The organism is Streptomyces sp. NPDC085900 (assembly GCF_044540925.1).
Taxonomy (GTDB): Bacteria; Actinomycetota; Actinomycetes; order Streptomycetales; family Streptomycetaceae; genus Streptomyces; species Streptomyces gilvifuscus.
In genome coordinates, this window is record NZ_JBITSP010000022.1 from 1 (window position 1) to 54,928 (window position 54,928).

General features: G+C 70.4%; 52 protein-coding genes and 6 pseudogenes (1 of these 58 cut by a window edge). 30 read left to right on the forward strand and 28 right to left on the reverse strand.

All coding sequences use genetic code 11. The features are described from left to right. Positions 1-197 (forward strand): annotated as a pseudogene (locus tag ACIGDI_RS42015) (MurR/RpiR family transcriptional regulator); the annotation flags it as partial. Positions 198-536: 339 nt separating this feature from the next. On the opposite strand, the gene ACIGDI_RS42020 reads toward ACIGDI_RS42015, so the two are convergent. Together ACIGDI_RS42020 and ACIGDI_RS42025 are read right to left on the reverse strand one after the other, a co-directional pair. Next, a complete protein-coding gene (locus ACIGDI_RS42020; RefSeq protein ID WP_399907973.1) occupies positions 537-923 on the reverse strand; it encodes a fic family toxin-antitoxin system, toxin component in 387 nt (128 codons plus the stop codon). Next, positions 920-1,216 carry a DUF1778 domain-containing protein gene (locus ACIGDI_RS42025; protein WP_399907975.1) on the reverse strand — a complete coding sequence of 99 codons (297 nt, stop codon included), beginning with the start codon at positions 1,214-1,216 and terminating at the stop codon, positions 920-922. Before ACIGDI_RS42025 ends, ACIGDI_RS42020 begins: the two co-directional genes overlap by 4 nt. A gap of 1,051 nt (positions 1,217-2,267) precedes the next feature. Here ACIGDI_RS42025 and ACIGDI_RS42030 point away from each other — a divergent pair. The 4 genes from ACIGDI_RS42030 to ACIGDI_RS42045 all read left to right on the forward strand — a co-directional run bounded on the left by ACIGDI_RS42030 (position 2,268) and on the right by ACIGDI_RS42045 (position 4,183). Continuing rightward, positions 2,268-2,324: a hypothetical protein gene (locus tag ACIGDI_RS42030; RefSeq protein WP_399908076.1), complete on the forward strand. Its 57-nt coding sequence runs from the start codon at positions 2,268-2,270 to the stop codon at positions 2,322-2,324. Positions 2,325-2,389: 65 nt separating this feature from the next. After that, entirely contained in the window at positions 2,390-2,815 is a 426-nt protein-coding gene (locus ACIGDI_RS42035) for an SDR family oxidoreductase (protein WP_399908079.1), read from the forward strand. 577 nt (positions 2,816-3,392) lie between these two features. After that, positions 3,393-3,803: an RICIN domain-containing protein gene (locus tag ACIGDI_RS42040; protein ID WP_399908082.1), complete on the forward strand. Its 411-nt coding sequence runs from the start codon at positions 3,393-3,395 to the stop codon at positions 3,801-3,803. Positions 3,804-3,868: 65 nt separating this feature from the next. Beyond that, the gene (locus ACIGDI_RS42045; RefSeq protein WP_399907977.1) at positions 3,869-4,183 is read left to right on the forward strand and encodes a hypothetical protein; all 315 of its coding nucleotides are present in this window, start codon (positions 3,869-3,871) and stop codon (positions 4,181-4,183) included. 57 nt (positions 4,184-4,240) lie between these two features. Here ACIGDI_RS42045 and ACIGDI_RS42050 read toward each other — a convergent pair whose 3' ends face one another. Next, a complete protein-coding gene (locus tag ACIGDI_RS42050; protein ID WP_399907979.1) occupies positions 4,241-5,029 on the reverse strand; it encodes an alpha/beta fold hydrolase in 789 nt (262 codons plus the stop codon). Positions 5,030-5,626: 597 nt separating this feature from the next. Between ACIGDI_RS42050 and ACIGDI_RS42055 the strand changes: the two are divergent. Both ACIGDI_RS42055 and ACIGDI_RS42060 read left to right on the forward strand, forming a co-directional pair. Beyond that, positions 5,627-7,161, forward strand: a pseudogene (locus ACIGDI_RS42055) (flavin monoamine oxidase family protein). A 413-nt stretch (positions 7,162-7,574) separates the two neighbouring features. Next, on the forward strand, positions 7,575-7,862 hold the full coding sequence (locus ACIGDI_RS42060) for a SecDF P1 head subdomain-containing protein (protein ID WP_399907981.1): 288 nt from the start codon (positions 7,575-7,577) through the stop codon (positions 7,860-7,862). A gap of 38 nt (positions 7,863-7,900) precedes the next feature. Here the strand turns inward: ACIGDI_RS42060 and ACIGDI_RS42065 are convergent, their stop codons facing one another. The 3 genes and pseudogenes from ACIGDI_RS42065 to ACIGDI_RS42075 form a co-directional block, all read right to left on the reverse strand. Further along, positions 7,901-8,056 (reverse strand): hypothetical protein, encoded by a 156-nt coding sequence (locus tag ACIGDI_RS42065; RefSeq protein ID WP_399907982.1) that lies wholly within the window; start codon positions 8,054-8,056, stop codon positions 7,901-7,903. Between the two features lie 637 nt (positions 8,057-8,693). Then, positions 8,694-9,510 (reverse strand): annotated as a pseudogene (locus tag ACIGDI_RS42070) (IS5 family transposase). A 7-nt stretch (positions 9,511-9,517) separates the two neighbouring features. Continuing rightward, complete coding sequence (locus ACIGDI_RS42075; protein ID WP_399907984.1) at positions 9,518-9,712, reverse strand: hypothetical protein; 195 nt, start codon at positions 9,710-9,712, stop codon at positions 9,518-9,520. Between the two features lie 1,504 nt (positions 9,713-11,216). Here ACIGDI_RS42075 and ACIGDI_RS42080 point away from each other — a divergent pair. Further along, positions 11,217-12,254 (forward strand): YncE family protein, encoded by a 1,038-nt coding sequence (locus ACIGDI_RS42080; RefSeq protein ID WP_399907986.1) that lies wholly within the window; start codon positions 11,217-11,219, stop codon positions 12,252-12,254. Between the two features lie 507 nt (positions 12,255-12,761). On the opposite strand, the gene ACIGDI_RS42085 is transcribed toward ACIGDI_RS42080, so the two are convergent. Next, the gene (locus tag ACIGDI_RS42085) at positions 12,762-14,333 is read right to left on the reverse strand and encodes an FAD-dependent oxidoreductase (RefSeq protein ID WP_399907988.1); all 1,572 of its coding nucleotides are present in this window, start codon (positions 14,331-14,333) and stop codon (positions 12,762-12,764) included. Beyond that, positions 14,330-14,941, reverse strand: a complete 612-nt coding sequence (locus ACIGDI_RS42090) for a TetR/AcrR family transcriptional regulator (RefSeq protein WP_399907990.1) — start codon at positions 14,939-14,941, stop codon at positions 14,330-14,332. The genes ACIGDI_RS42085 and ACIGDI_RS42090 overlap by 4 nt, the downstream gene beginning before the upstream one ends. Before the next feature lie 139 nt (positions 14,942-15,080). Here ACIGDI_RS42090 and ACIGDI_RS42095 point away from each other — a divergent pair, with 139 nt between their 5' ends. After that, a complete protein-coding gene (locus tag ACIGDI_RS42095) occupies positions 15,081-16,670 on the forward strand; it encodes an FAD-binding oxidoreductase (protein WP_399907992.1) in 1,590 nt (529 codons plus the stop codon). Between the two features lie 37 nt (positions 16,671-16,707). After that, positions 16,708-17,589, forward strand: a complete 882-nt coding sequence (locus ACIGDI_RS42100) for a YegS/Rv2252/BmrU family lipid kinase (RefSeq protein WP_399907994.1) — start codon at positions 16,708-16,710, stop codon at positions 17,587-17,589. 35 nt (positions 17,590-17,624) lie between these two features. Here the strand turns inward: ACIGDI_RS42100 and ACIGDI_RS42105 are convergent, their stop codons facing one another. Together ACIGDI_RS42105 and ACIGDI_RS42110 are read right to left on the reverse strand one after the other, a co-directional pair. Next, on the reverse strand, positions 17,625-18,011 hold the full coding sequence (locus ACIGDI_RS42105) for a fic family toxin-antitoxin system, toxin component (RefSeq protein WP_399907996.1): 387 nt from the start codon (positions 18,009-18,011) through the stop codon (positions 17,625-17,627). Then, the gene (locus tag ACIGDI_RS42110) at positions 18,008-18,289 is read right to left on the reverse strand and encodes a DUF1778 domain-containing protein (protein ID WP_399907998.1); all 282 of its coding nucleotides are present in this window, start codon (positions 18,287-18,289) and stop codon (positions 18,008-18,010) included. The genes ACIGDI_RS42105 and ACIGDI_RS42110 overlap by 4 nt, the downstream gene beginning before the upstream one ends. Positions 18,290-18,300: 11 nt before the next feature. Here ACIGDI_RS42110 and ACIGDI_RS42115 point away from each other — a divergent pair, with 11 nt between their 5' ends. Continuing rightward, the gene (locus ACIGDI_RS42115) at positions 18,301-19,698 is read left to right on the forward strand and encodes a SpoIIE family protein phosphatase (RefSeq protein WP_399908000.1); all 1,398 of its coding nucleotides are present in this window, start codon (positions 18,301-18,303) and stop codon (positions 19,696-19,698) included. Here ACIGDI_RS42115 and ACIGDI_RS42120 read toward each other — a convergent pair. After that, positions 19,655-20,569 carry an alpha/beta hydrolase gene (locus ACIGDI_RS42120; RefSeq protein WP_399908002.1) on the reverse strand — a complete coding sequence of 305 codons (915 nt, stop codon included), beginning with the start codon at positions 20,567-20,569 and terminating at the stop codon, positions 19,655-19,657. The genes ACIGDI_RS42115 and ACIGDI_RS42120 overlap by 44 nt on opposite strands. Positions 20,570-20,676: 107 nt before the next feature. Between ACIGDI_RS42120 and ACIGDI_RS42125 the strand changes: the two genes are divergently transcribed. Next, the gene (locus ACIGDI_RS42125; RefSeq protein WP_399908004.1) at positions 20,677-21,123 is read left to right on the forward strand and encodes a MarR family winged helix-turn-helix transcriptional regulator; all 447 of its coding nucleotides are present in this window, start codon (positions 20,677-20,679) and stop codon (positions 21,121-21,123) included. A gap of 8 nt (positions 21,124-21,131) precedes the next feature. Here ACIGDI_RS42125 and ACIGDI_RS42130 read toward each other — a convergent pair whose 3' ends face one another. Then, positions 21,132-22,892 (reverse strand): MOSC domain-containing protein, encoded by a 1,761-nt coding sequence (locus ACIGDI_RS42130; RefSeq protein WP_399908006.1) that lies wholly within the window; start codon positions 22,890-22,892, stop codon positions 21,132-21,134. A gap of 276 nt (positions 22,893-23,168) precedes the next feature. Between ACIGDI_RS42130 and mug the strand changes: the two genes are divergently transcribed. From mug to ACIGDI_RS42150, 4 genes and pseudogenes are all read left to right on the forward strand, one after another. Continuing rightward, positions 23,169-23,729, forward strand: coding sequence for a G/U mismatch-specific DNA glycosylase (mug, locus tag ACIGDI_RS42135; protein ID WP_399908008.1), 561 nt, complete (start codon positions 23,169-23,171; stop codon positions 23,727-23,729). 214 nt (positions 23,730-23,943) lie between these two features. Beyond that, positions 23,944-24,075, forward strand: a pseudogene (locus ACIGDI_RS42140) (hypothetical protein); the annotation flags it as partial. 87 nt (positions 24,076-24,162) lie between these two features. After that, positions 24,163-25,029: pseudogene (gene sucA, locus ACIGDI_RS42145) on the forward strand (2-oxoglutarate dehydrogenase E1 component); the annotation flags it as partial. 235 nt (positions 25,030-25,264) lie between these two features. After that, complete coding sequence (locus ACIGDI_RS42150) at positions 25,265-26,794, forward strand: DUF488 family protein (RefSeq protein ID WP_399908010.1); 1,530 nt, start codon at positions 25,265-25,267, stop codon at positions 26,792-26,794. On the opposite strand, the gene ACIGDI_RS42155 is transcribed toward ACIGDI_RS42150, so the two are convergent. The 5 genes from ACIGDI_RS42155 to ACIGDI_RS42175 form a co-directional block, all read right to left on the reverse strand. After that, positions 26,771-27,391 carry a peroxiredoxin family protein gene (locus tag ACIGDI_RS42155; protein WP_384813252.1) on the reverse strand — a complete coding sequence of 207 codons (621 nt, stop codon included), beginning with the start codon at positions 27,389-27,391 and terminating at the stop codon, positions 26,771-26,773. The two genes, ACIGDI_RS42150 and ACIGDI_RS42155, sit on opposite strands and share 24 nt — an antisense overlap. Positions 27,392-27,452: 61 nt before the next feature. After that, on the reverse strand, positions 27,453-28,814 hold the full coding sequence (locus ACIGDI_RS42160) for a dihydrolipoyl dehydrogenase family protein (protein ID WP_399908013.1): 1,362 nt from the start codon (positions 28,812-28,814) through the stop codon (positions 27,453-27,455). A 28-nt stretch (positions 28,815-28,842) separates the two neighbouring features. Continuing rightward, complete coding sequence (locus ACIGDI_RS42165) at positions 28,843-29,157, reverse strand: hypothetical protein (RefSeq protein ID WP_399908015.1); 315 nt, start codon at positions 29,155-29,157, stop codon at positions 28,843-28,845. Beyond that, complete coding sequence (locus tag ACIGDI_RS42170; RefSeq protein ID WP_399908016.1) at positions 29,154-29,771, reverse strand: VOC family protein; 618 nt, start codon at positions 29,769-29,771, stop codon at positions 29,154-29,156. The genes ACIGDI_RS42165 and ACIGDI_RS42170 overlap by 4 nt, the downstream gene beginning before the upstream one ends. Positions 29,772-29,865: 94 nt before the next feature. After that, entirely contained in the window at positions 29,866-30,561 is a 696-nt protein-coding gene (locus ACIGDI_RS42175; RefSeq protein ID WP_399908018.1) for a type 1 glutamine amidotransferase domain-containing protein, read from the reverse strand. Between the two features lie 216 nt (positions 30,562-30,777). On the opposite strand from ACIGDI_RS42175, the gene ACIGDI_RS42180 reads away from it, so the two are divergent. Next, a complete protein-coding gene (locus ACIGDI_RS42180; protein WP_399908020.1) occupies positions 30,778-31,881 on the forward strand; it encodes a TDT family transporter in 1,104 nt (367 codons plus the stop codon). A gap of 170 nt (positions 31,882-32,051) precedes the next feature. Here the strand turns inward: ACIGDI_RS42180 and ACIGDI_RS42185 are convergent, their stop codons facing one another. Further along, positions 32,052-33,074: a GlxA family transcriptional regulator gene (locus ACIGDI_RS42185; RefSeq protein ID WP_399908022.1), complete on the reverse strand. Its 1,023-nt coding sequence runs from the start codon at positions 33,072-33,074 to the stop codon at positions 32,052-32,054. Positions 33,075-33,291: 217 nt separating this feature from the next. After that, on the reverse strand, positions 33,292-34,002 hold the full coding sequence (locus ACIGDI_RS42190; RefSeq protein ID WP_399908024.1) for an SDR family NAD(P)-dependent oxidoreductase: 711 nt from the start codon (positions 34,000-34,002) through the stop codon (positions 33,292-33,294). Positions 34,003-34,385: 383 nt separating this feature from the next. On the opposite strand from ACIGDI_RS42190, the gene ACIGDI_RS42195 reads away from it, so the two are divergent. Then, positions 34,386-35,105: an SDR family oxidoreductase gene (locus ACIGDI_RS42195; RefSeq protein ID WP_399908026.1), complete on the forward strand. Its 720-nt coding sequence runs from the start codon at positions 34,386-34,388 to the stop codon at positions 35,103-35,105. Here ACIGDI_RS42195 and ACIGDI_RS42200 read toward each other — a convergent pair. Next, complete coding sequence (locus ACIGDI_RS42200; RefSeq protein ID WP_399908028.1) at positions 35,095-37,887, reverse strand: AAA family ATPase; 2,793 nt, start codon at positions 37,885-37,887, stop codon at positions 35,095-35,097. The genes ACIGDI_RS42195 and ACIGDI_RS42200 overlap by 11 nt on opposite strands. Before the next feature lie 886 nt (positions 37,888-38,773). Between ACIGDI_RS42200 and ACIGDI_RS42205 the strand changes: the two genes are divergently transcribed. Next, entirely contained in the window at positions 38,774-39,616 is an 843-nt protein-coding gene (locus ACIGDI_RS42205) for an RNA polymerase sigma factor SigF (protein WP_399908029.1), read from the forward strand. 27 nt (positions 39,617-39,643) lie between these two features. On the opposite strand, the gene ACIGDI_RS42210 is transcribed toward ACIGDI_RS42205, so the two are convergent. From ACIGDI_RS42210 to ACIGDI_RS42230, 5 genes are all read right to left on the reverse strand, one after another. Then, positions 39,644-40,834 carry an NAD(P)/FAD-dependent oxidoreductase gene (locus tag ACIGDI_RS42210; RefSeq protein WP_399908031.1) on the reverse strand — a complete coding sequence of 397 codons (1,191 nt, stop codon included), beginning with the start codon at positions 40,832-40,834 and terminating at the stop codon, positions 39,644-39,646. A gap of 122 nt (positions 40,835-40,956) precedes the next feature. Beyond that, the gene (locus ACIGDI_RS42215; RefSeq protein ID WP_399908033.1) at positions 40,957-41,901 is read right to left on the reverse strand and encodes a sigma-70 family RNA polymerase sigma factor; all 945 of its coding nucleotides are present in this window, start codon (positions 41,899-41,901) and stop codon (positions 40,957-40,959) included. Positions 41,902-42,087: 186 nt separating this feature from the next. Continuing rightward, a complete protein-coding gene (locus ACIGDI_RS42220; RefSeq protein ID WP_399908035.1) occupies positions 42,088-43,116 on the reverse strand; it encodes an NAD(P)/FAD-dependent oxidoreductase in 1,029 nt (342 codons plus the stop codon). Further along, a complete protein-coding gene (locus ACIGDI_RS42225) occupies positions 43,101-43,649 on the reverse strand; it encodes an isoprenylcysteine carboxyl methyltransferase family protein (RefSeq protein WP_399908037.1) in 549 nt (182 codons plus the stop codon). Before ACIGDI_RS42225 ends, ACIGDI_RS42220 begins: the two co-directional genes overlap by 16 nt. Before the next feature lie 7 nt (positions 43,650-43,656). Next, positions 43,657-44,733 carry a type III polyketide synthase gene (locus ACIGDI_RS42230; protein ID WP_399908039.1) on the reverse strand — a complete coding sequence of 359 codons (1,077 nt, stop codon included), beginning with the start codon at positions 44,731-44,733 and terminating at the stop codon, positions 43,657-43,659. Between the two features lie 110 nt (positions 44,734-44,843). Here ACIGDI_RS42230 and ACIGDI_RS42235 point away from each other — a divergent pair, with 110 nt between their 5' ends. Further along, positions 44,844-45,722, forward strand: a complete 879-nt coding sequence (locus ACIGDI_RS42235; RefSeq protein ID WP_399908041.1) for a UbiA family prenyltransferase — start codon at positions 44,844-44,846, stop codon at positions 45,720-45,722. A 7-nt stretch (positions 45,723-45,729) separates the two neighbouring features. On the opposite strand, the gene ACIGDI_RS42240 is transcribed toward ACIGDI_RS42235, so the two are convergent. Next, positions 45,730-46,239, reverse strand: a complete 510-nt coding sequence (locus ACIGDI_RS42240) for a hypothetical protein (protein ID WP_399908043.1) — start codon at positions 46,237-46,239, stop codon at positions 45,730-45,732. Positions 46,240-46,334: 95 nt separating this feature from the next. Beyond that, entirely contained in the window at positions 46,335-47,006 is a 672-nt protein-coding gene (locus ACIGDI_RS42245) for an anti-sigma factor family protein (RefSeq protein WP_399908045.1), read from the reverse strand. A 276-nt stretch (positions 47,007-47,282) separates the two neighbouring features. Between ACIGDI_RS42245 and ACIGDI_RS42250 the strand changes: the two genes are divergently transcribed. The 6 genes from ACIGDI_RS42250 to ACIGDI_RS42275 all read left to right on the forward strand — a co-directional run bounded on the left by ACIGDI_RS42250 (position 47,283) and on the right by ACIGDI_RS42275 (position 50,936). Further along, entirely contained in the window at positions 47,283-47,834 is a 552-nt protein-coding gene (locus ACIGDI_RS42250) for a hypothetical protein (RefSeq protein ID WP_399908047.1), read from the forward strand. 391 nt (positions 47,835-48,225) lie between these two features. Next, on the forward strand, positions 48,226-48,483 hold the full coding sequence (locus ACIGDI_RS42255) for a hypothetical protein (protein ID WP_399908085.1): 258 nt from the start codon (positions 48,226-48,228) through the stop codon (positions 48,481-48,483). Between the two features lie 216 nt (positions 48,484-48,699). Next, a complete protein-coding gene (locus ACIGDI_RS42260; RefSeq protein WP_399908088.1) occupies positions 48,700-48,999 on the forward strand; it encodes a nucleic acid/nucleotide deaminase domain-containing protein in 300 nt (99 codons plus the stop codon). A gap of 76 nt (positions 49,000-49,075) precedes the next feature. Beyond that, complete coding sequence (locus tag ACIGDI_RS42265; protein ID WP_399908048.1) at positions 49,076-49,636, forward strand: SUKH-4 family immunity protein; 561 nt, start codon at positions 49,076-49,078, stop codon at positions 49,634-49,636. Between the two features lie 399 nt (positions 49,637-50,035). Next, the gene (locus ACIGDI_RS42270; RefSeq protein WP_399908050.1) at positions 50,036-50,518 is read left to right on the forward strand and encodes a TM2 domain-containing protein; all 483 of its coding nucleotides are present in this window, start codon (positions 50,036-50,038) and stop codon (positions 50,516-50,518) included. A gap of 7 nt (positions 50,519-50,525) precedes the next feature. Further along, positions 50,526-50,936, forward strand: coding sequence for a DUF2752 domain-containing protein (locus ACIGDI_RS42275; RefSeq protein ID WP_399908052.1), 411 nt, complete (start codon positions 50,526-50,528; stop codon positions 50,934-50,936). A gap of 400 nt (positions 50,937-51,336) precedes the next feature. Here the strand turns inward: ACIGDI_RS42275 and ACIGDI_RS42280 are convergent. Then, a pseudogene (locus ACIGDI_RS42280) lies at positions 51,337-52,338 on the reverse strand (IS30 family transposase); the annotation flags it as partial. Positions 52,339-52,442: 104 nt separating this feature from the next. Here ACIGDI_RS42280 and ACIGDI_RS42285 point away from each other — a divergent pair. The 4 genes from ACIGDI_RS42285 to ACIGDI_RS42300 all read left to right on the forward strand — a co-directional run. Beyond that, positions 52,443-52,982: a winged helix-turn-helix domain-containing protein gene (locus tag ACIGDI_RS42285; RefSeq protein ID WP_399908055.1), complete on the forward strand. Its 540-nt coding sequence runs from the start codon at positions 52,443-52,445 to the stop codon at positions 52,980-52,982. Further along, complete coding sequence (locus ACIGDI_RS42290) at positions 52,979-53,527, forward strand: transposase (RefSeq protein ID WP_399908091.1); 549 nt, start codon at positions 52,979-52,981, stop codon at positions 53,525-53,527. Before ACIGDI_RS42285 ends, ACIGDI_RS42290 begins: the two co-directional genes overlap by 4 nt. Before the next feature lie 1,063 nt (positions 53,528-54,590). Then, positions 54,591-54,860, forward strand: a complete 270-nt coding sequence (locus ACIGDI_RS42295; RefSeq protein ID WP_399908057.1) for a prevent-host-death protein — start codon at positions 54,591-54,593, stop codon at positions 54,858-54,860. Next, positions 54,850-54,928: the 5' portion of a hypothetical protein gene (locus tag ACIGDI_RS42300; protein WP_399908060.1), read on the forward strand. It continues 275 nt past the right edge of the window; 79 of the gene's 354 nt are visible here — the first part of the coding sequence; it begins with the start codon at positions 54,850-54,852; its stop codon lies beyond the right edge, outside the window. The genes ACIGDI_RS42295 and ACIGDI_RS42300 overlap by 11 nt, the downstream gene beginning before the upstream one ends.

The following is a 54,928-nucleotide window of genomic DNA, read 5'->3' on the forward strand; positions in this document are numbered from 1 at the left end:
AGGCGCTCTTCGAGGGGCACCGGCTGACGCCGACCCAGCGGCGCATCGCGCACAGCATGGTGCGCCGGGCCGCCGACGTGCCCTTCCTGTCCAGCATGGAGCTGGCCGAACTGGCCCGGGTCAACCAGCCGTCCGTGGCGCGCTTCGCCGTCGCCCTCGGCTTCGACGGTTACCCCGCCCTGCCGTCGCCCATCCGTCCAGCCGGGACGCCCGGCCATCGCCAGTAGAAGGTCCGCCCGCCGTTGCCGGGCAGGGCGTAATCACAATTGCACGCGCGCACCAGGAAGTGCGTCGCGGGAACCCCCGGTCCAGCTGGCTGAGGCCGCTCTGGCCCTGCACCCCACCCTCGGACTGCTGACCGGCGGCCTACGACCACTGCGCCGCGTCGGCACGGCACTCGACGACCCACCCGAAGGCGTGAAACGGACCACCTGGACGAGGAAACTGATCATCCCCCTCCTGTGCGCCCCCGACTCCTGAACAACTCCCACGCACCGGGCGCCCACAAGGACGCACAGCGATCTGCATCAAGAAGGTCAAGCAACGCTCCAAGCACGCAGCTGACGACCCACCAGGCCAACCCCCAACGCACCGGAACCCGCGTCTCGCACCAGGGCTACCGCCTCCTTCGGCGGATACTCAAGACGGCACCCATTCAGCACCAGATACGCCTCCGCGCAGTGCCACGCGAACGCCTCGTTGGAGTGCTCCAGGCACGGAAGCCGCACCAGCGTCTGCAACAGCGCCGCCGCCTTCAGATACAGGGACCCGTACACATCGCGCTCCAGCGCCCGGGCATTGACCCGGGCCACCGCCGCGTACAGCGGACCGTAATCGTCCACCTGCGGATCACCGGGCAGCAGCTCGGCAGCATGCAGCAGAAAAGTCACATCGAGGGGGTGAAGCGGTTCCTGCCGAGTCACGCGACGTTGCCCCGCTCCTGCTCCTCAAGATCACGCCGCGCGGCGAGCTCCGCAGCACGACGCTCCCTGTCGGGCTCAGCGGAGCCGGCCGCTTCAGCGAAGGCGTCGCCGCTGCGAGCCATCGACTTGCCGAATGCGTCGAGGAAGTGCGTCTCCACCGCGGTGGCACGGGCGTAGGCAGCGGACAGGATGTACTCCTGCAAGCTGACGCCTTCCTGTCGCGCTGCGGCCTCGATCGCTGCGCGCTGGGCCGGGTCGGGAAATCGTAGGTTCATCGCTTTGGGCTGAGGCATGGTACCGATGGTATCGCCGGTACCACCGGTCGGCCACCTCGAAATGGGGAGACTTCGCACGATGCCCATCAGGCTGCGACGCAAGATCAGCCTGGACGACGTCCGCGAAGCCCGCCCGGTCGCGGAAGAAGCCATCGATACCCCGCGTCTGCTGTCCGCCGTGCCCCGGCCCGGGTGGGTCACGCAACGCCGCGCCACCTGCAACGCAACATCCGGAAAAGGACCTTGTGTGCCCATCGCCTACGAGCGCATCGGCCGCGCGCCCGTGAGCGCGACGGCCACGCAGCACATGGTGCCCACACGCGACACCGTCGAACTCGCCACCGACGTCTACCTTCCCGCCTCCCCGGGCTGTCACCCCGCGGTCCTGTTCCGCCTGCCGCGCGACAAGAACAGCCGCCTTGCCCGTCGAAGAATTCGCGTCCGGTGCGACGTAGTGGGCGATCGTCCGTGCGCCGCATGCCCGGCCGGCCGAAGTTGCAGGCGACGAGGACGCGGCGTAGCCGTCCTCGGATTCGTGCACGAAGGGCACGGTCTCGCCCGGCAGCCGAACTTGCCGCACACGTCCTGGACGACCGCGGCGCAACCGTGCGCGGTGAGTTTCGCGGCGATCTGCTCCATGTACGGCGGCCGTGCGGGCTCGGCATTGCGAGCATCCGCGTACCGGCGTGACGGATGCCCTCACAGCAGCCGCGAGGACGCGGGCCAGCGGGTGCTGAGGGTACGGAATGACGGGGGCGTGCTGAGGCGCATGCAGGCCGCCGCGTCACCCGGCCGGCCACGGGCGGCGGCACCTGTACGACCTCGGCTTGTCACCCGGACGAGCCGCGACAGCGGCTGCGGCTTGGCTTCGAGCGCGCTCCAATCCCTAGAGTTCCGGGGATGGACTTCCGCCCGACGGGTACGCCCTGCCACCGAGGACCACGGTCGCGAACGGCGACCGTGAACGCGCCGGTGAGCGCGATGTTGACCTGGTCAGGCCGGTTGTCTGGACAGAGGTGATCCGATGAAGGTGCTGGTGACCGGCGGGACGAGCGGACTCGGACTCGCCATGGCCTCAACCCTGGCCGCTGCGGGAGCCTCCGTCGCGCTGACGACCAGGAAGTAGCCGGTCAGATTGGTGTCGATCACCGCGCGGAAGGCGTCGGACGGCACCTCCCAGAAGCCCTGCGGCTGTGTCATGAAGCGCGGGTTGACCGTGCGCATGCCGATGCCGGCGCCCGCGAGGTCACGCCACGGATGCTGGCATCCGGCGGTGGCCGCATCGTCAACATCTCGATCAACCACTCGACCATGCAACGCGCTGGCTTCGTTCCATACGGGCCGTCGCGTGCCGGCAGCGAGGCGCTGTCTCGCATCATGGCGGCAGACCTGCGGGGCACGGGCGTCACCGTCAACCTGCTGCTGCCCGGAGGCGCGACGGTCACCGGGATGCTGCCCCCGGACGTCGCCACCGAGGGCCACGGGTTCCTGAGTCCCGCGGTGATGGGGCCGCCCATCGTCTGGCTGGCCTGCGACGACGCAGCCGGCGTGCAGGACGAGCGCATCGTCGCCGCAGAGTTCGAACAATGGCTGCGGGACTGGGAGAGCCGACAGTGAGGGCGTGAGCGTGCGTGGGTGCCTGGACGCCGTGGATGTGCCGCATGAACGCTGAGCCGGTGCGGACGTCCGGAAGAAGGGCGCTCGCCACGGTCGCTCCGACATGGGACTCGCGCTGTCCGGCAGGATGACCGCGGAGGTCAAGGTCGCGGAGCGGTCCGGCATCAGCAGTTTCGGCGCGATACCGGTCGGGCGAGCGGTCCATCCGGTGGGGGTAGCTGGCTCGACGTGGGGAACGAAGACAGACCGGGGGCTGTCGTTGCGGACCTCGACCTCGACCGGCGCCTCATCACCGCCGGCGCCCACGGGGCAATGCCGGCCGGCACCGTGTCGCCGCCGGCCTTGGTGCCTGGGGCAGGCCGGCGGCGACGTGCGGGACGCCGGGCTTGCCTTCGGCCCGGGCGACGCGGAAGAGGGCAGCGCCGTGGGCCGGGCCGGCGGCGCTGATCGTGCCGGCGCTCTCGGTGCACCGGCCGGTCCAGGCGTTCTTCAGGGTGAACCGGCTTCCGTTCGGGCTGACCGAGGACGCCTTCGTGGTGGGTCGCCGGGCTGTCGCCGCGGTTGAGCAGCACTCAAGCTGGTCAACCGCAAGAGCGGCAAGGTCATGGACGTCTCCGGCTCCTCCGCCTCCGACGGCGGGCCTGTCATCCAGTACACGTGGTCCGGCGGCGCGAACCAGCAGTGGAAGCTGCTCCCCGACTACGACGGCTCGTTCCGCCTGTCCAACGTCAACAGCGGCAAGGTGCTCCACGTCCCGGGCGGCTCCAACAGCAACGGCACAGCCCTGGACCAGCGGTCGGACGTCGACGGCACCCACCAGTGGTGGAAGCTCGTTCCGGCGGCCACCAGCGGCTACTACCGCCTCGTCAACATTAGGAGCGGACTGTGGGCAGACGTGCAGAGTGGATCCACCGCCGACGGCGCCAAGATCATCCAGTGGCCCGCCAACGGCGGCTCCAACCAGGAATGGCAGCCAGTGGGACTGTGACGGCCCTGGTCACGGGAGCGGCGGCGCCCCGACTCGCCGCCGCGGCCTGGCTCCGGCATCACAGGATGACCAGGTGGCGGCTGGGCAACGGCACGGGCGTACCCGCGCCCCGCCTGCTGACCGAGAAGGGCACCCCCGTCTACGTCCAGCGGCAGGACGAGGTCCAGTGGGCCGACGGGGCCGACTGGAGCGGACGCCTGCTGGACGACACGTACCCTTCGCGGTCCGCCGAATGCTTGACCTCGGAGGCCACGAACAGCACGTCGCGCGGCTCCCAACTCCCCAAGGTCGCAAGCGGACGCTCGACGTACCACCCGCCCCGACACCGTCTGCCTTCGCCGACGCACAACCTGTTGTTCCTCTATGCGCGGGCTGCTTGATGCAACGCAGCCGGTGAGTCCCGGCTGACTCGTGCTGTGGTGGCGCATCATCCCCGGCTACGGGTGGGTAGTAGGGGCGACGGCCTCAGCGATGGCGGCGGCCAGCGGTTCGGGAGCCTCCACCGGAAGGAAGAACACCGAGCCCGGGATCGTCACCACCCGGGCGTTGGGGCAGGCCTTCAGGGTGCTGCGCTCGGCGTCGGTGAGCCCGCCGTCACCCTTCTCGGCATGGATGATCCAGGTCGGCACGCCAGCCTGGCACAGCCGGACGGCCCGCTGCTCATCCTGGTGCAGCCATCGCGTGTACTCCAGCAGGATCCACCGCATGACTGCCGGGTCGTTTCTGTCGAAGTCGGCGCGCAGTTCGGCCTGGCGCTCGGTGGACATCCGCATGTGCTTGAGCATCACCCCGGTCGCCTTGCCCAGCAGCCTGACCGGGATGCCGCCGAGTACGCGGCCCAGCGCCACGAGCGTGCGGAAGAAGGCGGGTTCGTCGGGGGAGCTGAGGCTGACGCCCGACAGCACGACCGGCCCGGTGAACGCGCCGGAGGTGACCATCTCCACCGCGACGCAGGCGCCCATGCTGAACCCGGCCACGACATCCGCCCGGATCTCGACCGCCAGCTCCGCCGAAACCCGGGCGTAGGACGCCATGCTGCAGTCCTCCAGAGGTGCCGCCCCTGCGTGTCCTGGCATGGTCGCGGCTACCAGGCGCAGCCCTCCGAGAACGGGTTGCGCCATCACCTCCGCGAACGAGTCGGCGCTGCACATGCCCCCGGGAAGCAGTAGCACTGTGTTGGTGGCGTCTGCCGGGCCGGATTCGCGCAGCTGCCAGTCAGTGCCCATCACCCATCGTCTCCTCCCTGCCGTGCGGTGTGGGCCCGAAGGCCGGCGCGTTACGGCTGGGCACCCAATCGGACAGAAATGGCGACCGCGGTGGAATGCTCCTTGTTCCACGCTAGAAGCGTTGATCGTGCTGCGCGACCGGCGGGCAACCGGGGGTGGCCCGGGCTCGACTGCAACCAACGGACAAGCCGTTAGCGCGAAGGCTTTGATCTTGAGTTACATGCCATCGCCCCGGGAGGGCGGCGGTGCGTCGGTGAGCGACCGGGCTGTCCGGTTCCGTGCGACCACATAGCGCGCGGTGAGCGGTGCCTGGATGGCGTAGAGATTCCTGGGTGGCGAAGAAAGAAGAGCCTCGCCGCGGTCGAGCAGGCCCCCGCGTCGGGTGCGTCCGGTCCGGACCGGCGTCTCTTTGGCTCGGCTCCCGCAGAAACGTGCGGGATACACGAATGCGCAGTACGCCGTAACCGCCCCTTGGCACGCTTCCCTCGTCGTTCAAGATCGGAAGGGGAGCCCATCGTGGCAGATCTTCAGGTCGGAACGGGAACGAGCCGACGCGCGTTTCTTCGCAGTGTGGGTGTGACCGGCGGTGCGGGCGCCATGTTCGCCACGATGGGGGCGCTCGGTCTCGCCCCCACCGCCGCCTACGCAGCAGAGAAGGAAGCACCGTTCCGCGCCCCTCGGCGCAGCGATTTCACGCTCCAGGGTCGCAAGGGCAGGCCCGCCAAGGTCGTCGTCATCGGCGGCGGCATAGCCGGCCTCACCTCTGCCTACGAACTCGGCAAGGCCGGCTATGACTGTACGGTCCTCGAAGCACGCGATCGCGTAGGAGGCCGCAACCTCACCGTACGCGGCGGCGACCGGCTGACCGACATCAACGGTGTCAGCCAGACCGCGCGATTCGGCAAGGGCCAGTACATGAACGCCGGCCCCGCACGCATCGCCCAATGGATGGTCACGCTCGACTACTGCCGCGAACTCGGCGTGCCCGTCGAGGTCTTCACGAACCCAACGCCAGCGCGCTCATCTACAACGAGACCACCGGCATGAAGGCGCCGGTTCAGTACCGCACCGCCAAGGCCGACGTTTACGGCTACGTCTCCGAGTTGCTGTCCAAGGCTACGAACTCTGGGGCGCTGGACGCCGAGTTGACGGCGGACGACAAGGAGCGGCTGCTGACTTTTCTCAAGAGCTACGGCTCGCTCGGTTCCGACTACACGTACACGGGGACCGAACACCGTGGTTTCAGTGTCGCCCCGGGTGCCGCCGGCACTCCCGGCGAGGAACTCGGCGGCGTACCCTCCCTCTCCGAGGTGTTCGCCTCCAACGTAGGCCGCTACTTCGCCTTCGAGTTCGGCTACGACCAGGCGATGCTGATGTTCCAGCCCGTCGGCGGCATGGACCGGATACCCATGGCGTTCGCCCGCGCCATAGGCGAGGACAGGATCCGCACCGGCGCAGCTGTCACCGACATCAAGAACACCTCCGACGGCGTGCAGGTCACCTACACCCAAAAGGGTCGCACCCGCACCATCACGGCCGACTACTGCATCGCCACCCTCGCCCCGCACATCCTGGCCAAGACCTCGCACAACCTCGGCACCGCGGTGCAGACCGCCCTGCGGGCGGTGAAGCCTTCCTACGCCTCCAAGATCGGCCTCGAGTACAAGAGCCGCTGGTGGGAGAGAGATTTCAGGATCTTCGGCGGCATCACCGAGACCGACCTGGACCTCGATCACATCTGGTACCCGTCCTACGGACACCTGGGCGAACGCGGCCTGATCATCGGCTACTACAACACGGGCGCCCACTCCGAGGTCTACTCGGCGCTCACCCCGGCCCAGCGCCTGGAACGCGCCCTTGACCAGGGCGTCAAGATCCACGGCGGCAAGTACCGCAGCGAACTCGCCGCGTCGTACTCCCACCAGTGGAAGCTCGTCCCTTACCTCGAAGGCGCTTGGCACTCCATGCCCGGTGGCCCCGACGCACCGGCGTACGCGCCGCTCAACACGGCCCAGGGGCACGTGTACTTCGCCGGCGACTACCTCAGCTATCTGGACGCCTGGCAGCATGGCGCGATCTCCTCTGCCCGCAAGGTCGTCACCGAGCTGCACCAGCGCGTGCTCGCCTCCTGATGAGCCTTCGTGGCTGCCGACCGTTCCTCTGTACGTGATTGCGGAGTAGACAACTCTCCAGCCCGCCGTCAGCCCACCGCGGGCCTTCGCACGACGCCATGCCTCGCGGCGGCCAAAGCGGCCCCTCCGCTCTACGCCCTGGGTGCGTACCCGTCCGGCGAGAGTTCGGAAAGGGGTCCTTTTTCTGCCCCCGGGGGGGCTAGTGTCCGGGGTGAACGGCGTGGACGCCGGTGCACCAGGTGGTGGATGGTGGTGCCGTGCTCGGCCGCCAGCTGGGCGAGCCGGCCTCCTCGCCCGAAGCAGTGCCAGATTGAAACTGCCCGAATACCTCAGGTTCACGGGGGCCGGATGTCTGGCAAGGTGGTATCCGAGGCGGCATAGAGGAACTCCAGGAGCTTGCCGTATGCCTTTCTGTGCGCTCCGCGAAGGCGGAGAAAAGCACCACCGACGGCACCTGGCAGGTCGAGGTGACCCTCAGCCCAGCCGACCGGACCCGCTTCGCCGCCCTCACCGGATCCATCGCAGGGGCCCCGGTCCCGCGCAACGGATTCGCCATCGTCATCGACGGCAAGCTCTGGGGCAGGCCCTCCGTGACCTCCTCGATCACCGGCGGCCGTTTCGAAATCGTCGGGGCCTACGTCGGAGACCTCACCAGCGCCACCGCCCACCACCTCGCCCACCGGCTGGATCCCGGCAAATGAGTAGCCGACTCAAACCTCCGGGCCACTGGCCGGAGGTTTCACATGGAGTGGGTGACGAGAATCGAGCTCGCGCTGAATTGGACGTCGATGTCGTGCAGGTCGAAGGGGTCGAAGACCAGCTCGACCTGCCGCCCGACCAGCGACGCGTCGACGCTGTAGATGTTGGACTGAGTAAATGGAGCAGAAAGCTCCACCGGTCAACGATTCGACCGTCATCGACCGCGACGCAGAACAACCGGCCCGCCGAATGAAGTAGTCGTACACCGCAGGTTCGGCATGGCCCGTGCCGAATTCCACGCCCACGGTCCTCGAAAACGGCCTGCCTGGGACCGGCGCAGCTCGATCACGTAGGGAAGTACCGCGGGGAACTCGGCAGCCGACCTGCCAAACCGCAGCGGCCCGACGCTCTGCAAGGGCATCAGCTCCCAGTCCCACCACGCCGAATCCGTTGCGGCACCCCGGCTCTCCGCCCGCCCTGTATTGCCCGTCCCGCTCTCACACCGAGCCGCTCCGGCTTCGATCGCCCAGCGCCGTTTCGGCAGTACCAAGCCCAAGACTCAGTGAATGAACTGGGTGGCCCGGTACAGCGCCGCACCAAGAAGGCTTCGGGGAGGGCGCCGCAGGCATCGGCCTGCCACGCCCGTCCGGCTGTTTCCTGCTGCTATTCGGCCAGGGGGCGAAGGGCCCCGCCGCGGATCAGCCTCTCGCCAAGAGCACCACGGCCACCCCGATGCCGATCAGGCCTGCTCCGGCTATCACCGCCGCTATCAGCCGCACGCTGCCGAAGTTCTTAGCGCGGGACTGGTCGGTGGGCCGGCCCTCTAACTGGCCCTAACAAAGCCTCTGGACGTGTCGGTGGGTGATCAGGCAGACAGCGAGGCCGAGGAAGGCCTCGTGGATGTCGTCGCGTCGTTCCCACCGGATCCGCAGGCGGCGAAAGCCATGCAGCCAGGAGATCGTCCGCTCGACGACCAGCGAAAGGTGCCCAGGCCGGTGCCGTGGGGCTGTCCGCGTTCGGCGATCGCGGGCTTGATGCCGCGCTGCCGCAGGAGCCGGCGGTACTTGTCGTGGTCGTAGCCGCGGTCGGCGAAGAGCGTGTCGGGCCGTCTGCGCGGCCGACCGACGACGCCCGCAACGGCCGGGATCTTGTCCACCAGGGGCAGCAGTTGGGTGACGTCGTTGCGGTTGCCACCGGTCAGCGACGCCGCGAGTGGGATGCCCTGGCCGTCGGTGATGATGTGGTGCTTGCTGCCCGGGCGTGCGCGGTCGACCGGGCTGGGTCCACTTTTGGGCCCCTGCGGGCGGCCCGGACGTGGGAGGAGTCGATCACCGCCCGGGACCAGTCCAGCTGGTTCTTCGACCGCAGCTTATTCAGCAGCAACTGGTGCAGCTGGTCCCAGACGCCGGCCTCGTTCCAGGCCGCCAGGCGCCGCCAGCAGGTCATCCCGGAGCCGAAGCCGAGCTCCTGGGGCAGGTACTCCCACTGGATGCCGGTGTGCAGCACGAACAGGATCCCGCACAGAGCATGCCGGTCGGGCACCCGCGGCCTGCCCTCGACCTGCTTGGGCGGGGGTGCGGGCAGCAACGGCTCGATCAGCGACCACAGTTCGTCCGACACGATCCACGGCCGCGACTGACGCTTCCCCATGCCCGCATCAACGAGCGATCAAGCCGACAGTCACATGATCAAACGCTTTTGTTAGAGCCAGTAACCCAGCCGCGACCGTGCTGCGAAGCCAGCCGGACCCCTTACGTGAGGTGAGCACCGACCCCATGAACAGCGCGCCGACTCCCCACATCAGCAGAAATACCATCCCGCCGTGCGAGACCTGCGTGCTGAGATGCACCATGACGCACATCCTCACGGCCCTGTACTTGATCAGTCAATGATTGTCCTGGCCTTCAGGGAGACCCCCCTGCGATTCGCGGACGGAGGCCACCGCCGCCGTAGCAAGCCGTCGCGTACGACGGTGACCTGTACCGGCTCGTCTGCCTGCAGACGAATGCCCGCAGCGCCTGCGGCCGATTGGGTGGGCGAGAACCTCGTCCAGGTCGGCGAGGTCGCAAAGCAGATCAGCCTCGGCCACACCCATGCGGCCTCCGATAGCCCCCCGCATGTGCCTTGAGCCAGCGGCCATTGATGTGCGGCATCGGGACCGATAACAGTGACGGGTGACAGAACCTCTTGCCCCTCACCCGGATCGCCGCGTCGCCTCGAAGCCAAGAGGGTGGACCCGACAGTCAGCGCGGGCGATGTTCGCCGCCCTCGCTGCGTTTCTCGTCACTCGCGACGTCACGTTTGGGTTCCAAGCCCGATGACGAGGACGCGCGGTGAGGCAGTGGTGTCCATGTCGGGACGATACGCGCCGATCGCCCCGGTCAGGAAGTGTTGCTCAAGCCACGTGACACGCCCATCCATGGGTCTGCCGATGTTCGATGCCCAGGGTCTTCAACAGGAACCCTGCGCCTGCGAGAATCCGGTAGTGGCACTGCCAGGCGACGTCCCACCCGTCCGGGGCCGACCGCGTCGGCGGCTTCCATGCGCTCGGGTGACAGTTCTGCGTCGTAGGAGACGCCCGTTTCCCCGGAGTCGCGTCGTGCGGTGTTCTCGAAGGTCTTCCGTGCTGCCGTGCGCTGGTGGACGGGCGTCCAGGAGCGCAGTTTTTCTCCCCCGAACGCCGTTACCGCGTCACCAATACGGTTGAAAGGCGTGTTGGTCACCGCGGGGGCTTGGGCCTGTGAGATCACCGGTCGAGGCGGCTACGTCCGAGGGTGTGGATGAGGAAGCGATCACCATCCGGCTCTCGCGTGATCAAGCGTTCGTGCTGTCGGACTGGCTCTACCAAGTCATGTTCCGATCCGACGACCGCCGCACCACAAGCGCACTGGGTGGAGCGGGGGACAGTGGGGAATGACGGTGAAAGCGGGCCTGGGCTATGAGCCCTGGCAGCGGGCGGTCGCCCGGCTCGGCAGCCGCACCCGCTCCGAACGATCACTGCAGCGGTTGGGATCTTTCTGGCGTGTCCGGTCGTTGTTGGGGGCGTCGACTCGTGAGTGGAGGCGGGTTGCGAGGTTGTTGGCCCATTGCATGTCCCGGCACGGGCGGCGGTGATGGTGGCGTTGTCGCGTCCGTAGGCGGCGAAGGTTTCGGCGTCGGTAATTTCGGCCTGGGTGACGTCGGCCTGGAGGTCTTCGTGTTCGACGTGGCCCGATGTCTCGCTGGCGAGAGCACGGTCTTCGGGGCTCGTCCGTAGGCCGATTGAGCATGGACCTGCCGCGACGGGGCAGACGTCGCGGCGCTTGTTCCTGCCGATCGCGCCCGTGGGGGCGCTCGTACGTGAGGAAGACGTGCGTATGCGACGCATCCGGCTCAGAGCCGTACTCGCTGCCTTACTTCTGGCCCTGTGCGCTGTCGTCGGCGCCGCACCCGGCGCCACGGCGGCCCCGGCGATCACGACCACCACCCTGCCGGTGGAGTACCACGCAGACATGGCCGTCGACGCCGTGCACCAGCGGCTGTACATAGCCGACATCGTCTCCGGCTCCGTCGTGGTCACCGACTTCAACGGCCGTGTCACCCGGACAGTCACCGGCCTGCCGGGCGCTGCCGACCTGGTGCTGAGCCCCGACGCCGGCACCCTGTATGTGGCCCTGAGCCGCGGTGACGCCATCGCCGCCGTGAACACCGCCACGTACCGGGCAACGGCCCGCTATGCCACCGGAGCCGGCACCGCCCCGCTCCGCATGGCGTGGGTGGACGGCACGCTTTGGTTCGCCTACGGCGACCAGTGGGAGAGCAACCTCGGTTCGCTCACCTTGGGTGCCCGGCCCCGGGTAAGGCTGGCTCAACTCCCAGAGGGCACCTGGCCCGGACCACCGATGCTGGTGTCCGCCCCCAACGCGCCGGGTCTGGTGATCGCCGCCGATCAGCACTCGACCGCGGGCACGGTCACCGTCTACGACGTGACGTCCGGGACCCCCGTCGTGCGCGCCACGCAGAACAACCCTGGCGGCATCTCCGACGTCGGTGACCTGGCACTGTCGCCCGACGGGCGGACGCTGTTCGCGGTGAGTGGTGCGCCGTACCACCACCTGGCCTTCCGTCTCGCGGACCTGTCTGTGGAGCACATCTACCCCACCGGCGCCTACCCGGACGCGGTCGCCGTCGCGCCCGACGGCACCGTCGCCGCCGGCATCGACAACTCCTACGGCCCCGACGTCTTCCTCTTCGCCCCGGGCGCTGATGCGTCCTCCCAGATCGTCGACCTGGACCCGGGCAGCGGCCTGAACCTGCGTCCGCACGGGTTGGCCTGGTCCCCGGACGGCAGCCGGCTGTTCGCCTTGACCGGGGGGTATGGCGTCGCGCTCACCCTGCACGTGATTGACGTCTGACCCGATCGGTCCAGTCGAGGCGGGCGGCGGACACGCCGCCCGCCTCGTGCGCGATGTGATGACGGGAGTGATGGTGATGAGTGATCTGGCGTCGGGGCCGTCGGCCTGCACGTTGCCCTATGAGGAGCGGCCCCTACGGGTCGCGATGTGAGTCGCAGTGTTCTCCGAGCGGCTCGCCGCCTCGGCGAGGCCCGAACCGCTGCGGCTGCGACTTGACTTGACCGGCTCGGACGTCGGGCAGCGGGTACGGGACCTGGTGGCGCGGGCGAGAGGCAGCCGCATGGCAGCCCCTTGAGAGACCGCGCTTCTCGGGCCGTCCGCGATAACGGCCGCCAGCTCCCGAGCCGCGCGCACGCCGGCCACACGGATGCTCTCGGCGTGCTCTGTCGCCCGCCTCCATGCCGCGCCCCACACGGGATGAAGGCGCGGCTGCAGCCCGCCTTCGCAGCGCAGACCGGGGGCCCGCGTCACCGCCTGCTCCGACCGGTGCTGGGCGGGGCGGCCGGGTCAGGGGCGTACCGCTGCCGCCTTCCCGAGGACCTCGCGGGCCACGGCGAGCGCCTGCGCGCGGTCTTCTGGGACCACGCCGATGCGGGTACGGCGGTCCAGGAGGTCGGACACGTCCAGGGCACCCTCGTGCCGGACGGCCCAGAGGAGTTCGGCGCGGGTGACGGGGTGGCTGGGGAGCACCGGCTCGGCCAGCGTCGGGTCCTGGGCGGCGAGGGCGTGGACCGCCACGGCCTCGGTGCCGTACCGGCGGACCAGGCGGCGGGGGACAGGCAGTGAGCGCAGTCGTTCGGGGGAGGCGGCACCGGTCAGCGGCAGTGCGGCGGTGGGGGAGGGCGCGGCGTGCAGGCCCCTGGCCGTGACGGCGGCGTCCACGGCGTCCTGTGCCATCCGCCGGTAGGTCGTGAGCTTGCCTCCGACCACGGTGGTGACACCGTCGGGCGAGGTCAGTACGGCGTGCCGGCGGGAGATGTCGGACGTGCGGTCCGGGGAGCCGCCGGCCGAGGTGTCGAGCAGCGGGCGCAGGCCGGCGAAGGCGCCGACCACCTCGTCCCGGCCGACCGGCACGTCCAGGGCCGAACCCAGCACGTCCAGCAGGAAGCCGATGTCGGTTTCGGGCACCTCCGGGACATCCGGTATCGCGCCCTCGACCGGCTCGTCGGTGAGGCCGACGTACACCCGGCCGTCCCCCTGCGGCAGGACCAGCACGAAGCGGTTGGTCTCGCCGGGGACCGGGATGTGCAGGCCGGCCGGCAGGGCTCCGAGCCGCTCCGAGCGCAGCACCAGGTGGGTGCCGCGGGAGGGCCGGATGCGGATGCCCTCGGCGAGGGTGCCCGCCCACACCCCCGTGGCGTTGATCACGGCGCGGGCCCTGATCTCGCCCTCCTCGCCGGTGAGTTCGTCGCGGATGCGGGCGCCGGTGCCGGTCAGGTCCAGTGCGCGTACCCGGGTCAATATCCGGGCGCCGTGCGCGGCGGCCGTCCTGGCCAGGGCCGTCACCAGCGCTGCGTCGTCGGTCACCTTGCCGTCCCACGACAGCAGTCCGCCGCGCAGGCCGGCCGCGCGGACCGCGGGCGCCAGGTGCCGGGCCTCGGTCGCGGACAGCCGGCGCGGCGCGGGCAGCACCGGGCGCGGGGTGCGGGCGGCGATCCGCAGCATGTCCCCGGCCCGCAGACCGGCCCAGGTCAGTGAGGCCTGGCCCCGGGACACCAGCGGCGTCAGCGGCAGCATGAACGGCTGCGCGGCCACCAGATGGGGGGCCGTCCGGGTCATCAGCACCCCGCGCTCGACCGCGCTCTCGTGCGCGACGTCGAACTGTGCGGAGGCCAGGTAGCGCAGCCCTCCGTGGATGAGCTTCGAGCTCCAGCGCGAGGTGCCGAAGGCCAGGTCGTGGGCGTCCAAGGCGACGACGTCCAGGCCGCGGGCCGCCGCGTCCAGGGCGACGCCGGCCCCGGTGGCGCCGAGCCCGACGACCAGGACGTCGACCGTCCGGCCGTCCGCGGCCTCGGCCATTTCCCGGCGACGGCGGTGTGCGCTGAGGGACGAGCCGGGCGTGGCCTCGGTGTGGCTCATGGCGTCAGGGTCCTCTCCAGAAGGGTGCGCAGCTCGCCGAGGAACGCGGCCGAGTCCAGCTCCGGGTCGTCCTCGTTGGTCATCGTGCGCAGGGACAGGGTGAAGGACTGCACGGTCAACAGCAGCGCCCGCGCCTGCCGTTCGGTGTGGCCGGGTCGTACCGAACCGTCCGCGTGCCCCTCGCGCAGCGCGTCGCCCAGCAGGCCCAGGAGCGCCTCCTGGCTCGCGCCGCGCCGGTCGAGGACGTACGGCAGGAGCAGTTCCGGGTCGACGTCGACGATCTTGCGGAAGAGCGGGTGATCCCGGAAGGCCTCGACCCCGGTCACGAGCCCGTCCACGATCCGGGTGCGCGTGCCGGTGCCGGGCGCGGGGTCCGGTATGGCCCGGGTGGCCACGGCGATCCACTCGCGCGTCATCAGGTCGCCCACCAGGGTCCGCAGGTCCGGCCAGCGCCGGTACAGCGTCATCCGGGAGACACCGGCGCGGCGGGCCACGTCGGCGAGCGTGGTGCGCCGCATCCCGACGGCCAGAACACAGTCGCGGACGGCGTCGAGGACGGCGTCGTTCTCCGATCCGCCGTCCGAACCGTTGTGACGAATAGGCGTCATGTGTCACAGTGTAACGCCTCGGGGCCGAGACCCAAGCGGTTACGGTGCCGACAGCAAGCCGAGCCGCGCGGAGGCGGGCACCCAGGCCGCCCTGACCGCCCCTCGACCAGCACACTGACCCTGTGAGGACGACCGTTCAATGGACATGCTGTGGAACGGCTGGGGAGACCCGGCCAAGGCGGCACCGCTGCCCGAGACGGTGACCGGCCTGCTGCACGACCTGCTCGGTGTCACACCGCGCAGCACCCCCACCCTCGGCCTGGAGGACATCCGCCCGCCCGCCCCCACGGCAGCCCCCGCCGCCCTGCGCGCCCTCGCCGCGGCCGTCGGTGACGAGCACGTGCGAACGGACGCGCAGAGCCGCGTACGGCACACCCGCGGCAAGTCCACCCCCGACCTGCTGCGCCTGCGCGCCGGCGACGTCAGCGACGTCCCGCAGGCGGTCGTCCTGCCCGCCACCCACGACGAGGTCCTCGACGTCCTGCGCGCCTGCGCGGCGCACGGCCTCGCCGTCGTGCCCTTCGGCGGGGGCACCTCGGTGGTGGGCGGACTCGCCCCGCAGCGCAGCGCGTTCGTCGCGCTGGACCTGCGCCGGATGAACGGCCTGCTCGACCTCGACCCGGTCTCCCGCACCGCGGTCCTCCAGCCCGGCCTGCGCGCTCCCGAGGCCGAAGCCCTGCTCGCCGCGGAGGGCTTCACCCTCGGCCACTTCCCGCAGTCCTTCGAATGGGCCACCATCGGCGGCTTCGCCGCGGCCCGCTCCAGCGGACAGGCGTCCGCCGGCTACGGCCGCTTCGACGAGATGGTGCTCGCGCTGACCCTCGCCACCCCCGAGGGCACGATCGAGACCGGCCGTGCCCCACGCTCCGCCGCCGGACCCGACCTGCGCCAGCTGATCCTCGGCTCCGAGGGCGCCTTCGGCGTCATCACCTCCGTCACCGTACGGATCCGCCCGCTGCCCGAGGTCCGGATGTACGAGGGCTGGCGTTTCGCCTCCTTCGAGGAGGGAACCACCGCACTGCGCCGGCTCGCCCAGGACGGACCCCGGCCGACCGTGCTGCGCCTGTCCGACGAGACCGAGACGCTCGTCGGCCTGGCCCAGCCCGACGCCATCGGCGCCGACCTCGCCGCAGGCGGCGCGGGCTGCCTGGCGATCGCCGGATATGAGGGCACGGCGGAGGACACCGCGTACCGCCGCGAGCGGGCCGCCGCCGTGCTGACGGACTGCGGCGGCACCCCGGCCGGAGCGGAACCGGGCGAACGCTGGGCGCACGGCCGCTACTCCGCGCCGTACCTGCGCGACGCCCTGCTCGACGCCGGCGCCTTCGCCGAGACGCTGGAGACAGCGGCCTTCTGGTCCCGGATCCCCGACCTGCACGGCGCCGTCCGCACCGCGCTGACCGACACCCTCACCCAGGCCGGCACCCCGCCGCTGGTGATGTGCCACATCTCCCACGTGTACGAGAACGGCGCCTCCCTGTACTTCACCGTCGTCAGCGCCCAGGGCGAAGACCCGGTGGCCCACTGGACGCCCTCCAAGCACGCCGCCAACGAGGCCGTGCTCGCGGCCGGCGGCACCATCTCCCACCACCACGGGGTCGGCACCGACCACCGCGACTGGTACGTCCGCGAGGCCGGCGCCCTCGGTGTCTCCGCCCTGCGTGCCGTCAAGCGCCGCCTGGACCCGGACGGGCTGCTCAACCCCGGCATCCTGTTGCCCACCGACTGACCCACCCGATCCGACCGCCTGCCTCGGAGGCCCACCGATGCGCCAGTTCACCGCCGTCATCAACCCCACCGCGGGCGGCTCCAACGGGGCGGCGACCCTGCTCCAGCTGGCCCGGCTGCTGCGCGCGGCCGGCGCCGAGCTGGAGACCGAGTACAGCCGCAGCCTCGCCCACGCCCAGGACATCGCCCGCGACGCCGGCAAACGCGGCCGGATCGTCCTGGCCGTGGGCGGCGACGGCATCACGGGGGGCATCGGCGGCGCACTCAGCGGCACCAGCACCGTGCTGGGCGTGGTGCCCGCCGGACGCGGCAACGACTTCGCCCGCGCCCTCCACCTGCCCGCCGAGCCGGAAGCCCTAGCGCAGATCCTGCTGCATGCCGCGCCCCGGCCCGTCGACACCGTCGAGGTGGAGTCGGCCGTCCACCCGCGCACGGTGGTCCTGGGCAGCGTGTACGCCGGCGTCGACGCGCAGGCCAACCTGCACGCCAACAACGCCCGCCTGCTGCGCGGCGCCGCCTCCTACTACGCGGGCGGTCTGCGCGCCGTCACCACCTGGCGTCCGGCCGACTACCGGGTCACCGTCGACGGCGAGGAACACCTCCACCGCGGCTACACCGTCGTCGCGGCCAACTCGCCCTACTACGGCTCCGGCCGGCTCATCGCGCCCGACGCGCGCGTCGACGACGGGCTGCTGGACGTGGTGCTGATCCGCGAGGCCCCGCGCAGGCTCTTCTTCACCCTGATGAACGAACTGAAGACCGGCGCGCACGTCCATCGCCCCCAGGTGCGCGTCCTGCGCGGCCGGGAGCTGCGCATCGAGGCCGGCCGGCCCGTCCCCTACGGCGCCGACGGCGAGGTGGAGGCCACCCTCCCGGTCACCGTCCGAGTGCGGCCCGGGGACCTTTCGGTGCTGTACTGAGGAAGAACGTCGAGGCCCCGACAGCGTTGCGAAGATCAGGCAACGCTCCAGGCACGCAACTGGCGGCCCACCAGGCCAACGCCCGACACGCCGGAAGCCGCGTCCCGCACCAGGGCTACCGCCTCCTTCGGCGGGTACTCCAGACGGCACCCGTTCAACGCCAGATACGCCTCCGCGCAGTGCCACGCGAACGCCTCGTTGGAGTGTTCCAGGCACGGAAGCCGCACCAGCGTCTGCAACAGCGCCGCCGCCTTCAGATGCAGGGACCCGTAGACATCGCGCTCCAGCGCCCGGGCATTGACCCGGGCCACCGCCGCGTACAGAGGACCGTAATCGTCCACCTGAGGATCACCGGGCAGCAGTTCGGCGGCGTGCAGCAGAAAAGTCACATCGAGGGGGTGAAGCGGTTCGTGCTGAGTCACGCGACGTTGCCCCGCTCCTGCTGCTCCTCGAGATCATGCCGAGCGGCCAGCTCCGCAGCGCGACGCTCCCGGTCGGGCTCGGCTGAGCCGGCCGCTTCGGCGAACGCGTCGCCGCTACGCGCCATCGACTTTCCGAAGGCGTCGAGGAAGTGGGTCTCCAGGGCGGTCGCACGGGCGTAAGCGGCGGACAGGATGTACTCCTGCAGGCTGACGCCCTCCTGCCGTGCCGCAGCCTCGATCGCTGCGCGCTGAGCCGGATCGGGGAAGCGTAGGTTCATCGCTTTGGCTGATGCATGGTAGCGAGGGTACCGCTGCGGCCCTGGCCATCGAACGTCACCGCGCCGAACAGGCCCGCCACGCGGCCGAGGCCAAGGAGAAGGCCGCCCGCGACGACCTCGCCTTCCTCCTTCAGGCCAGCACCCGCCTGACGTCCGACCTGGACTACACCCAGACCCTGCAGCGCCTGGCCTCTTCCTGTACGCCCACGCTGGCACCGCTGTGCGCGGTCGACGTCGTCGACGCCGGCCGGGTCTGGCGCATCGCCACCGCCGCGCCCACCGCCGAGCAACGGGAACTTCTGGCCTCACACATCCCCGTCTACGCCGCCGCCGACGATGCCGTCGCCCGCGTCCTGGCCACCGGCCTGGCCGAGGTGGCCCGCCGCACGCCCACCGGCCTCGGCCTCTGGACCGAGCTGAAGGTCACCGGCTACCTGTGCGTCCCGCTCCTGGACCGCGGCCGGGCCTTCGGCACGCTCACGCTGCTGTCCACCGGCGAAGACATCTTCGACGGCCACACCGTCGCCCTCGCCGAGGAAGTCGCCCGCAGCGCAGCCTCCGCCGCGCTCAACGCCCGCCAGTACACCCAGCGCGCCGCCCTCGCCCGCGACCTGCAAGCCGGACTCCTCCTGCCCGAGGTGCCCGACGTACCCGGCACCGGCGTCGCCACCTACTACCATCCCGCCGGTGAAGGACTCGACATCGGCGAGGACTTCTACGACATCTTCCCGCTGTCCGGCGGCCGGTGGGCGTTCCTCCTCGGCGACGTCTGCGGACGCGGGGCCATCGCCGCCACCACCACCGCCCTGGTACGCCACACCGCCCGCGCCGTCGCCCGGTTCCTCCCCGAGCCCGACGGGGTCGTCCAAGCCATCAACCAGGCCCTTCTCGACCGCCCGGACAGCCACGGCAACGGCTTCGTGACCCTCGTCTACGGCCACCTCACCGCCACCGACGACGGCGGCCTCGATCTCTCCCTCGTCCGCGCCGGCCACACCGTGCCTCTGCACATCAGCCCTTCGGGCACGGTCAGCGAAGTGGACATCCCAGGCTTCCTCCTCGGCCTGGCGGACGAGCCCCGCCTGCCCGTCCACCGCCTGCACCTCAAGCCCGGTGAGAGCCTCCTGCTCTACACCGACGGCATCACCGAAGCCCACAACGCCGACCGGCACCAGTTCGGCGAAGAGGGCCTGATCGACGCCCTGCGCACCCACCAAGGGGGCTGCGAACGGCCCAGGCCATCATCGACACCGTCACCACGGCGGTACGGGCCTTCGCGGGTCCGCACGACGGGGCCGACGACCAAGCCGCGCTCGCCCTCACCGCAACCCCGCGGTGACGGTACGCGGATGCAGCCGGTCGCCGTCAGCTGGCCGTTTCCGGGTGCGCCGCGCTCAGACGGGCGGTGAGGAAGCGGGCGGCGCGCTCGAGTGCGGCGTCCGCCTCGTCGAGGCGGCCGTAGTGGTGCTGGAAGACGTGGGGGAGTCCGGGCCCGATTTCGAGCGTGACCTCGACGTCGTCGGCGCCCGCACGGCCGGCCAGCCGGACCGCGTCGTCCAGCAGCAACTCGTTCGCCCCGACCTGCACGAGAAGCGGGGGCAGTCCGGTGAGGTCGGCGAGCACCGGGCTGGCCAGGGGCTGCGCCCGGTCGCCTTCGCCGACGTAGAGATCGGCGTAGGCGCACAGGTCGGATTCGATGAAAATGGGGTCGACGCCCTCCTTGGCACGGATGCTTTCTCCGGCGAGGGTGAGGTCGACCCAGGGGGAGAAGACGACCACGGCGGCCGGCTGCGGCAGCCCGGCCTCCCGAGCCGCGAGCAGCGTCGCGATGCTCAAGCCGCCACCGGCGGAGTCACCGGCCACGACGAGGTCCCGTGGGTCGGTTCCCGTATCCAGCAGCTCACGGTAGGCCGCGAGCCCGTCGTCGACCGCCGCGGGGAAAGGGTGCTCGGGGGCCAGCCGGTAGTCCACCGACACCGTTCGCAGTCCGGCGCGGCGGGCCAGCTCACCGACCATACCTGCATGGGTGTCCGGTGAGCCGATGACGTAGCCACCGCCGTGCAGGTAGAGCAACCGCCCCTGGCCGGAGACTTCGGCCGGCTCCAGCTCGAGGGTCGGCCGGCCGCCCAGGACGGTCCTGCGTATGGCCACGCCCTCCGGCGCGGGGCGGGTGATGGCTGCGGCGAAACCGGTGCGCTGCTCGTCGGGGGTGGGCGGCGTCTGGCTGCGAGGGGCGGAACGGAGCATGGCGTCCAGGGCATCGCGCTGCTGTCGGGACATGCGGGCCTCCATGGGTCGGATGCGAGGATGGATTCCTGGGAATCCATCTGCCTGAGCCCAACCGGATTCCATGGAAGATGATTCCTGGGAATCTAATGGAGGTTTCTGTGAGCCGCGTCACCCCGGTCTTCGTCGACCTCGTCCGCGTCGAGACCCGCCTCTACAACGCGGTGAGCGCCCGTCTGCGCGCTGAACAGGGGCTGGGGCTGGGACAGTTCGAGATGCTGGACATCATCGACCGGGTACCGGGGTGCCGCGTACTCGACATCGTCAACGAACTGGCGATCACCGTGGGAGCCGTCAGCAAGGCGGTCGACCGATTGGCGGCCATGGGCTGGTGCGAGCGGGTCGCCCACCCTCAGGACCGCCGCTCGTCAGTCCTCCGCCTCACACCCGAGGGCGACAAGCAGTTGGCCGCTTCCCGTCCCGTCGTCGAAGGCCAACTCCTCTCGCTGACCGCGTCGGTTCCCGCCGACGACCTGGCCAGCATCGCCTCAACCCTGGCCGCGCTGCGAGCGACTCTCGAAGCGGGCGCCGAGGGCCAGCCGGGCTGAGGGTTCACTCAGAGGTCGAGGACGACTTCGCCGGTGGGCCGGCTGCAGCAGACGAGGACGGTGTCGGGTTCGGGGAGTTCGAGGGGTGGGGTGGTGTAGGAAATGTCCCCTGCCACGAGGGGGGTGATGCAGGTGTGGCAGACGCCCGTGCGGCAGGACCAGCGGGTGGGGATGTCGCAGGCTTCGGCAAGGTCGAGGAGTGACGCGTGGGCGGGTGACCACGGGGTGGTGATGCCGCTGCGGGCGAAGGTGATGAGCGGGCCGGTGCCCGGTGCACCGGGTGGTTGGTGCGGACGGACGGCGGCCGTGCCCGTGACGCCGGGGTTGATGGCCGGCAGGGCCCTGAACTGCTCCGTATGGATCCGCTCGGGGCTCAGGCCGTGCTCGCGCAGGATGCCGCCGAGGTCGTCCATGAAGGCGTTCGGCCCGCAGAGGTAGGCGACAGCGTCGGTGGGGATTCCCATCGCCGCGAGCGATGGGGCGGTCGGACGGCCCTGGGTGATGTGCGGTTCGTCGGGATGGGGGGCTTCGGAGGTGTAGTAGACGTACTCGCGGGCGTTGGGGAGTTGCGCCAGGAGGGCGTGGGTCTCGTCCGCGAAGGCGTGGTGGACGCGGTCGTGGGCGGTGTGAATCCACCAGACGGGGCGTGGGTCTCGTGCGTCGGCGAGTCGATGGAGCATGGCGAGCAGGGGAGTGACGCCGATTCCTGCGGAGAGGAGGACGATCGGGCGGGTGTCTCCTTCCAGGACGAACGTCCCGCGAGGGCTGGCGACGTCCACGAGGTCGTCGGAGTGAAGCGCGGCATGGATGTAGCTGCTGACTGCGCCGTGAGGTTCGTGCTTGACGCTGATGCGGTACGTGGTGGCCGTTGGCGCTGACGACAACGAGTAGCTGCGCACTGCGGGGGCCGAATCGCCGACCGTGAGGCGGAGGGAGAGGTACTGGCCGGGGCGGGCCTCGGGCAGCGGTGTGCCGTCGATGCCTTCGAGGTAGACCGACGAGACGTCGGGGGTCTCGGAGACGATGAGGGCGACGCGCATGGTCTTGAAGCCCGGCCACCCTGGCACTTCCCCGGCCTGCTGGGTGCCGGCCCGTTCACCGGACCGGCCCGGTTCCTGTGTGGACTGCTGGGCGGCGGTGAGTTCGCGGAAGGACTGTCGCCATCCCGGGCTGAGGGCGGGGATGGTCAGTGCCTTGCGCAAGGTCGCGGGATCCCGGTCGGGGAGGTAGAGCAGTGCGTCGGTGTCGGCGACGCTGAGTTCTTGGGGGCCCCTGCGGATCAGAGTGATCGCGTCGCCGGCCTGTACGTGTCCTTCGGTGAGGACGCGCAGGTAGAAGCCGGGGCGGTGGTGGGCTACCAGCATGGAGGCCATGGTGGGTTCGCCCAGGCGCATGCCGACGCGGTAGCAGGTGACGCGGGGCTGGGTGACTTCGAATTCGGCTTCGCCGATGCGGTACCGGTCGCCGATGCACACTTCGTCATCGGGCAGGCCGTCGACGGTGAAGTTCTCCCCGAACATCCCGTGGGTCAGGTCGTCGCGGCCCAGGTGCTTCTGCCAGTACTGGTAGGACTGCGACTGGTAGACGAGGACGGCACGAATGTCGCCGCCGTGCCCGGCCAGATCTCCTTGGCCGTCCCCGTCGACGTTCAGCCGCCGCACCATCCGGGGCCCGTGCACGGGGGACTTCCAGGCTCCGGTGTGGACGGTCCTGCCCTGCCAGGAGACGTCCTTGGGCCTTCCTACGTTGACGGACAGCAGCGTGGCCATTGCGGACCTCCTGCGGGGTGGCCGGCCGGGAGACAGCCCCTCATGGCGCTGTGAACTGTGCGCCCTGACCGATCCTAGTTCGCGGGCCGGGGCTGCGCCGCGCTCTATCCCACGGTGCTGCCGCCGTCCTCGGGAGTCCCACAGGTCCGGATGTGCCGCCGTCGTGGCACATCCGCGCGCTGCCCGATCGCGGACGCTGGCCTACCGTGGATGGGGTGACGCGGCGCCCGGCCCCGCCGGCCACCGGCATGCCGAGGAGCAACCATAAACAGCGATATGTATCCGAACCTGGCCGACGTCGTCGCCGAGCGCCTGTACGTCGTCTTCGTCGGGATCAATCCGGGCCTGGCGTCGGCCCTTCGGGGGCACAGCTTCTCGACCCCGGGCAACAGGATGTGGCCGGCCCTGCACCGCTCGGGTTTCACGCCGCGGCAATTCCGGCCCGACCAGGAGCGTGACCTGCTCGGTCTGGGTCTGGGCATCACGAGCATCGTCCGAAGGCCCACGGCCCGGGCGGCGGAGCTCATGCCCGACGAGTACCTCGAGGGAGGAGAGGACCTCGTACGGCGCATGGAAGCCCTACGCCCGACGTGGCTGGCGTTCCTGGGCGTCACCGGGTACCGCGCGGCGTTCGGCGCCGTCGACGCCGGCGTGGGTGCCCAGTCGGCGAGCATAGGCGGCGCCCGCGTGTGGGTCCTGCCGAACCCCAGCGGCCTCAACGCGCACTACCCGCCGGCGGCGCTCGCCATGGAGTTCGCCAGACTCAGGGTCACCGCCGGTCTGCCCGACCGTTCGGGCCTGATCGGCGACGGCCCGTTCGGTCAGTCCGCCGGCTGAGGCGGGGTGCCGGGGCGTGGCGACGGGCGCCCGCCGCCACCGGAGGCGCGCCGCCCTCTGGCCGATGTCCCGATGTGAGGCACATGTGGCACGAGCAGCCCTCCGTCCCGGCCCTCCGCGCGACCTAGCCTCGACCGCGCGACGTGGTCACGCAGGTCTGGCTGACCGCGCCGGGACCGTACGGCATCGCACAAGGAAGAAGGCGTTCCACGCCATGGCGTCGCAATCGGACACCGCTCGAACGGTGATTCACGGACTGGACTTCGGACTCAACGCATGGGTGGTGGACGAGCAGCGACAGCGCTACCTGCACGACCCGGGTTCGGTGGACGAGACATGGAGAAGCTTCTTCGCCTCACGAGCCAGGGTGAGTGCACCCGCCACCGTGAGTGCGTCGGCCTCCGTCAACCGCGCACCAGCCGCCGCCCCGGCAGTGCTCAACGCAGTGCGGATCGCGGCGCTCATCCACGCCTACCGCGTACGCGGGCACCTCATGGCCGCCACGAACCCGCTCGGGTCGCGGCCCGCCGCCGCGCATCCGGAACCGGACCTCGCGGCCTTCGGACTGCATGACGCCGACCGCACGGAGCACTTCGTCGTGGACGGCTTCGCCGGCCGCACCACCATGACCCTCGACGACGTACTGGGCGCCGTAAGGGAGTTCTACTGCGGCACCACCGGCTTCGAGTACATGCACATCCAGGACTTCCGCGAGCGCCGCTGGATCCAGGAACGGGTCGAGGGCCCGCAGCCCCGGCCGGACCGGGCCCAACAGCTGTGCATCCTCTACCGGTTGGGCGCCGCGGAGGCCTTCGAGACGTTCCTGCAGACGAAGTACGTGGGCCACAAACGCTATTCGCTGGAAGGCGGCGAGGCGGCCGTCGTGCTGCTCGACGCCCTTCTGCTCCGGGCCATCGAGGACGGCGTCGCGGAAGCCGTCATCGGGATGGCGCACCGCGGCCGGCTCAACGTCCTGGCCAACATCATCGGCAAGTCGTACGCCCAGATCTTCGGCGAGTTCGAGGATGCCGTGGACCGGGGATCGGTCCAGGGTTCGGGGGACGTGAAGTACCACCTCGGCGCGGAGGGCATCTACCGTGCGCTGCGCGGCGGTTCGGTCGCCGTCTCGGTCGTGGCGAACCCCTCGCACCTGGAGATCGTCGGGCCCGTCGCGCAGGGAGTGGTGCGCGCCAAGCAGGACCTGGCCGGTGACGCCGGCTCGCGGGCCGTCCTGCCGGTCGTCCTGCACGGCGACGCGGCGTTCGCGGGGCAAGGCGTCGTCGCCGAGACCCTGAACATCCCGAGGCACCCGCGCCCGCGGTCGGCTCCAGCCGCCGGCACGGGCTGGAACAGAAGGCCGTCGTGGCCTCGGCGTTCCGGTGAGCACGCGTTCGCGTACCGGCGACACCGAGGAGGACACGGCGCCATGACCGCGCCGGCACGCATCCGTCCCCTCTCCACCCCTCGTCAGGAAGCCGATGACATGCGCATCGCCCTGAAATGCTCGTACGGCGAAAGCTGCCGGAGGACGAGTCATGACTAAGCAGATCAGCTGCCGCACGATCAGTGAGCAGACCTCCTCCATGGACGGCGAAACGGGCGAGCGCGTGCTCGTCGACCGCCTCTGGCCGGACGGCGTGAGCCGGAGCGACGCCCTGCTCGACGCGTGGTTGTCGGCCATCGCGCCGTCCCATGAACTGCAGGGCTGGTACGGCCGGCACCCGCGGGAGTTCGAGAAGTTCCGGCGCCGCTATCTCACCGAACTGTCCGACCAGGAGCACCGGCACGCCGCGGAGCGGCTGCGAGCCATGGCAGACCTCGGCCACGTCACCCTGCTGACCGCCACCCCCGACATGGACCACAGCCACGTCGCCGTCCTCGCCGAATGGCTCGCCAGGAGCGACGGGGACGGCGCCCGTCGCCCGTGGCGCGCGTCCGCCGTGCAGGAACCCGCCGAGCCGGCGCCCAGCCGGTCCGGATACGGTGCGGTCCTCTCCGCCTCGGTGACCAGCCTCAACCCCGCGTCGCTGTCGTTCGTCATGGGCACCGGCATCGTCTCCACGGCCCTGTACGTCAACGGCGCCGGCACCGCCTCCGCGGTGCTGCTGTGGGTGGCCCTGGCCGGCTTCGCCGTAATGATCTCCGCCTACGCCTGGCGGCTGCTGCGCCGACGCGGACGCTTCGTTGCGGACTTCGTCGGACCGCGGGCCTTCGCCTTCCTCACCATCGCCGTGTCCGCCAACGTGCTCGCGGCACGCCTGGTCCCGGACGGTCACATCGCGGTGGCCGGGGCGTTCCTGGCCTTCGGCGCGGTGGGCTGGCTGGTGCTGGACTATGCCGTACCGCTCGCGCTCATCACCACCTTGAAGCGGAACCCGTCGCTGGACCAGGTCAACGGCACCTGGTTCCTCTGGGCGGTCGGCTCGGAATCGGTGGCGGTCGCGGCGGCCTCGCTGGCCCATGCCTCCCCGAGCCATGCGCTGACCGTGCTGGCCGTGGTGTGCTGGGCCATCGGCCTGATCCAGTACCTGCTGACCGCCGCGATCGTGCTGGCCAGACTGTTCGCCAGGCCCATCCGGCCGGAGGGTCTCATGACCTCGGTGTGGATCTTCATGGGAGCGGCGGCGCTCGCGGTGCTCGCCGCCGTACGGCTGATGGCGCTTGCCCCGGGACAGACGCTCCTGTCGCGCCCGCTGCTCGTCGGGGTGGCCGTCGTCCTGTGGGCCTTCTCCAGCTGGCTGATCCCGCTCCTGCTGGCCCTGGGTGTGTGGCGGCACGTCCTGCGCGGTATCCCACTACGCTACGACCTCGGCTGGTGGAACCTCGTCTTCCCGATCGGCATGTACGCCGTCACCACCCACGAGTTGGGATGCGCGACCGCGACCTCGTGGCTGACGAGCGCCGGCCGCTGGGAGGTCTGGGTGGCCGCCGGCGTCTGGGTCGTGGTGTTCGTAACCATGGTGGCCGCCTGGGTGCGTCCCGTCCCGCCGGACGGACGTGGAGCGGGCACCGCTCGGCCGCAGCCCGCTCGGGCGGATGCGTCACCCGCCCGGACGGGGTCGTAGGCCCGGTTGGTCCTGCTCTTCGGCGGCTCGCCGGTCCCAGCCGTGGAAGGACGCGTGCTCGCCGGCGTCCCACTCCTCCCGCAGGCCGGGGACGGCGAGGTCCCAGTCCGGCCGGATCTCCCGGGTCGCCTCGCGCAGGTCGTGCCAGAGGTCGTAGACCGAGGGACGACCCCAGAACCAGTAGCCGTTGTAGACGCTGTGCACGACCAGTCCGGGCTTCAGGACCAGGGTGTGCGGGATCATCGGATCGTGCTCGGGGTCGGTGTACTCCTTGATGTCCAGCTCCCGTTGGACGATCCGGCCCGGATCGGACAGGAACGTCCACTGCGCGCCCACCGAAAGGCGGAACTCCTGCAGCGTGTGGTGCTCGTCGGTGGCGATGGTCGCCATCTGCGTATAGCCCACCGCCGTCTTGGGCTGGAGCACCTCGGCCATCTCCCGGTGCTGCTGGTGCTCCTTGGGGCAGTAGTGCCCGCGCGCCAGCGTGAGGACCAGCGGGTCGCGGCCCTGCAGCTCGCTGAGCGTACGGACCGTGCCGGTGTGGTCGGGCAGGGCGAAGTCCGGGAAGACCCCGCCCGGAACGATGTCGGAACGCATGGCGTCAACCACCTTTCTTCGTCGGCGCAAGGTCCACCGCACGGGGCAGGGGCCCGGCGCGTCAGGCGGGGACCCGCCCCTCGACCTCGCTGGCGCGGGCAACCTGGTGGTGCAGGTCGGTGAGCGCGGCGACGTAGATCTCCGAGAACGTCGGGAACGGCTGGATGGTGTCCCGCAGCACCTCCAGCGGGACGCGGGCGCGGACGGCCAGGGTCGCCTGTTGCAGCCACTCTCCCGCCTCCGGTCCCAGCGCGTAGGCGCCGGTGACCGTCGAGCCGTCGCTGAGCAGGGTGAGGAAACCCACGGCGTCGGCGTAGGCGCGGGTGTAGGCGGCGGTCTTGGCGACCTCGGAGATGGGCACCGTGGCGCTGAAGCGTGCCTCGGCGGCGCCCACGGCGGCCGCCTGCGGGTCGGTGTAGACCACGCGGGGCACGGCGGTGTAGTCGGCGTCGCGGGGATGGCCGAGGATATTGTCGGCGACGACCTCGCCCTGGTACTTGCCGACATGGGTGAGCATCCACAGACCGGTGGCGTCGCCGACGACCCAGAGGCGTTCGGCGGCGCGCAGCCGGCGGTCGACCGGGATGCCTCGGCCGGTGGTGCTCACGCCGACCGTGTCGAGGCCCAGGTCGCGGGTCCGTGGGCGGCGCCCGGTGGCCACGAGCAGTTTGTCGCCGCGCAGTTCCCGCCCGTCGTCGAGGACCAGGACGTACTCCTCGTTCTCGCGCCGGGCGGCGACGGTGCGCGGGCCCAGGACGAGTTCGACGCCGTCACGCCGCAGTGCCTCGCCGAGCGCCCGGCCCAGCGGCTCGGGCTCGCGCGGCAGTACGTGGTCGTCGTGTCCGGTGAGCACCACCTCGCCGCCCAGACGCCGTACCGCCTGGCCCATCTCGACGCCGACGGGCCCGCAGCCCAGGACGAGCAGCCGCCGCGGAACCGCCTTCATGCCGGTCACCTCGCGGTTGGTCCAGATGCCGTCCAGCTCGCGCAGGCCCGGGACGGGAGGCACGACCGGTGAGGCCCCGGTGGCCAGCACGACGTGGTCGGCGGTGTAGCGGGTACCGGCCACTTCCACCACGCCCGGTCCGGCGAGCCGGCCCGAACCCCGCAGCAGATCGATGCCGTTGGCGGCGAGCCAGCGCTCCTGTCCGGCGTCGGAGTAGTCCGACACCATGAAGTCCCGCCAGGCCAGCGCCTGTTCGACATCGACCTCGGCGGTCGCCGCGGCCTCGCGTGCCCCCTGGACGGCCTCACCCGGGCGCAGCAGCGTTTTGGACGGGATGCACGCGAAGTACGAGCACTCCCCGCCGACCAACTCCCTCTCCACGAGCGCCACGCGCAGTCCGCCGTCCGCGAGGGCGCCCGCGCAGTGCTCGCCGGGTGAGCCGCCGCCGATGACGATGACGTCGTAGTCGTGCTTCATCCGTCCCACTCCCGTCGCCCGTGCCCGGTCACCATGTCTGGTCACCGGCGCGCACCGGCATCGCGTTGACCGTCACCCGTCGTTCACGGGTGACGATGCAGCCGATCGCGTCCGCGATGTCCTCGGCCCGCAGCGGCTCGATCCCGCCGATCTGTCGCACGGCGGCGTCGCGTCCGGCCTCGCCGAGGTTCTCCACCAGCTCCGTCCGCGCGGTGCCGGGCTCGACCACGGCGACGCGGACGTGCTCGACCAGTTCCTGGCGCAGCGCCTCCGCTATACCGCTGCCGGCGCCGGTGACCAGCGCGACGGCTCCTTCCAGGGAGCCGGCCGGGGAGGTGATCACGTGGGCAGTTCGGTGCCGGCCTGCTCGCTCACCATGTACCGCGCGTACCACTCCGGCCAGTCCGGGTCCTCCGCGCCGGTGCGCGCCTCATGCTCGCCGTGTGCGGCCGCCGCGCGGCGCAGGGCGCCGGCGAGGTCGGACGCCGAGGCGAAGGCGGTGGTCGCCGGGTCCAGGCGGCCCGGAAGCCGGGCGGTGATCTCCTGCAGCACCCAGCCGTTGCCGTCCGGGTCGTCGAACGACAGGAACGAACCGTAGCTGCTGCGCTTCGGGTCGGGTCCCGGCACCCGGGCGTCGGTCCCGGCGTGGTGGAAGACGCCCCCGGCGTCGTGGAACACGTCACCCGGGTCCGCGCCGCGCCGCTTGAGCTCGTCGTGGGCCGTTCCGATGTCGTCGACGATCAGGTGCAGGCCCTGGGCGGAGCCCGGTGTCTGCGACGAGACCGAGGTGCCGAAGATGACCGACGCCGGGGAACCCGGCGGGGTCATCTGCACCACCCGGAAGTCCTCGCCCGTGGCCACGTCGGCGTCGAGCCGCCAGCCCAATGCCGTGTAGAAGGCCTTGGCCCGGTCCACGTCCGACACCGGCACCACGACGACCTCGAGCTTCATGTCCATGGTTCATGCCTCCGCACTGGGACGAAAAGCCTCCGTGACGAGGGTCCTCCGGGTGGCCGGTGTTTCGCGCCAGGGATTCTCACTGGTCGCACCGCTACTTCAGCAGCACCAGCAGCCGCTCCGCGAGGACCGCTGCCGAGGCCGGGTTCTGCCCGGTGATGAGGGTGCGGTCCTCCACCATGTACGGCTTCCAGATCTCACCGCGGCTGAACTCGATGCCGATCTTGTCCTTGAGCTCGGTCTCCAGCAGCCAGGGGGCCCTGGAGGCCAGTCCGACGGCTGCTTCCTCCTCGTCGGTGAAGCAGGTCATCCGGTAGCCGGTGAAGGGCGACCTGCCGTGGATCCTGGTGGCCAGGACGGAGGCGGGGCCGTGGCACACGATTGCCAGCGGCTTGCCGGAGGCGAGCTGCGCCGTCAGGATCCGGCCCACGTCGGCGTCCAGCCACAGGTCGGACATGGGGCCGTGGCCGCCGGGGAGGTACACGGCGTCGTAGTCCTCGAGGCGGACGTCGGACAGCTGCAGCGGCCGGCGCATCACCTCGGCGGAACGGATGATCTCCTCCAGTTCCAGGGCGCCCTGTTCACCGCCCGCCATGGAGGGGCGCAGGCTCATCATGTCGACGTTCGGTGTCACACCGTGCGGGGTGGCGACCACGACGTCGTGCCCCGCCTCGGTGATCGCCTTGTAGGGAGCCGCGAACTCCTCGGCCCAGTAGCCGGTCGCGTACCTGGTGCCGTCCTTCAGCACCCAGTACGTCGCTCCTGACACCACGAAAAGTACCTTCGCCATCACGACCACTCCTGTCGTTCGGGATCGGGCCCCGTGCTGTGCGCGCGGAACCGCTCGTCCCCGTCACGATTCCGCGTGAGGTCGGCCGGTCGCACCGGTGGGATCCACTGGTCCACACAGCCCCGCGGGCCCTGCGCGACTCGATTCCTGCCGGGACACCCTCACATCCGGACACGATCAACCGACTCGAACTGGTTCGTACTTAGGCTGCGGATCATGCAGCTCTCCCCGGCGACCCGCCCCTCACCTCCCGCTTCCGACAGCACGGCACGTCCGCTCCTCGGCCCGACCTGGTTCGCCGCGGTGATGGGCACGGGCATCGTGGCCAACGCCGCCGCGACGCTGCCGCGGACCTTTCCCGGGCTGCGGACGGCCGCCACGGTGGTCTGGGCTGGCGCCGGGGTCCTGCTCGTCGTGCTGGTGGCGCGCTACCTGCGGCAGCGGGCAATCCGCTCCCACGCGGCCGACCCGGTGACGGTCCAGTTCCTCGGCGCACCGCCGATGGGGCTGCTCACGGTCGGCGCCGGTGCGCTCCTGCTGGGCAAGGACGTGATCGGACTCGACGCCGCGGTGGGCGCGGACTGGGTGCTGTGGCTGACCGGGACCGCGCTCGGCCTGGTCACGGCCTGCACGGTGCCGTACCTCATGGTCACGCGACATCGTTTCGCCCCGGACGCGGCGTTCGGCGGCTGGCTGATGCCGGTGGTGCCGCCGATGGTCTCCGCCGCGACGGGCGCGCTGCTGGTTCCCCACGCTCCCACCGGGCAGCCGCGCCTAGCCCTCCTGCTGGGCTGCTACGCGATGCTCGGCCTCGGCCTGGTCGCGACGCTGCTGGTCCTGGCCATGATCTACGGCCGCCTCGTGCACCACGAAGCGCCCACCGGAACCACGGTGCCCACCGTGTGGATCGGCTTGGGCGCGCTGGCTCAGTCGGTGACGACGCTCGGCGCGCTGGCGTCGGCGGCGCCGGGCGTGCTGCCCGCGCCCTACGCCCGGGGTGCCGCGGTGCTCGCGCTGCTGGGAGGCATCGCGGTGTGGGGGTTCGCCATGCTCTGGCTGGCCTTGGCCACGGGGCTGACGGTTCGCACGATCCGGGCCGGCCTGCCGTTCGCGCCGACGTGGTGGTCCTTCATCTTCCCGGTGGGTGCCTGCGTGACGGCCACCGGCGCCCTCGCCGCCCGCACCGGCTCCACGCCGCTCGACTGGGCAACCGTCCTGCTGTACACCGCACTTGTCCTCGCGTGGCTGGTGGTGGCGGGCCGCTCCCTGCGGCACGCCACCTGCCACGTGCGCCGTCCGGCCGGTCGGGTCGCGGACTGAGGTCCGGGCAGGGGCGCCCCGAAGTGGATGTCGGCGTGCCCACGGGTACGGGCCTTCGCCGCGGCGCGACGGCCAATCCGCCGGCCCGTTCGCCGCGCCCGCGTCGCGAGCCGCCCATGGGGCCGGATGCCGGGCAGGGACGTCACCGGAGCGCGACGCCGATCGGCCGCCTATGAGGCCGAAGTCCCCGCGGTCTCCGCCTCCTTCGAGGCCGGACCCGTCGTCCGGAACCGGCCGCGGAAGACGCCCGGCGTGACGCCCAGATGCCGTACGAACGCGCGGCGCAGGGACTCCGTCGAGCCGAAGCCCGTACGGCGTGCCACCACCGCCATCGGATCGTCGCCCGTCTCCAGCAGGACCTGGGCGGCCTCCACCCGGATCTGCTCCACGTACCTGGCGGGCGTCGTGCCCACTTCCTCATGGAAGAGCCGGGCCAGGTGGCGGACGCTGACTCCCGCGCGCCGCGCCATCGCGGGCAGGCTGTGGTTGGCGCCCGGGTCCTCGGCCACCGCGTCCAGGATGCGGCGCAGCAACTCCTGGCGCGAGTGCGGGATTTGGGAGCGGACGCTGAACTGGGACTGCCCGCCGGGCCGTTGCATGAAGACGACCATGTCCTTGGCGACCGCGCGAGCGACCTCCGCGCCGTGGTGCTCCTCCACCAGTGCCAGGGACAGATCGATGCCGGCGCTCACGCCGGCCGAGGTCATCATCGTGCCGTCGCGTACGAAGATGGCGTCCGGTTCGACCCGCACGGACGGGAAGCGCAAGGCCAGTTGGCGGGTGAAGCGCCAGTGCGTCGTGGCGCGGCGGCCGTGGAGGAGCCCCGCCGCGGCCAGCAGCAGCGCCCCGGTGCACACGGACGCCGTACAGCCCGCCGTCACGTCGAGCCGCCGGACCACGTCCAGCAGAGCGTCGTCCTTGATCAGCGTCTCCCACTCCGGACCACCGGGGATGACCAGCACGTCGGAGGGCTCGCGGACCTGGTCGGCGGCGCGGTCGGCGCTGAGGCGCGTGCCGGCCGAGGTGATCACGTCGGCCCCGTCCTCGGACACGATCTGCACGCGGTAGCGGCCACCGAACTCGTTCGCCGAGGTGAACACCTCGATGGGACCGGTCACATCGAGCAGGCGCACCCCGGGGAAGACGAGCACGGTGACGGTCAGCGGGCTGATCCCAGGACGGTTGCCGTTCATCGCGTACCTCCGCAGGGTGAGGGCGGGCGCCGCGACTGGTCCGGAGCTCGGGCCGACCGTGACCGGCGCACCCGACTCGCCCGGCGCCACACTCCCGCCATGGTTCGTCCCCGACCGGGGTTCGCGCCACGACTTGTTTGCTCCTTGCTGGGAGCCGCGACCTCCCAGGCGGCTCGGAAGCCGGCCCTTACTAGTCGCCCAGTGACCGGCCGCTCGCTCAGTGGCCCGCGCTCCGGCCGCCGTCGACGCGCAGCGTCACCCCGGTCACGAACGAGGCGGTTTCCAGGTAGAGGACCGCCTCGACGACGTCTTTCACCTCGCCTATCCGCCCGAGCGGATGCCGACGCGCGAGTTCCGGGTCCTCCTCCGGGTGCATCGGCGTCCTGATGATGCCGAGCGCGACGGCGTTGCTGCGGATGCCGCGTGCCGCGTACTCGATGGCGAGGGACTTGGTGGCGGACTCGAGGCCGCCCTTGGTCAGCGCGGCCAGCACCGAGGGTTCGGCGGAACTGGCGTGTTCGGCCAGGCTGGTGGTGATCTGGACGACGTGTCCGCCGCCATGGCGGAGCATCTGCCCGACGGCGAGCTGGGTGATCCGGAAGAACCCGGTGAGGTTGACGCCGACGACCGCCTCGTAGTCCTCCTGCGAGTACTCCGTGAACGGCTTTCCGATGAACAGGCCGGCGTTGTTGACCAGCGTGTCGATGCGCCCGAACCGCTCGACGGCCTTGGCGGCGATGCGCTCGGCCGTGGCGGGGTCGGCGATGTCGCCGCGGACGGTGAGGACGTCCGGGTCGTCGGAGTCAGGGATGGACCGGGAGGTGGCGACGACTCGGTGACCGAGCTTGCGGTAGGCCTCCACCAGGCCCGAGCCGATGCCCTGCGACGCACCGGTGACGACGGCGACCTTCCTGCCGGACTCGTTCATGATCGGCTGCCTCCGTTGGCGTGGACGGCCGGGCGGCCACGGTCGAAGTACAGGAGGTCGGGCAAGACCGTGGCGGTCAGGTCCCGCGTGGCCTCATTCCACCCTCGCGCCGCGGCCGGCACCTCGCGCCCGTGGAAGTCACTGGTCGTGGCCCGGCGGGCAGTGCGCGACATGTGAGTGACCGGCCGTCGCGGTTCAACCGCCACAGCGGGCACGCAGACGAGCCGGCGGCTGCCTTCGCGGTCCCGGGCCCGCTCCCCGGACGACGGCAGGCCAGTGAGGCTCACGGGCGCGAGCACCCTCGCCGCCGCCCGATCCTGGAAGGCGGGCCGACGTCGCCGCACCACCCGACCGCGACGGACGAGGGCCCATAGGGAGGAGCAGTGAACGATCTCTCGGGCAGCACGGTCGTGGTCATCGGCGGCAGTTCTGGCATCGGCCTGGAAACGGCACGCCAGGCACGCGCGGCCGACGCGAAGCTTATCGTCACTGGCCGCGACCCGGAGCGGCTCGACGCCGCGCGTGAGGAGCTCGGAGCATCCGCCACCACCCTCGACCTGGGCGACGCGCCGGGGCTGGGCCGCTTCTTCGGCGAGTTGCCCGCACCGGTCGACCACGTCCTCGTCGCGGGCGGCGGGCCGACGTATGCGACGATCGCCCAGATGGACTTCGAGCAGGTCCGCAATGTGCTGGAGGAACACCTCCTGGGGTCGCTGCGCATCGCGCGGGAGTGCGCGACGCGGGTCGCTCCCGGCGGGTCGCTCACGTTCATCACCGGCACGCACGCCCGCCGTCCTGGTCTGGGGCTGAGCGTCGCTGCCATCGCCGCCGCCGCGCTTCCCGCCATCACGGCGAACGCCGCGCTGGAGATCGCCCCGGTCCGGGTCAACGCGATCGCCGCGGGCTTCGTCGACACCCCGCTCTCCGCCCGACTGCTGGGCGATGCCCTCGATGAGCGACGGCAGCAACTGCGCGCCACGCTGCCGATACGGCGCGTCGTGGGACCGGCGGACGTGGCCAGGCTGGCTCTGCACCTGATGACCAACACCGCCCTCACCGGGGCGACCTACGACGTCGACGGCGGTCAGCAGCTCATCCCCTGAACCCCTGCTCCGGCGAGGGTTCGTACGCGTTGCGGGGGAGGGCGTCGCGGAGCTGTCTCCGGGAGGTGATCGACAGCTTGGTGAAGATCTTCCGTAGGTGCCACTCGACGGTCCGGGGGCTGAGGAAGAGCCGGGAGCCCACTTCGGGGTTCGAGAAGCCGTCCCGCACGAGCAGTGCGATCTGCTTCTCCTGCGGCGTCAGCTCGTCCCCAAATGAGGACTTCAGCTTGTGCTTGCGGATCGACTCGCCGCTGGCGAGGAGCTCACGGCGGGCGCGTTCGGCGAACGCCTCCATGCCGATGGAGGCGAACATCTTGTGCGCGGTCCGCAGATGCTCCCGTGCCTCGACGCGCCGCCGCTCCCGGCGCAGCCACTCCCCGTACACGAGATGCGCCCGGGCGAGCTCGGGCCGCAGCTGCGTGCGGGCCAGCCGGTCCACCGCCCTGCGGTAGAGGCCGTCCGCGGCGGCCCCCTCGCTGACCAGGGCCCGGCTGCGGGCCAGGATGCCCTGTGCCCAGTCGGTGTCGCACGGTTCCGCCGCGTCCGTCAGCCGTTCCAGAGCCCCACGAGCGGCCACCGCGTCGCCGACGCGTACGGCCGCCTCCACCAGCTCGGGCAGGACCCAGACCGAGACCCACAGCTCGGGGATGCGGGCGCTGGTCTGCGCGGCGGTCAGGGCCTGCTCGTAGCGGGCGAGGCCGTTGTAGAGCACCGCGGCCGACCACTGGGCCACCGTGACGCCCATCAGCTGCCCGCTCGCGCCGGCCTCCTCGACCGTGGCCGCGATGAGCGGCTCCACCTCGGCGGTGTGGCCGCTCAGCGCGCCGAGACGCAGCTTGACGTGCGGGGCGAGGGGGACGCCGGTCGCCGCGGCGACGATGTCCGCCTCGTCCACGATGGCCCTGGCGCCCGTGAAGTCGCCGGTCCAGGTGGTCGCCATGCCCAGCGACGCCAGGCAGAACGGGAGCTCGGTGAGGGCGCCGGCCGCGCGCACCACCTCGACCGTACGGCCGTACAGGGCGCGCATGGCCCGGTCGTCCCAGACGGCCGCGCTGACGCCGTTGGCCACCCAGCCCCACTTCAGCAGGTCGTCCGGCGGCAGATCCGCGAGCGCGTCGGCCGCGCGCCTGAGCACGGGTACGGCGACGGCCCGGCCCTCGGTGACCAGCAGCGCGTAGCCCTCGGTCACGAGATCGAGGGCGCGGGGTGCGGCGGGCGGTGGCGCGAGCGCCCTCATGGCCTGGGAGATCGCCGCGAGGCTGTCGCGGTCGGCGGCGACCAGGGCGGAGGTGCCCCAGGCGAGCAGGTAGGTCTCGCGGGCGAGGTTCGCGTCGAATCGCTCCAGTCGCCGGGCGGCCGCGAGCAGCAGCGGGGGCGCGTCGCGGTTGAGGCCGGCCGCGAAGATGACCTGGCTGCGGACCAGGTCTGCCCGCACACGCTGGAAGTCGCTCTGGGCGTTCTGGTCGGCCACGTCGACGAAGCGGCGGGCGGCGTCGAGGTCGCCGGCCTGGAGGCTGGCGTCAGCGGCCGCGACCGCCCTGTAGGCGCGCCGGGAGGCGTCCACGGTCAGGACGACGGACCGCTGCAGGAACGCGGCCGCGGCGGCGAGCCCGCCCCGGGCCTGGGCGCGTCCTGCGGAGCGTTCCAGCTCGGCGGCGACCGCCTCGTCCGGTCCGGCCGTCGCGGACGCCAGGTGCCAGGCACGGCGGTCGGGGTCCGCACGCGGGTCCGTCGCCTCCGCCAGCGCCAGATGGGCCGACCGCCGCTCGCTCTCGGTGGCCGACCTGTACACCGCGGAGCGCACCAGCGGATGCCGGAAGGTCACGCTCACGTCGAACGACAGCAGTCCGTCCGTGCCGTCGGCGAGTGCTTCCTCTGGTGTCACGCCGAGCCGGCGGGCGGCCCGCCACACCAGGGCGGGGTCGCCGACGGGCTCGGCGGCGGCTACCAGCAGAAGCAGCCTGGTCTCTGCGGGGAAGTCCTCGATCCGGCGCAGGAAGCTCTGCTCCATCAGGCCTGGGAGGGTGTCGGTGTTCAGCAGACCGAAGCCACCTGCCAGCTGGGTCACGGACAGGGCGCGGGGCAGCTCCAGCAGGGCGAGCGGATTGCCCTGGGTCTCTGCCACGAACCGGCTGCGAATGTCGTGGTCGAGGCGGGTGTGCGTGGCCGATTCGAGCAGGGCGTGCGCGGCGGCGTCCCGCAGTCCGGTCACCTCCAGGTCGGGCAGTCCGAGCAGGTCCCGGGCCCGTTCGCGGGCGCCGAAGACGAGGGCGATCGACTCTGCGAGAAGGCGGCGGGCGACGAAGCCCAGGACCTGGGCCGAGGCGCGGTCCATCCAGTGGGCGTCGTCGACGAGGCAGAGCAGCGGGCGCTTCCGGGAGACCTCCGACAGCAGGCTGAGCACCGCCATTCCCACCAGGAAGCGGTCGGGCGGCGGTCCCGCGCGTATCCCGAAGACGGTCTCCAGTGCCGCCCGCTGCGGAGTGGGCAGGTGCGCCAGCCGGTCGACCAGCGGCACGCAGAGTTGGTGCAGTGTCGCGAACGGCAGCTCCATCTCGGACTCGATGCCGACCGCGCGCAGCGCCCGCAGATCGCCCGGAGCGTCGATGAGGTGTCCCAGCAGGGCCGACTTGCCGATGCCGGGTGGTCCATGGATCACGAGCGCGCGGCTCTCTCCCGTACGGACCGCGTCGAGAAGCCCGTCGAGGACGGCGCACTCGACCTGGCGCCCGAGCAGGCCGACCTTGTCCCCGCGTCCCGGTCTGCTCTCCGGTTCCACCACGGTTGCCCGCTTTCGCTGCGGTTGGTCCCCTGGTCTTCTTGTACGTTACAGGGGGGACAGGGTGGCCGGAACTCCGACCGCAAAAAGACCGGCCGCCGCGGCCGACTCCGCCGCTCCGTTCGATATGTCCGTTTCTCCTGGGTAGCATTGTGTGGGTCGCGGGCTGCGACGGCGTATCGCTGCCGACCGATGCGACGTGGCGTGACGGTCAGGCCGACAAACCAGGGACTAGGAAGTCCCCCGGGCGACGACTCGCGGCATTTGCGCCGCCGTTGGGCCCGTTCGACATCTGGCTGACCCGTCGGGTCGGCGTCCGCGCCCAGGCGGGCGCGCTCCGAGCCGGTGAGGGATGCCGCCGACGGCCGCACGTGCGTAGTTCACGGCGTACACACCGTCCCACTTGCCCGACGGCTGTCCGTCCAGGACCGTACGCAGCAACTCCATTTGGTGGGCGGTGACTTCGAAGGCAGGGGTGACCAACAGGTCATCGGAGCCGAGCACATGAACTTATGGGGGGATCATCCGCCTCGCCGGCGCCTGCGTGCCGCCGACCCTGATCATCCCTGGCACGGACGCCGCTTCTCCGCGCCCGAGCGTGCGCAGTGACCGAACGCAGCCATATGCGGGCGTAGAGGCCGGTGCGGGGGAGAGGGCCGGAGCTCATGCGGGCAGGCCGCGGACCCGGTTGTCGCATGGGGCGGACGCCGGGCGCCACGAGCTGGATGGATGGCATCTGTGATCTCGCCGGGCCCCGCCCACTACGGTCGGACTCGCCACCAAGATTTTGTAGGCATGCCCCGCGAGTGCCGGGGTAAGCGCCGAGTTGTCGGCCCGGGGCAGAGGGGCGATGTGCGGAGACAAGGGGAGACAAGGGGAGGGAGACGCCATGACGACATTGACTGCGGCGACGACGGACACCGTGGCCGGTTTGCCGGAGGTTGCGGAGCCTTCCCGTGTGGATCCGAAGGACGCCCGGCAGCTGACGCGGCTGTTCCTTGACCGGCTGGCCGTCCTGGAGGAAGGCACGGCCGACTACCAGTACGCGCGCAACACGCTGATCGAGATGAACGCCTCCCTGGTCCGTTTCGCGGCCGGCCGGTTCCGCAGCCGCGGGCCGGAGGAGATGGAGGACATCGTCCAGGTCGGCATGATCGGTCTGATCAAGGCCATCGACCGGTTCGAGATCTCCCGGGAGGTGGAGTTCACCTCCTTCGCCATCCCCTACATCGTCGGCGAGATCAAGCGGTTCTTCCGCGACACCACCTGGGCCGTGCACGTCCCCCGCCGGCTGCAGGAGGCCCGCGTCCAGCTCGCCAAGGCGACCGAGGAACTCAGCAGCCGGCTGGGCCGCACCCCGACGGTGAAGGAACTGTCGGAGTTGATGAGCCTGCCCGAGGACGAGGTCCGCGAGGCCCGCCTGGCCTCCAACGGCTACAACTCCTCCTCCCTGGACGCCGCCATCAGCACCAGCGCGGACGGTGAAACCGTCCTGCAGGACTTCATAGGCGTCGACGATCCGGCCCTCGAACTCGTCGAGGACTTCCACGCCCTGGCTCCGATGATCGCGGCCCTCGACGAACGCGACCGGCAGCTCATCCACATGCGGTTCGTGGAGGAACTCACCCAGGGGCAGATCGGTGAACGCCTCGGCGTCTCCCAGATGCACGTCTCCCGACTCCTCTCGCGCTGCCTGGCCCGGCTGCGCGACGGCATGCTCACCACCCACTGACCGCCCAAGACTCTTCGGGGCACGCTCTCAGACGGTGGCCTGCACTGGTGCGGGGTCCTGCTGCCCCACGACGGGACGGCGACGGGTCGGCAGTCCGAGAGTGGGGTGGGCGACGCCCCAGGCTGCGCCCTTGCAGATCAGTTCCTTGTAGAGGGCGGCGAGGCGTCCGGTCAGAGCGCGGGGGACCGCGCGGTCGTCGGCGGTGACGAACTGGATCAAGCCCTCCCTGCGGCCCAGGGAGATGCACTGGTTGAAGTAGCGCAGCGGGACGTCCTTGCGCTTGGTGCCGGTCAGGCGGGCGGCGATGGCGTCGGCGGCTTGCCAGGCGGAAGGTGTGCCGGAGGCGCACGACATGCGCAGCGGTTTGCCGCCGGGGCCCATCGCCCAGGCCGCGTCGCCGACGGCGTAGACGTCGGGGTGGGAGACCGAGCGCATCGTCGCGTCGACCACGATCCGGCCGGTGTCGGTCACCTCCAGGGTGGTGGCCTGGGCGATCGGGTGGACGCTGAAACCGGTGGTCCACACGGTGGCGGCGGAGGGCAGAGCGGTGCCGTCGGCGGTGACGACGTGGTCGTCCGCGACGGAGGTGACGGTGCTGTGCTGGTGCACGGTGATGTCGAACCTGTCCAGAACGGCCTTGAGGTGCCTGCGGCCCTTGTCGGACAACCAGTCGCCCAGAGCCGCGCGGGCGACGAGGGTGACCTCGAGGTCCGGGCGGGCTTCGGCGATCTCTGTCACGGCCTCCAGGCCGGTCAGGCCGCCGCCGACGACCACGACGGGCTGCCCGGCTTCGAGAGCGGCCAGGCGCTCGCGCAGCCGCAGGGCCCCGGGGCGGCTGGCTATCTCGTGGGCGTGCCGGACGGCGCCGGGGGTGTCTTGGTCGTTCCAGTGGCTGCCGAGGGCGTAGACGAGGGTGTCGTGCGACAGGTGGTTCGGACCGTCGGCGGTGGTGACGGTGACGGTCTTGCGGTCGGCGTCCACGGCGGTGACCCGGGCGACTTGGACTTCGACGCCGGTGCCCGCGAACATGTCGGCGAGCGGCCGGGGGGAGAGGTCCTGGCCGGTCGCGAGTTGGTGCATGCGCACGCGCTCGACGAAGTCGGGCTCGGCGTTGACCAGGGTGATGGAGACGTCTTCGCGGCGTAGGCGCTTGGCGAGCCGCCCGGCGGCGCCGGCTCCGGCGTATCCGGCTCCGAGGACGACGATGCGGTGCTGCATGGCGAGGCTCCTGTCTGGCTCGTGGTCGGCGTTCCCCCCTTGAACCGGACGGCACGCCGTTTCCTGACAGGAAGCCGATGTGAAGCGGGTCACACCGGCGTCGTTCTGCGCGGGAACTCGGCTCAGAAGGCGGTCAGCAGGGGTTCGCCGTGCCCGCCGGCGGTCCAGGTGCGAGTCGCCCGCTGCAGCTTGTCGGGGTTGACCTGATTGCGGAATGCGGCGATGCCCTGCGGGGTCACCTCGAGGCACATGACCCCGATGACCCGGCCGTCGAGTACGGCCACCAAGGCGGGGTCGCCGTTGGCGGTCGTCGTGTACACGTCGGGCGAGCCGCCGACCAGCGCACGCTTGGCCTTGCCGGGCTTGAACAGACCCCGCAGGAAAGTCGCGACGGCGAGCGCTCCTTGGAACCCCTTGGCGCGCGCCGGGATCTTGCCGCCACCGTCGCCGATCGCGACGGCGTCCTGGGTGAGCAGCTTCACCAGCGGCTCGGTACGGCCGCTGGTCGCGGCGGCGAGGAACTCTTCGACGATCGCCCGGGCGGCGGCCTCGTCGATCTCGGCGCGGGCCTTGCCCCTGGCCACGTGTTTCTTGGCGCGGTGGAAGATCTGCTGGCTGGCGGCTTCCGTGAGGTCCAGTATCTCGGCGATCTCCCGATGCGGGTACTCGAACGCCTCCCGCAGGACGTACACGGCCCGCTCGTTGGGCGACAACCGTTCCATGAGGGCCAGGACCGCGTACGACAACGACTCGCGCTGTTCCGCGGTGTCGGCGGGGCCGAGCATCGGGTCTCCCGCAAGCAGCGGTTCGGGTAGCCATTCGCCGACATTGGTCTCGCGCCGGGCGCGCGCCGAAGTGAGTTGGTTCAGGCACAGGTTGGTGAGAACTTTGGTCAACCACGCCTCGGGGACCTCGATATGCCCGCTGTCAGCCGCCTGCCAGTGCAAAAACGTCTCCTGTACGGCGTCTTCGGCCTCGCTCGCGGACCCGAGCAGCCGGTAGGCGATGGCCTCCAGCCTCCCCCTGGATGCTTCGAACCGCTCTACGTCGCCCAAAGTGATCGGCATGAACGTGATCCTAGTCTGCGCGGATCGGACGGGACCGGCGGGCGAAGGACGTCTACAGGGCCTTCCCCGTCGCACTGTTCACTCCTCCGGCCAGGTTCCTCTCCTGGTGCGCCTGTACGCCGCCCATGTGTCGATGATCCAGGGCCTCAACGGGGAGACAGGCGAGGTCAGCCGCCGGAAGGGGTGTCATGTCAGGCCGTTGACCAGGCCGGCGAACAAGGAGGGCAGGCGTGCGGCGGTGGGGACGATCAGGCGGGTGAGCTGGGGGTGGGCGCGGAGGCGCACCAGGGTGTCGGTGAGCAGACGGTGGCGAAGTGAGGCCCGGCGCCAGGCGAGTTCGTAGTCCGCGGGCCGGTCTCCTCGGACGCAGCGGACGAGCTCGGCTGCCCCGGCCAGGGCGAGGGAGATGCCCTCGCCGGTGAGTGCGTCGATGTAGCCGGCGGCATCGCCCACCAGGAGGACTCGGCCGGCCACCCGGCCGCGGACTCGTTGCCGTAGCGGTCCTGCGCCGCGGACGGCTGACGAGGTGCAGGTGGCCAGGCGGGCGGCCAGGTCGGGAAAGGAGGCGAGTTGTACGTCGAAGGGGGCCCGCTCGCTGGTGAGGATGGCCACGCTGACCAGTTCGGGCGCCAGCGGGGTGACGTAGGCCTCCGCTCGCGTGGACCAGTGGACCTCGACGTAGTCGGTCCAGGGAGCGACCGTGAAGTGTTTGCGCAGCCCGTAACGGGGTGGACGCGGATCGGGCAGGTCCAGGCCGAGGTGACGGCGGACAGGCGAATGCAGGCCGTCGGCGGCTGCGAGGTATCGGGCCGTCAGCCCGGTTGCGCTGACGCTGCCCGTGTCCTGCCGGACCGTGACCGGGTCGACCTTGACCGGGCGCACGGGAACGCCCAGCTCCGCCACCCGCCGGGCCAGCGCCGCGTGCAGGTCCGTACGCCGCACGCCCAACCCGGGTGCGTGGCGGAAGCCGGCCTCCGCGCGTTGCCGGGCGTCGGCGGCGTCGACGTAGCGGATGCCGCGCAGAGGATGTCCGGGCGGGGTGATGCCCAGTGCGGCGAGGGCTCGTACCGCGCCCGGCATCAGGCCTTCGCCGCAGGCCTTGTCGACCGGCGTCGCCCGGGGCTCGGCCACGGCCACGTCGAGTCCGGCGTGGGCGGCGTGGATCGCGGTGGCGAGTCCGGCCGGCCCGCCGCCGACGATCAGCAGGTCGAGCATGGCGGGGTCGCGGGGGCCGCAGGTGGGGCGGACCGAGCCAGTGCCTTGTTCTCGCAGCGGAGCCGGACCGTCAGGAGGGGCCAGTTGAGCAGAGTGAAGCCGGTCGCGGTCAGCCATGCTCCGTGGACCAGTGGCAGGGCGAATCCCTCTACGACCACGGCGAGGTAGTTGGGGTGGCGCAGCAGCCGGTAGGGACCGGCGCTGACCAGCGGCAGGCCGGGTACCACGATGACGCGGGTGTTCCAGCGCGGTCCGAGGGTGCTGATGCACCACCAGCGCAGCGCCTGCGCCCCGAGCGTGAGGGCCAGCATGGGCCAGCCGAGCAGCGGCTGGAAGGGCCGCGGGGCGAGGTGGGTCTCGGCGAGACAGCCGACCAGCAGGCCGGTGTGCAGGGCGACCATCGCCGGGTAGTGACCGTCCCCGTACGCCACGCCGCCGTGCGCGCGGCTCCAGGAGGCGTTGCGGCGTGCGACGACGAGCTCGGCGACCCGCTCGGCGGCCACCAGCAGGATCAGCACGGTGTAGCTGGTCATCTGTCACCTACCAGCGCAGGAGGACGAGTTCGGAACTGAAGCCCGGCCCGAGCGCCAGCAGCAGGCCGGGACTGCCGACCGGGGGCGGACGCAGGGCCAGGGTGTCGCGCAGGATGTGCAACACGGAGGCGGAGGAGAGGTTGCCGACCTCGGCGAGAGAGCGCCACGTCATTTCCAGCGAGTCTGGCCCCAGACCCAGTGCGTCCTGGAGGGCCTCCAGGACCTTGGGGCCGCCCGGGTGACAGACCCAGCCGGTGACGTCGTCCGGCTTGAGGTCATGTGCGGCCAGGAACGAACGCACCTCCTCGCCCACGTGGAGCCGAACCAGTTCGGGCAGTTCGGCGCCGAGAACGATCCTGAAGCCACCGTCCCCGATGTCCCAGCCGAGGGCGTCCTCGGTGCCCGGGTACAGGCGGCTGCGGGTGGCCACCACCTCAGGTCCGGCGTACTCCTGACGGCGGGGATGGTCCCGGCCGACGGCGACCAGTGCGGCGGCGCCGTCGCCGAAGAGGGCACCGGCCACCATGTTCTGCGCGGAGGTGTCGCCTCGCTGCAGAGTGAGGGAGCACAGCTCGATGGAGAGCAGCACCGCGACCTGGTCCGGGTGGCCCTTCAGGTAATCGTGGACTCTGGCCAGCCCGGCGGCGCCGGCCACGCAGCCCAGCCCGAAGACCGGCACGCGCTTCACGTCCGGGCGAAGCCCCAGGCGCCCGGCCAGCCGGGCCTCCAGAGACGGCGCGGCGATCCCGGTGACCGAGGTCGCGAAGACGAGGTCCACGTCGTGCGGGGCGAGCCCGGTGTCGTCCAGGGCGGCTCGCAGTGCCTGCTCGCCGAGCCGCAGGCCCTCTTCGATGAACAGGTCGTTGGCCTGGCCGAAGCCGTCCAGCAGGGCGTATCGCTCCAGTGGCAGGGTGAGGTGGCGGGTGCGGACACAGGCTGTGGCGTGCAGCCGGTCCAGCACTCCACGGTCCCGCTCCGGGGGAGTGGCTGCGGGAGGGCGCATCACTGCGAGCGCATCGGTGATCTCGCGCTGGTGGTAGCGGTGAGCGGGCAGCGCTCCGTGGACGGCCGCGATACGCGTCATCCGGCAAGAGTAGGGACGATCGTTAAGTAATCACCGCAAGACACATATCACCGGCATTTCGCGAGTGTGGGAACGGCGGGAGCGGTCCGGCCGCGCCTAGCATTCAGGGCGTGCACAGCGTCGAGACCTCGGCAACCCCGGCCACCGCGCTGCCTCGCCGCCGCAGAACCGGGCGCGTGATCCGCCTCCTTCAGGCTGCGCATCCCGCGCCTTCGGCGGCCGTGACCGCGGTGGTCACTGCGCTGGCCGCCGCATCCGGGCGGAGCAGCGCCGGTACGGTGCTGATCGCGGCAGCGGTGCTGAGTGGGCAGCTGTCGGTCGGCTGGAGCAACGACCTGATCGACGTCGACCGGGACGTGGCCGCCACGCGCCACGACAAGCCCCTGGCGAGTGGAGCGGTCTCGGCGCGGGCGGTGAGGATCGCGGCGGGCTGCGCCCTCGTGACCTGTGTGCCGCTCTCTCTGGCGAACGGATGGTTGGCGGGCGGCGCACATCTGATCGGTGTGGCCGCGGCCTGGGGCTACAACCTCGGCGTCAAGAGCACCGTCTGGTCGTGGCTGCCGTATGCGGTCGCCTTCGGACTGCTGCCCGCGTTCGTCACCCTCTCCCTGCCCGGTGCCCCATGGCCGCACTGGTGGGCGTCGGCCGGCGCCGCTCTGCTGGGGGTGGGCGCCCACGCCGCGAACGTCCTGCCGGACATCGCGGACGACCTGGCGGTGAACATCCGCGGCCTGCCGCAACGCGTCGGCCCCCGCGGCGCGCGGACGCTGGCGGCATCGGCGCTCGCTGCCGGCTCGGCCGCGCTGGTCCTGGGCCCGGCGGGACCCGTCGGCATGCCCGAACTGGCCGGGCTCGCCGCTACCTGCGCGCTCTCGCTCGTCGTCGCTCTCTGGCCGGCCGGGCGGAGCCGCACGCCCTTCCTTCTGTGTCTGGGCCTGGCCGCCGCCGACGTCGCCCTCCTGCTGCTGAGCGGCGCGCACCTCGCGTGACGAGGCATCATTCCGATCGCGTACCGATGAGCGCCGGAACCGCTCTGTCTTCACGGGAGTTGGTGCGCAGGCGGTGAGCCAGGAACAGCCCCGCTGCGGCGGTGACCATCGCTGCCGCCTCGGCGACAGCGGACGCGGTCTTCTCCGGGTACCAGCCGGGCTCGTACATGTTGGGCAGTGGCCCGACCGAGCCGACGTCGACGTACCGGTAGAGCAGCACGGCTGCGACGCCGACCGCAGCCACCAGCAGCGCGTAGACCCACACGAGGGGCCTCGTGCCCAGGAGGACCACCAACAGGGCCGCCAGCGCCGCGGCGCCGGCCTCGATGCGGAACAGATCGCCCTGACTGATCGTCTTGGTGACCGAGTCGTAGGTCGCGGCGAGGTCTGCGTGCACGTAGGCGTCCACCGCCAGACCGGCGGCGGTGAGCAGGCGAAGCACCCACAGACAGGCGCTCAGGGTGAGTATCCGCCGCGTCTGGGACGGTACGCGTGGTGCGGGTGCCTTGGTTTTCACGGGGCGCCTCCTTGAGTGCGTAGCCCTCCTTCAGGGGTACGTGTCAGGACACGTCACTGTTCATCCTCAATGTCGTTTTTCTGGGGAGATCGTGTTCACCGGGGTCGGAGCTCGATGAGGAGTCGGCCAGAGCTGGTGACGACGTCCATGCGGGCGATGTCGCGCACACCGAACGAGGACGACCCCGGGACACTGACCGCGGTGCCGTAGCCGGACGTCCAGGTGGCCGCCGTCTCGGTGTGGCCGTCATGGGCGTGTACCACCAGTCGGCAGACGGCCTGGGGGAGTCCTGACAGGCGAAGCCGGATCGAAGCGCCCGTCGCGCCCGGTGTGAGCGCGGCGGAGGCGGTCACGTGTGTGGCCGGATCGGTGGCGGAGACGGTGACCGCCGACCGGACCGTAGCCGGTTGATTGCTGTGCATGCTCAGAGATATGCCGATACCCGTCAGTGCGGCCGCGGCTGCGAGTGTGCCCGCGATCAGGACCCGGCAGCCCCTTGCCCGACGTACGAGGCGGGACATGGCCTGAGCCGTCCCGACCGACTTGGGCGCCGCGCCCGGGGCTGTCGGTGCCGGAACGGCCTGAGCTCTCTGTGGCGGCTCCTCGAAGGGCACATACTGCAGCAGTCCGACGAGCGGCTCCAGCTCCATCAGTTCGGCGCGGCATTCCGCGCAGCGGACCATGTGCCGCTCCAAGCCTGAGTGCTCCGCCGGTTCGAGCACCCCCAGCAGGTAGGCACCGAGAGCGAGGCTCTCGCGACACGTCATCGCATCGTCACCCCACCTCCGTCCCCCTGCCGACTGAACAGGCACCTGTGGGCGGAAGGTCGCTTTACCCGATATACGCGCATTGAGTACCGCATGTTCATCCGCCGCTCCGCTCGGCAGTGGAATGCCGGAGGCGCGCCAAACGAGACGGGGGCATGAGTGAATTAAATGGGCGTAACGGACGTATCGAACTACAGACCCGCCCCACCGCGGGCTCGTGGACCAGCCCTACCGCACACGTCACGGCAGGAGGTCCCAGCGGAAAGAAGAACCGTCATGAACCGCACCGCCACCATTGCTGCGGCTGCGACCGCCGTCGCGGCCTTCGCCGCCGGATGCGGAAGCTCCGGCACCACAGGCTCGTCGTCTCCAGCCACCAGCTCATCGCCTCCGCCCATCAGCTCCGCGCCCGCCACCGGCGGCTCCGGCACGCTGCAGGCACACAGCTCCCCCCTTGGCCAGATCCTGGTCGACGGATCTGGCCGGACCCTGTATGTGTTCAAGGCCGACAGCGGAACCGCCTCGCATTGCTACGGCAGCTGCGCTCAGGCCTGGCCACCCGACATCACCACCGGACACCCTAGTGTCCACGGCCTGAACGCCACCATGGTCGGCACCACCCCCCGGCACGACCACACCACCCAGGTCACCTACAACGGCCACCCTCTCTACCGCTTCTTCCAAGACGCCAAGCCCGGCGACACCACAGGCCAGGGCAGCACGGCCTTCGGAGGCGCCTGGTACGTGGTCAGTCCCAGCGGCACCCCGATCACCAGTTCCGTGCCCAGTCCCTCCTCAAGCGGGTCGGGAGGCGGCGGCAGCTACTGACCGTCGCAGACTGGACGTGCTGCTCGTGGCGCTGGCCGGTGAGCGAGACGTTGTATGGACGTGCCGTGCAGTGAGCGACGGGTTGACCGCCACGACCGGCCGTTGTGAGTGGCACTTCGCTGACAAGCTCGTGTCGCGGCCGTGGGGGCCTGTCCGCCTTCTCGTCGCAAGTGCCGTGCAAGCCGAGTGCGGTGTTCTGTCCGGGGAGGTTGTGGACACGTGAGCCAGATCCCGGCTGAGGGATCTTGAATAGGTGAGGCCTTCCGGGGTTTCGGTGTGTGAGGAGCCTTCTGGAGATCTTCTCCAGAAGGCTCAAGGAGGGGGTCAGTCGAGCAGGCGCAGCAGCGCGGCCACCATGACGATCGTCGTCTCTGACTCGGTGCGGCTGTCCTTGGGCTGCACCTGGCGCCAGCTGCCACCGGTGTTCGGGCCGGCCTGGCCCACCGTCTACCGTCGCTTCGCCCAGTGGAGCCGGGACCGCGGTCTGGGCCAGGCTGCACTGGGCCATCCTCGACGAACTCGGCGTCCGGGGCGAGCTGGACTGGTCGCGGCGCGCGATCGACTCCGTCAGCGTCCGGGCGGCAAAAGGGGGCCACTGACCGGACCGAATCCGACCGACCGCGGTAAATCTGATCGAAAATCCACCTGATCATCGACCGAAACGGCGTGGCTGGCCGCATACCGACGCCTGCACCGCCGCTACGAGCGCAAGGCCGAGCACTTCCTCGCCTTCGTCGGCATCGCCGCAGCCCTCCGGGGTGAAGGTGAAGCTCTGGCGGAAAAGCCCCGTTCCGAGGCGCACTGCAAGCAGGAGGGCTCTTCGTGCTCAGGTGGCCATGATTGCTCGGCTCCCGGAGCAAATTTCATAAGCAACAACTATGCTGCGGCCAGAGTGGAGGGCGCGAACGACAAGGGATATTTAATACTGGTCGCGCGCAGTAATGGGTACCGGCATTCGGAGCGCATGATTGGTACTCCATTCCTGAGGCAGGGAGAAGCAAGCAGAATAACTCAGCTCTATACCGAACGAGCACCCTGTGGCGCGGGAGTGAACTGCAGTGCCTGGATGGCGGAGAGATTACCAAACACTGCAGTCACGCACAGTTTCGGTGCCGGGAACGACGAGATGCAACTGTATCTCCCAGAACTGCAGGCCAGTAGATGATATATTTACACTTCCGAGCACCAGCCATGAATGACAGGGAAATAGTATGGATCGCCCCTCAGTGCTCACTCGCGAGATGTTGGAGACCGTGTTTGATCCGGCTGAACTGATCGTTGCTCCCGAAGGGAATCTCGCTGCTGTCGGTGACCCTGACGCCAGGGAGGTCCTGGGAACGCTGGGAATCCCCGTCTGGGGCAATCCGTGGTTCGATATGGAAGACGGGATCGCGCAGCGGTTCGGGCGTGTCGAGGATTGGGACGAGAAACTCGCCGACCGTTACTCCGTCGTCCCGGCGGGAGCGGGCAAGTGGATCGGCCTGGGCGGGATCCCTTATGACGGCATTGCCTTCGATCCGGACACCGGCAAGGTCTACTGCCTACCGGACGACTCCGAGATCTACCTCTGGAACAGTTCGCTCCGGTCTTTCGTGTACTTCCTGTACATCCTCCAACTGGAACGCCCGCACTTCAACCCGGAATGGGAGAGTGAGATCGAGGTGCTGTACGACCCCGAGGCCGCGCAGGCCCGTGTCCGCAGCGCGATGATGTCTGTGGACCCCGAAGCCCTGGAAAATCCCGGTTCTCGCTGGCACGGGATCCTCACGTACATCGTGGATCCCGAGCACCATTTCCTTTGAGGACCCTTGCGGGCGACCCGGCGCCGGGCGAGGACACTGTCGAGGTATTCAATCGGGGCGAGCACCATCATGCTCTGCAACGCCGACATGGGATATCAGCGACATGTGCAAGGGCGCCCGCGTGTGCCGCGGCCAGAAGTGCCGGAACATGGGGAGGGAGCTGCCACGCCGGTGGGCGCGAGTCCAGGGTAAGCGCTGCACCATCGTTGAGGACGGCGAGCGGTGCACCAGTGGGCGTGGCCAAGCTCGGCGATGGCCGCCTGTGCATCAAGTACAAGGGGCGTTTTCCGGAGGGGGCGGAACGGGCTTCTGCGACCCGGGGTCCGTCGGGCATGATGACCCGGCTGATTGTCGTCTTTTTGCGGGTCCTCCCGCTTCGGTCCCCAGGAGCAGTCCCCCTTGAGCGAAGAGCAGGGTCACGAACAGCAGGATCCCAAGCAGGGCCCCCAACCGGGGTACCAGCAGCCGGGTCCCCAGTCGGGGGACCAGCAGCACAGTCCCCGGCCGGGATTCCCGCCGCCGGGCCCCGAGTCGGGATACCAGCAGCCGGGCTATCCGCCCCCCTACCCGCCCCCCGGATTCCCGCCGCCGGGCTACTACCCGCCCCCGCCCCCTGGGACGTACACCGGAGACCCCAACGCCCCCTACGGCTACGACCCGTACGGGCGGCCGTACTCCGACAAGTCGAAGGTCATCGCGGGCATCCTCCAGCTGACGCTCGGCGGCTTCGGCGCCGGGCGCTTCTACCTGGGCAACGTCGGGATGGGCCTCGCCCAGCTCTTCACCTGCGGCGGGCTCGGCGTTTGGTCGCTGATTGACGGGATCCTCCTGCTCACCGGAAACGACCACACCGATGAACACGGCCGGATCCTCCGGAGCTAGGGCGCAGGTGCCCCAGTCCTCGGTGCCCCCGCGCCGCTACCTGTTCCGCCACCCCGCGACGGCACCCTCGGCGGTGCTCGTCGCGGGAGCCGTCGGTGCGGTGTATCTCTACTGCACCGACCCGCACGAGCCCGGCCACGTCCTGCCGCAATGTCCGTTCCACATGCTCACCGGCCTGCTGTGCCCGGCCTGCGGCGGCACCCGCATGGTGTACGACCTGATGCACGGCCACTTCACCGAAGCATGGCTGGACAACCGGGCCCTGCTGCTCGCCTCGCCGTACGCCCTGGTCCTGCTGGGCCGCTGGGCGTGGGCGGGCCTGCGCGCCCGTCGCTGGCGCCCCACGCTGCGCCCCCGGGCCCAGGTGGCCGTCCTCGCGGTGGCCCTGGCCTGGACGGTGGCCCGCAACCTCGTCTGACCCCCTTCCGTCCGAGGTCCGTAGTCCGTGCCGGCTCGTCCCTCGGCACGGGAATCGTGATGTTCGCCGACGAGAGACAAGCGGGAACCGTGGCGACGGCTGGGGTCTGGAGACTGCCGAGGAGCGGCTCGCCGTGGGCGAGTTGATCCGCCGCCGGGTCTTCCAGGAGGTCGCCGTTGAGCCGTTCGAGGGCAGGCGTCACCTGGCCGTATGGCCAAGAGGGGAGGGGCATACGCACCCGGACGGCGCGGCACTGACGACCGACTGCCCAGCTACGTGATCCCTTTCCAGGCGCGGCTCTGCCCGTCCGGGCGTCCCGCGGAACTGCCCACTGTCTTCGTAGTTGCTGAGCCGGATCTCGTAGTTGTTGACGTACGAAGTGGTCAGGCACGTTGTCATTCGTCCCGCGCTCCCAGGGACTGCCGGGGCGCGCGAAGAAGATCCCGTCGGTGAAGTAGGGGGCGAGTTCGTGATGGCGGGCCATCTCGGAGCCCTGGTCCCAGGTGAGACTCCGGCGGGCTCGCGTCGGCAGCCTGCTGAGGGTGGCGATGAGGGCGTCTCGCACCTGGCCGGCCGAGTGGCCATCAGGCAGTGGGACCAGGCAGAGATAGCGAGTTCGTCGGTCCACGAGCGTGGCGACGGCGGACTGGCTGCGGGCACCCACGACGAGGTCGCCCTCCCAGTCGCCGAGACGCCCGCGCAGTTCGATAACCGGTGGCCGTCGGTCGATGAGGACCGCTGGTGCGACGAATCGGGGCATGCGCTGGTCAGGTCGGCGCCGCTTCTTTCTCAGCGGCCGGCCGGTGCGGAGTTTCCTGGTCAGGGTCCTGCTCAAGCCGCCCTTGGCACCTTGATAGAGGGCCCGGTAGATGGTCTCGTGACAGACATGCCGCTCGGGACGATCGGGCCAGCGGGTCCTGAGATGGGCGGCTATCTGCTCCGGGCTCCACTCCAGGTCCAGCTTGGCCTGCACCTCTACTCTGAGTTCGGCATCCTTGGACAGTTTGGAACGTCTGGGACGTTCGGCTCGTTCGCGGCCGCGGTGGTGAGCCAGGTCGGCGTCGTATCTGTCGTAGTCGTGCGGGCGGCTGTTGCGCCGCAACTCCCGGCTGACCGTCGACGGCGCCCGTCCGAGCAGGCCGGCTATCTCCCGGATCGTCAGGCCACGACCACGCAGCGAGGCGATCCTCCGGCGCTCCAGCAACGACAAGTACCGGCCCGAGCGAGAACTTTCCGGCACATAGTCCGGCTGCAGCCCGCCGTTCTCCGCCCGCCACCGGTAGCCCGTCTTGCGCCCGATCCCAAGCCGCCTGCACGCCTCGACGCTGCCCACCCCGGCCGCCAGAAGGCGCCAGCACTCGGCCTCAAGCTCCAGCCTGCGCTTGCGTCCTCGCCTCGCCATCAACACTCCACAATGATCAAGGAATGTTGCGACAAGCGTTACTGACCTTGCTGGTGTGATGTCGCGGGGCTGACACGTGACGGTTTTGGCAGTAGGCCGGTCGTATGAGGTATCCGCAAGGGGGCGGGCTGACCGCGGAGCGACGGGCGTTTCGCGAGCACATTCGGATGCAGGCGGCCGAGTTATTCACCCTGGGAGATGCCAACGGGGCGGTCGCCAAGCAGTTACGTGTCAGCGTGCGGTCGGTGCAGCGGTGGCGTCAGGCGTGGGAGCACGGCGGGACACCTGCCCTGGAGTCGAAGGGGCCCGCGTCCAGGCCCAAGCTGAGTGAGGCACTGTTCGCGGTGCTCGAGCAGGAGCTGGCCAAGGGGCCGGTCGCGCCTGGCTGGCCGGACCAGACCTGGACGCTGGCACGGATCAAGGCGTTGATCGGGCGCCGCTTCCACAAGAGCATGACGCTCTCCGCCATCGCGCAGATGCTCCACCGGCACGGCTTCAGCCACCAGGTCCCCGCCCGCCGCGCGATGGAGCGTGACGAGGAAGCCGTCACTGGCTGGGTGAAGGAGACCTGGCCGCTGGTGGAAACGCCGTGGCGGCGCTCGGGGCCTGGCTCTGCTTCGAGGACGAGGCCGGGTTCTCGATGACGCCGCCCACCGCCCGCACCTCGTCCCGGCGCGGACAGACCCCGGTCATCCGGGTGCGGGGACGCTCTCAGCGCCGCTTCTCCATCGCTGCCCTGGCCTGCTACAAGCCTGGCGAGCGCTCGCGGCTGATCTACCGGCCCAAGCGGCATGCTGATCACAAGCGGGGCGGCAGACGCAGTTTCACCTGGACCGATTACCGCGACCTGCTGACCGACGCCCACCAACAACTCAGCGCACCCATCGTGGTCATCTGGGACAACTTGAACGTCCACAAGCACGCCCGGCTACGGGAGTTCATCGACAGTCATGACTGGATCAGCTGCTACTTCCTGCCGGCCTATGCACCCGACCTCAACCCCGTCGAGGGCATCTGGTCGCTGCTGCGACGCAGCAGCCAGGCCAACACCGCCTTCACCGACCCCGACCACCTGCTGAGTGCCCTTCGGCAAGGGCTCCGGCACATTCAGTACCGCAGCAACCTCATCGATGGCTGCCTCAAGGAAACCGGCCTCACCCTCACGACATCACGCCAGCAAGGTCAGTAGCGGGCCTGGAACCACTGGAGCCCTATCCCGGTACAGATCTCCCCTGGCGGTGCCGCTGCACGACCTGCGGCAGGATCGGGACGCCTACTCACGGGTCCGTCAAGCGCGGGCAAGGGGGCTGCGGCCCGTGCGGGCGCAAGAGCGCCGGGCGGAGGATCAGCCGGGCGTGGTCGCTTCGCCGCGAACTGCCTCGTACCGATGGCGACCAGGCGGAAGTTGAAGTGCGGGGCTTCGGCCTGGAGCCGCTCAAGCCCTATCCGGGGCCGAGCAGCGTGTGGAGCTGCCGCCATCTCGTATGCGGCCGCGATGTTGAGATCAGGTTGAGTAACCTCAGGCGCGGCCTGCGGTCCTGCCCGCACTGTCCGTCTTCTCCGGGGGGTAGACGCCGCTGGCCTGCTGACGAGGCCGAGGCCCTTATGCGCGCCGCCGGCCTGGAACCGCTCGAACCATACGCCGGGCGCCGCGACAAGGCGTGGCGGTGCCGCTGCAACGGCTGCGGTGGTGAGACGTCACCGAGTCTGGGCGGCATTCTCGCCGGACAGGGCGGCTGCCGGCACTGTGTTCACGCGGGCCGCGGCGTTTGCTGAGAGGGATTACCCAAAGCAGTGGGCGCGCTGCGCGAGCAGCCTGTTCAGCCTGATCTCTGACCCAGGTCGCGTGCTGGCCGCGCTTGGCCAGCAAGATTTCAGGAAAGTCGGAGACCGGCCCGCCCGCTCCTAAAGAGGGCGTTCAGTGAGCCCATTCCAACTTCAGGCGACAGCCGATCGTGCGGCAGACCCCCTCGCCCCAACCGCGAGCCGGCACGTTAGCACTCACCGAACGAGAGATCACTCTCATCTGGGCATGGCGCCACACCACGTCCGAAGTCTGCCGGGCCTGGATCAACCAACGTCTGTGCAACCGACGATGATCGTTTACGCCTGGGGCGCGGTCTTCTGCTTGAGGCGTTCGTAAGGAGTCTGGCCGCCGAGGTCCCGATCGTGGGCGCGGACAAACCCTGCGTCGCAGGGACGAAGAAAACACGATGTAGCCCGGGTAGCACACCTTAGCTAGCGTGGACAGCATGACAGCGCAGCTGGAGATCACTCAGCGCGATCTGCGCACCCGTTCCAAAGAAATCATGGACGCCGTCCAGGGAGGGCAGGCGTTCATCGTCACCAGCGATGGGCACCGTGTCGGGGAGCTGATCCTGCTCCGCCGCCGTCGCCGCTTCGTTCCCCGTGCCGAGTTCGCGGCCATGTCACGCACCGCCCCTGACATCTCACTGGACGCCTTCCGCGACGACCAGGACGCCCTCGTCGAGCAGGAGTTGGACGACCCGTATGTCCGTTGAGCACGAGCAAGGCCTGCTCGATACCAACATACGGACGAGGCCCGTCCTCGCCTCTTTGGTGATCGTGA

Bases quoted from the DNA above. Each gene is read 5' to 3' on its own strand.
- ACIGDI_RS42025 (WP_399907975.1), bottom strand. From the start codon at position 1,216: ATGCCTCAGCCCAAAGCGATGAACCTACGATTTCCCGACCCGGCCCAG.
- ACIGDI_RS42045 (WP_399907977.1), top strand. From the start codon at position 3,869: ATGACCAGGTGGCGGCTGGGCAACGGCACGGGCGTACCCGCGCCCCGC.
- ACIGDI_RS42050 (WP_399907979.1), bottom strand. From the start codon at position 5,029: ATGGGCACTGACTGGCAGCTGCGCGAATCCGGCCCGGCAGACGCCACC.
- ACIGDI_RS42075 (WP_399907984.1), bottom strand. From the start codon at position 9,712: ATGGTGCATCTCAGCACGCAGGTCTCGCACGGCGGGATGGTATTTCTG.
- ACIGDI_RS42080 (WP_399907986.1), top strand. From the start codon at position 11,217: ATGCGACGCATCCGGCTCAGAGCCGTACTCGCTGCCTTACTTCTGGCC.
- ACIGDI_RS42085 (WP_399907988.1), bottom strand. From the start codon at position 14,333: ATGAGCCACACCGAGGCCACGCCCGGCTCGTCCCTCAGCGCACACCGC.
- ACIGDI_RS42090 (WP_399907990.1), bottom strand. From the start codon at position 14,941: ATGACGCCTATTCGTCACAACGGTTCGGACGGCGGATCGGAGAACGAC.
- ACIGDI_RS42095 (WP_399907992.1), top strand. From the start codon at position 15,081: ATGGACATGCTGTGGAACGGCTGGGGAGACCCGGCCAAGGCGGCACCG.
- ACIGDI_RS42100 (WP_399907994.1), top strand. From the start codon at position 16,708: ATGCGCCAGTTCACCGCCGTCATCAACCCCACCGCGGGCGGCTCCAAC.
- ACIGDI_RS42110 (WP_399907998.1), bottom strand. From the start codon at position 18,289: ATGAACCTACGCTTCCCCGATCCGGCTCAGCGCGCAGCGATCGAGGCT.
- ACIGDI_RS42115 (WP_399908000.1), top strand. From the start codon at position 18,301: ATGCATGGTAGCGAGGGTACCGCTGCGGCCCTGGCCATCGAACGTCAC.
- ACIGDI_RS42120 (WP_399908002.1), bottom strand. From the start codon at position 20,569: ATGTCCCGACAGCAGCGCGATGCCCTGGACGCCATGCTCCGTTCCGCC.
- ACIGDI_RS42130 (WP_399908006.1), bottom strand. From the start codon at position 22,892: ATGGCCACGCTGCTGTCCGTCAACGTAGGAAGGCCCAAGGACGTCTCC.
- mug (WP_399908008.1), top strand. From the start codon at position 23,169: ATGTATCCGAACCTGGCCGACGTCGTCGCCGAGCGCCTGTACGTCGTC.
- ACIGDI_RS42150 (WP_399908010.1), top strand. From the start codon at position 25,265: ATGACTAAGCAGATCAGCTGCCGCACGATCAGTGAGCAGACCTCCTCC.
- ACIGDI_RS42155 (WP_384813252.1), bottom strand. From the start codon at position 27,391: ATGCGTTCCGACATCGTTCCGGGCGGGGTCTTCCCGGACTTCGCCCTG.
- ACIGDI_RS42160 (WP_399908013.1), bottom strand. From the start codon at position 28,814: ATGAAGCACGACTACGACGTCATCGTCATCGGCGGCGGCTCACCCGGC.
- ACIGDI_RS42170 (WP_399908016.1), bottom strand. From the start codon at position 29,771: ATGGACATGAAGCTCGAGGTCGTCGTGGTGCCGGTGTCGGACGTGGAC.
- ACIGDI_RS42175 (WP_399908018.1), bottom strand. From the start codon at position 30,561: ATGGCGAAGGTACTTTTCGTGGTGTCAGGAGCGACGTACTGGGTGCTG.
- ACIGDI_RS42180 (WP_399908020.1), top strand. From the start codon at position 30,778: ATGCAGCTCTCCCCGGCGACCCGCCCCTCACCTCCCGCTTCCGACAGC.
- ACIGDI_RS42185 (WP_399908022.1), bottom strand. From the start codon at position 33,074: ATGAACGGCAACCGTCCTGGGATCAGCCCGCTGACCGTCACCGTGCTC.
- ACIGDI_RS42190 (WP_399908024.1), bottom strand. From the start codon at position 34,002: ATGAACGAGTCCGGCAGGAAGGTCGCCGTCGTCACCGGTGCGTCGCAG.
- ACIGDI_RS42205 (WP_399908029.1), top strand. From the start codon at position 38,774: ATGACGACATTGACTGCGGCGACGACGGACACCGTGGCCGGTTTGCCG.
- ACIGDI_RS42210 (WP_399908031.1), bottom strand. From the start codon at position 40,834: ATGCAGCACCGCATCGTCGTCCTCGGAGCCGGATACGCCGGAGCCGGC.
- ACIGDI_RS42215 (WP_399908033.1), bottom strand. From the start codon at position 41,901: ATGCCGATCACTTTGGGCGACGTAGAGCGGTTCGAAGCATCCAGGGGG.
- ACIGDI_RS42220 (WP_399908035.1), bottom strand. From the start codon at position 43,116: ATGCTCGACCTGCTGATCGTCGGCGGCGGGCCGGCCGGACTCGCCACC.
- ACIGDI_RS42225 (WP_399908037.1), bottom strand. From the start codon at position 43,649: ATGACCAGCTACACCGTGCTGATCCTGCTGGTGGCCGCCGAGCGGGTC.
- ACIGDI_RS42230 (WP_399908039.1), bottom strand. From the start codon at position 44,733: ATGACGCGTATCGCGGCCGTCCACGGAGCGCTGCCCGCTCACCGCTAC.
- ACIGDI_RS42245 (WP_399908045.1), bottom strand. From the start codon at position 47,006: ATGACGTGTCGCGAGAGCCTCGCTCTCGGTGCCTACCTGCTGGGGGTG.
- ACIGDI_RS42250 (WP_399908047.1), top strand. From the start codon at position 47,283: ATGAACCGCACCGCCACCATTGCTGCGGCTGCGACCGCCGTCGCGGCC.
- ACIGDI_RS42265 (WP_399908048.1), top strand. From the start codon at position 49,076: ATGTTGGAGACCGTGTTTGATCCGGCTGAACTGATCGTTGCTCCCGAA.
- ACIGDI_RS42285 (WP_399908055.1), top strand. From the start codon at position 52,443: ATGAGGTATCCGCAAGGGGGCGGGCTGACCGCGGAGCGACGGGCGTTT.
- ACIGDI_RS42290 (WP_399908091.1), top strand. From the start codon at position 52,979: ATGACGCCGCCCACCGCCCGCACCTCGTCCCGGCGCGGACAGACCCCG.
- ACIGDI_RS42295 (WP_399908057.1), top strand. From the start codon at position 54,591: ATGACAGCGCAGCTGGAGATCACTCAGCGCGATCTGCGCACCCGTTCC.